This is a genomic window from Amycolatopsis sp. M39, assembly GCF_001651785.1.
GTDB classification, from domain to species: Bacteria; Actinomycetota; Actinomycetes; order Mycobacteriales; family Pseudonocardiaceae; genus Amycolatopsis; species Amycolatopsis rubida.
This window is the reverse complement of record NZ_LWSF01000017.1, coordinates 57,065-114,735: the sequence shown is the minus strand read 5'-3', so window position 1 is coordinate 114,735 and position 57,671 is coordinate 57,065. Positions and strand designations below refer to the sequence as shown.

The following is a 57,671-nucleotide window of genomic DNA, read 5'->3' as shown; positions in this document are numbered from 1 at the left end:
CGTCCGGGTGAGGCACGCCGCCCGGCGGACGTGGCGAATCCAACGCCCACCCGGTCGTGGCACCAGGCCAAGAAAAACACCCGCTGTGACACGGAGAGTCACAGCGGGTGGGTAATGCGAAGGGGTTTCAGCCTTGCTGTCCGAAACCTCCGGGCGGCGTGCCCGGTTTGTTCTGGTCAGCGGGCGGCTGGAAGAACTGGCCCTGCTGCGGCGCGTACGTCGTGGCCTGCTGCCCCGGCGTCGGCGAGGACGGCGGCTGCTGTCCAGGCGCTTGCGGCGGCTGCTGACCCTGCTGTCCGGGAGCCGGCTGGTACTGCGTCGGCTGGTACTGGCCCTGCTGGCCGTAGGGCTGCTGATACGCCGGAGCGGACGGCTGCGGTGCCGGCGGCTTGAGCACGCCGTACTCGAACAGCAGCACGGCGACCGACGCGGCCGCCTGCAGCAGACCGAGGATCAGCACCACGATCACGATGGCCGACGTACGCCCGGAGATGACGGCGTCGAGTGCGCCCAGCCCGCCGACCACGCTGAACAGCGCGGCGAACGGCAGCGTCTTCGGCCCCTTGGGCAGCAGGTTCAGCGCCGACAGCAGACCGCCGACGAGCAGGAACAGAATGGGCTGCCCGGCCGTGCCCGCCTCGGAAGCGAAGCCGAGGAAGTACTGCACCACTCCGAGCCCGGCCACGCCGAGGGACAGCAGCAGCGGAAGGTTCGGCGGCGCTCCAGCACCCGCGGCAGGCGGGCCCTGCTGCGGCTGGGGCTGCTGCGGGAACCCGCCCGACGGGGGCGGTCCCTGGGACGGCTGGCCCTGCTGGGGGTAGCCGGGCCCGCCACTGGGGAAGGTCATCGGAAGCTCTCCTGTCTCATCGACCGGTGGTTCGGGATCCGGTGGCGCCCGGGGTGCACCGGCGGCGTCCCCCGCTCACGAGTGACTGCACGCTAGCGCATCCGCGATGGGCGTCCGCGACGTTGGACGCACTGAACGCCGGATCGGTTGCGGGCGGAAACGACGGAGGCCGGGCACCGCGTCGGTGCCCGGCCTCCGCCAGAGGAGTCGCTGCTGGTCAGCCGAGGCTGTTGTACAGCTCCCGGGCGAGAACCGCGGTCTCGCTCGGGGTCTTGCCGACCTTGACGCCGGCGGCCTCGAGGGCCTCCTTCTTCGCCGCGGCGGTGCCCGACGAACCGGAGACGATCGCGCCCGCGTGGCCCATCGTCTTGCCCTCGGGGGCGGTGAAGCCCGCGACGTAGCCGACGACCGGCTTGGTCACGTTCTCCTTGATGTAGGCCGCGGCGCGCTCCTCGGCGTCGCCGCCGATCTCGCCGATCATCACGATGACCTTGGTGTCGGCGTCCTTCTCGAACGCCTCAAGGGCGTCGATGTGGGTGGTGCCGATGACCGGGTCGCCGCCGATGCCGACGGCGGTGGAGAAGCCGATGTCGCGCAGCTCGTACATCATCTGGTAGGTCAGCGTGCCCGACTTCGACACGAGGCCGATGCCGCCGGCCTCGGTGATGTCGGACGGGATGATGCCCGCGTTCGACTTGCCGGGGCTGATCACGCCGGGGCAGTTCGGCCCGATGATCCGGGTCTTGTTGCCGGTCGCGACCGCGTGCGCCCAGAAGTAGGCCGAGTCGTGCACCGGGATGCCCTCGGTGATGACGACCGCCAGCGGGATCTCGGCGTCGATCGCCTCGATGACCGCGTCCTTGGCGAACTTCGGCGGCACGAAGATGACCGACACGTCGGCGCCGGTCTCCTTGATGGCCTCCTCGACCGTGCCGAACACGGTGAGGTCCTTGCCCTCGATGGTGACCGTCTGGCCGGCCTTGCGGGCGTTGACGCCGCCCACGATGTTGGTGCCGGACTTCAGCATCTTGGTCGCGTGCTTCATGCCCTCGGAGCCGGTGAGCCCCTGGACGATGACCTTGCTGTTCTCGTTGATCAGGATCGACATCTCACGCACCTGCCGCGGCGAGCTCGGCAGCCTTGTCGGCCGCGTTGTCCATTGTGTCCACCACGGTGACCAGCGGGTGGTTCGCGTCGGCCAGGATCTGGCGACCCTCGACGACGTTGTTGCCGTCCAGGCGGACGACCAGCGGCTTGGTGGCCTCGTCGCCCAGGATCTTCAGCGCCTCGACGATGCCGTTCGCGACCGCGTCGCAGGCGGTGATGCCGCCGAAGACGTTCACGAACACGCTCTTCACGTCGGTGTCGTTGAGGATGACGTCCAGCCCGGCCGCCATGACCTCGGCCGACGCGCCGCCGCCGATGTCGAGGAAGTTGGCCGGCTTCACGCCGCCGTGCTTCTCGCCCGCGTACGCCACGACGTCCAAAGTGGACATCACGAGGCCCGCGCCGTTGCCGATGATGCCGACCTCGCCCTCAAGCTTGACGTAGTTGAGGTTCTTGGCCTTGGCCTTCGCCTCAAGCGGGTTCTCGGCCTGCTTGTCGACGAGTTCCTCGTGCGCCGGGTGGCGGAAGGAGGCGTTCTCGTCGAGGGTGACCTTGCCGTCGAGGGCGATGATCTTGTCCTGCGGGTCGCGGACCAGCGGGTTGACCTCGACCAGGGTGGCGTCCTCGGAGACGAAGGTCTCCCACAGCTTCACCACGACGTCGGCGGCCTCGTCGATGATCTCGGCCGGGAAGTTGCCGGCCTTGAGGATCTCGAGCGCCGTCGCCTTGTCGACGCCCTTGATCGCGTCGACCGGGATCCTGGCGAGCGCGTCCGGGCGCTCGACCGCGAGCTGCTCGATCTCCATGCCGCCCTCGGACGACGCCATCGCGAGGAAAGTGCGGTTGGCGCGGTCGAGAAGGAAGGAGAAGTAGTACTCGGACGCGATGTCCGAGGCTTCCGCCACCAGCACGCGGTGCGTGATGTGGCCCTTGATGTCGAGGCCGAGAATGGCTTCCGCCTTCTCCTTCGCCTCGTCGGGCGTCTGGGCCAGCTTGACGCCGCCCGCCTTGCCCCGGCCGCCGACCTTCACCTGCGCCTTGACGACGACCTGGGTGCCGATCTGCTCCGCGGCGGCCTTGGCTTCTTCCGGGGTGCTTGCCACGGCGCCCGGCAGAACCGGTACTCCGTGGGCGGCGAAGAGATCCCTCGCCTGGTACTCGTAGAGGTCCACTACTCCAGTCTCCTGACGACACGCCACTGTGGTGGTCCGTTTTCCGGACCGCGCTGTCGGACCAGTCGAGGTTAGCGACCAGCGCAGACGCAGGGGACGCCGCACCTGGTGAAGTCGGTCACCGTACGCGGTCAGAGGGTGTGAGTCCGCCCACCGACAAGCATTTCGGCGGCTTTTTCCGGGCTTTCGGAGCCCAACTCGATCACCGTGGTGCCGGAGAGCGCTTCCGTGAGGCCTTCGGGCACCGGACCGCCGAGGAGGCCCAGAATGTCTGGATCCTCCTGTTCGGTGGTGCGCACGATCTTTTCCGCCGTGTCGAGGTGTCCTCCGTGGACGACTTCGAGACCGGCGTCGCGCAGCATTCGCGCCAACGGAATCGCCGCGGTTTCTTCAGCCAGCTCCACGAGGACGACGCGCCGCGGATTCACTTCCTCGCACCGGCAGCCGCGATGACCGCGGTGCTCGCTGCCGCCACGACCGCAGCGAGCCCGAGCCAGCACCCAGCGCCCGGCTTCGCGGGGTAGAACAGCGAACTGACCAGCGGGATCTCGGCGACGTGCAAGGCAAGGAGCACCGCCGTCGCGGTCAGCCCCGCCGCCGCGGCACCAGGCCGTGAACGAACGCTCAACCCGAGCGTCCCGAGAACGACGAGCAGCGCGGCGAGCAATCCCCACGACGGAGTGTCGAAATCGGACCAGAGACCGGGCGGCGCGTAATCCTGCGCGGTGAACACCGGCGTGCCGAACGTCGCGATCGCCAGCACCGCGGTGATTCCGGCCGGAATCACCGCGGTGGATCGCGGTCCTTCGGTACCAGTGTCGTCACGTTCCACGACGCCGGTGATCACCGCGGCCAATCCGGTAAGCCCGGCGAGACCGAGCGCGATCGCGGTGAAAACGGCTCCCGCGCCGAGGTGGTAACTGATCGCGCCGCCGAGCCCGCCGAGCCCAGTCGCTTCGGATGCGGTGATGGCCGTGCTGAGAACCGCTGTTCCCGCGAGAACAACGCCCGCCCACAACACCGCGAGAATTCCGCGCGCGATCGGCGCGGTGCGGCGGACGAGAAGGAAAGGTGTTGGCAGCACGACAAGAATGGCCGCGATCAGCAGTTGCAGCCGTGCCGGGCTGTCCGTGCTGTTGCCGAGCTGCGGAGCGTACGCGCCGATCGCCGCCGCGATTCCGGTCAGCACCGCGATCAGCCCGGTGAGCGCGCGCCAGATGGTGAGCCCGGGGACGCGGGCCTCGCCGGCCAGGTCGGTGCGCTCGGCCTGCGTCTGCTGCGGTGTCGCAAGTGGAGTGAGGACGAGGACCAGCACCATCGGCACGACGGCGAGGTACGCGCCCGTTGAGACTGCCAGCCCCGACACAGCGAGCCCCGCGACGAACGTCGGCACCGCGACGGCCAGCACCGCCGCGACAATCCCGCCGAGCGTCCCGCGAGCGACGCCGTCGGAGCCGGCGAAAACCCCGAGCACCGCGGCGACCGGCAGCGCACCGGCGAGAAGGAGGTAACCGGCGAGCGCTAGCCCCGGACCTTCAAATGCTGACCGCGCAAGGAGAAACGGGTCGTCCGAGAGCACGGGAGTCATCAATAGCCCGACCGCGGCGACGACGGCGAGCAGCGGAATGATCAGCCGCCAACGGCGTTTGTCGTCGCCGCCAGCGATCTCGTTGCGCTCCCGCACGACGCGCGCGGCCACTATCCCGGCGGCGAGCGTCAGCAGATGCCCGGCGATCAGCAGCCAGAACNTGCCGACGCCGCTGCGGTCGAGCAGCCGGTCCGGGAGATACAGCTCGGGGCGGATGGTTTTGGAACCGTTGACGAGGAACTGGAGATCGAGGACCAGCCGCCCCGGCGCGAGGGCGGCGAGACCGGTGACGAGACCGGCGGACAGCCCGTGCCGCCCGCTGCGAGCCGCCGCGACCGCGATCCCGGCCGGGACGACGGCGAGGATCACGAGAAGCGGCCAGGAGAGGTAGCCGGGCCCGGCGTCAGGCGAGACCGGGGCGATGGCGCCGGCGGCCAGGGCCAGGGAGCCGACGGCGAGGAGAGCGGTGGCGGCTCGGAGCCTTGGGGAAGGGGTTTGGTCGGTGAGGTCCAGGAGGGTCTCGCCTTGACGGCTCGCGTCTCGGNGTCTCGACCATCCGTGTCTCGACCATCCGTGTCTCGACGGTCCGCGTCTCGGCGATCCGCGTCCTGGCGGCTGGGGATGGTCCGGGGCGCGGACCTCGGCTCGGCCGGGATGGCGGCGGACTTCTGGCTGGTCAGGCCAGCCTCGTCGCGCTGTCGTCTGGCGGCGGGTTCCCGGTTGGCCGGGCTTTCCGCCGCGGGCTGGTCGCGGGCAGCCGGATCGGCTGAGCTTTCCGCGGAAGTCTCCCCGCTGCGGCGAGGCGACTCGGCGGGACTCGGCGGCCTCGGCTCGGTGCCGCTGGACGAGTCAGCCGAACGTTCAGCAGGATCCTTCCCGCGGCGACGAGACGAGTCGGCTGGATCCGATGTGGCGCGATCGGCGTCGCGGCGGGCTCGGGCGCGGGCGGCGGCCTTGCGCTCGGCGAGGCTGGGACGCCGGGGTCCGGCGGGACGGCCCGGGGTGTCCGGGGCGGAATCGCCGTCGGAAGGCTCTGGGGTCGGCGGAGTCATCGCTCGCGACGCTAGCAAGGACCTGCCCCCGCGCGGGGACAACAGGGCCGCCTCGACCAGGCCGGAACGCACTTCCAGGTGAATTCCCCGCCGGATGAACCTTCGGGCATTCCCGCGCGTCTGACGGGTGCGAAGAAAAATTCCGCCGATCCGCGTAAGAGGGGCGCGGGCCGGAGGTCTCGACGGCAGAGGGACCGGAGGGAGCTGTCGGGGAAAACTTCGGGGAAGTCGCGTAAGGGAGTGGCGTTCGGGGCGTCACTCCGGCGCGCGACGAAGCACGGGGACACATCGCGGGGGCGATGGACGAGGTCGGATGCCTGTTCGCGGCAGGTGCCCGACCTGGTCGCGGAGGGGAGCCGCGGCGGGTGCCGGAAGGTCGTGGGGACGGCCTGCCGGGACTGAGGTGGAGAGGGCCGAGGCCTGCCGGGGAGGGCAGGTGAACGGCCGCGTCGCGGAGGGGAGCCGCGATCTCCGTTTCTGGCAGGCCGGGGAGGGCCTGCCAGGAACGGAGACGGCCAGTGCCTGCCGGGGCGGGCAATCCGGCCGGGTCGTGGAGGGAGCCGCGACCGGCTGGGGCTGCGTCGTGGAGGGAGCCCGCGACAGGGCTCGGGCCGGGGCGTCGGAGGAGCCGCGACAGGCTCGGGCCCGGGGCGTGGAGGGAGCCGCGACAGGCTCGGGCCCGGCCGTCGGGGGAGCCGCGACAGGCTCGGGCCTGGGCCGTGGAAGGAGCCGCGGCAAGGCTCGGGCGGGGTCGTGAGGACGGTCCGGCCGGGGATCGGGCGGGTCGTGAGGACGGTCCGCCGGGGATCGGGGACAGGGACGGCCGGGACCTGCCGGGGAGGGCAGGCAACCGGCCGCACCGCCGCGAACAGCGGCGACGGGGAGCCCGGCGGAGAACCGCACGCTCCGCGGGCGAGAGGACTGCCGACTGCTAGGGCCCTCCGGGAAAAGCCAGGTCACCAGGCGCTCCGCCACGAGCAACGGTGACGGGACCGGCCGACCGGGGGAACCGGGCCGCCGGACATGGCGAGGTCTTGCCTCAGGACTGCGGTCCAAGCAGGTCCGGGCGAGATTCGTTGCCGGAGGATGGGGCGAGAAGCGAAACCTCCGAAAAGAGGCCGCCGTGGCACATCGCGAGTGAGCGGCGTCACAAGATTCGACGTGAAACTGCTTCAACGCACCGGGACGGCCGGTTATTTCGTCCACGAGGCCGCCGAGAGGGCGCTCGGGAGCGTTGGGCCATCCGAAGGTATGTGACTCAAGCCACAATCAGCGAAGTAGTTCCCGATTAACTTTGGGTAGTTTCCACAGCTAGACGCACGATGAGCGCCACTCGTTCGGCCGAAAGCCCGGTCGCGCCTTGCTCATTGAGGTGCCGCTTCGTTACTGTCCCCCGGTCCCCATTACAGTCAGGTCACGAAGCAGGACGCTGAGCGAATCACCCCCGAGGTTCGTTCACGGGATCCCCCGCCCGAGTTCGCTTCCGCCCCGGCTCCCCGACGATGGAAGGCCCTGTCTTGGCTTCACACCGCTCCCCCGGCGGCCAAGCCCCTTCCCCGGCGCTGAAAGACGCACTGGACGGTGCAGTCATCCGCGTCCGGGGGCAGCACCGCATCTCCCCGCCCTCCTCCGCCCTTCGCGGGCGGGTCGTAGTCGCCGCCGTCGCGGCAGGCGCGTTCGCCGCGGCCGCCGCGGGGCAGACCCTCAAGTCGACCAGCGGCGGTGATTCCGACGCCGCGGTCACCCCGCTCGCCAACGCACAGAACGCGAGCGCCTCGTTCACCCTCGGCAGCGCGGGCTCGGGGGGAGCTCCCGAGCTGCTGCCGGCCGGCCACGCCGTCGACGCCTCCGCCGAAGCCGCGAAGATGGCCGACAGCGCCAAGGTCACCAAGGCCCGCGTGCAAGCGGAAACCGAAGCCGCGCGCCAGGCCGCCGAAGAGGCCGCCCGGCCGAAGACCTGCATGCCCGCTCACGGCACGTTCACCTCCGGTTTCGGTGCCCGTTGGGGCACGAGCCACCTCGGCATCGACATCGCCAACTCCATCGGCACCCCGATCTACGCCGCCTCCGACGGCACCGTCATCCAGGCAGGCCCCGCCAGCGGTTTCGGTCTCTGGGTCCGCATCCAGCTCGACGACGGCACCATCCAGGTCTACGGCCACATGAACAGCTTCTCCGTCCACGAAGGCCAGAAGGTCAAGTGCGGCGAGCAGATCGCCGAGATCGGCAGCCGTGGCGAGAGCACCGGCCCGCACCTGCACTTCGAGGTGTGGCAGAACGGCACCAAGAAGATCGACCCGCGTCCGTGGCTCGCTGCCCGCGGCGTGAACGTCTGAGCCGACCCGCATTTCTTGCCAGCCGGGGCGACCGGTACCAGTGGCATCTTGCCGCCACATGACATCGTGGGCTGAGCGCGAGTCGACCTAGGCTTGCCACAGCGCTGGAAAGCCTTCACGAGCAAAGGGATTCTGGCAGCCCCTCCCGCCCTGCGGGTCGGCGCGGCCACCCCAGATAACGCCAAGCTCGACGGTGAAACCGCAGGAGAGCGAGCAGCGTCTGGGCGACGAGAGGCCACCGGCAGGCGCGGCGAAGCGCCGTCCGTCAGCCAATGCCTACCCGAAGTGCGCCGCGGAATTCGCTCCGAACACAGTCCCGGCGATCTCCGCCCGGCCCGAACGAGGCATCGGACGACGACCTCACGGATCGCTGCCAGGCAGGCGGCGGACGAAGTAGGCGACTGCTACCTGCCACACCGTGCACAGGTCCGCGCGTCTTCGCCACGGCATCNGACTCCCTCGTCGACGCGCGACGCTCCTCCACAGACGACACACCTGCCGTCCGGCCCCAATGCGTGCTGCCTCAGCAGCGCGCGCCACGCCGCGGCCAGCCGTGCCACATCCCCTGGCACGTCCCGAGCTGGCCGGGTCGCCGTCCCCACAGCAACCGTCCCCGCGACTCTCCTCAAGTACTCCTGTACCCCAGCGGCGAACACCCCAAACAGCACCGCGTCCATCCCCTGCGTCCCTTCCCTCAGCCTACCGCAATTCATCGAACTTGTGTTCGATGATTTTCAGTATGCCGGAGGGGACCGACAAGATCAGCGGGTTCACGGGGAAGTTCACTCAGTCCGGCGAAAGTTGTCCGGCATGGGCGCAGGAGAAGGCACCAGGCGAGAGCAGCCCAGCAGCCCGCGGCAGGGCTGGATGAGAACACGGCTTGCCCGGCCGGATACGCCTACAGCTTTGCCCTGCCATCGCCGGGGACTGCGGATCAAACTCAAAGCCGCGCCAGCAGCAGCCGCCGCAGGCGCAGCCGAAACCGCAGCAGACGTCAGAGTTTGACCATCGGCACGCTGCCGATCAGCATCAGCCGGACCTTCCCCGAAGCTCCGAAGTCGATCGTCGCCGTCGCGCGCGGGCCGATGCCGTCGCAGGAAATGACGGTGCCCAGGCCGTACTTGTCGTGGCTCACCCGGTCTCCGACGTCCAGCTTCAGGGCCACCGTGTCCTTCCACGCCTTGCCGAACGGCGAACTCGAAGACGTTGCCGACGACGAGGACCGGCGGCCCCACGTGGTCGCGGCTCGCGGGCCCGACGAGGAACCGGACGAGGAGCCGAAGTTGCCGAAGCCCGGCGAGGACGGTTCCAGGCGGCGCCAGTCGACGAGATCCGGCGGCAGTTCGTCCAGGAAGCGGGAAGCGGGGTTCATCTGCGGCTGTCCCCACGCCGACCGGGTGAGCGCCCGTGACACGTAAAGTCGTTGCCGCGCACGGGTAATCGCCACGTAGGCCAAGCGGCGTTCTTCGGCCAGTTCAGCCGGATCGCCCAGGGCGCGCATATGCGGGAAGACGCCGTCTTCCCAGCCGGTGCAGAAGACGACCGGGTATTCCAGGCCCTTGGCGGTGTGCACGGTCATCAGGGTGACCACGCCCGCGCCTCCGTCGCCTTCTTCGCCGCCGTCGGAGGAGGGGATCGAGTCGGCGTCCGCGACCAGGGAAACCCGTTCCAGGAAAGCGGGCAGCGAGCCGGGGGCGGGGACGCCGTCGTCCAGGACCAGTTCCGCGTTCTCGTCGTTGGTGACCTCGGCGGTGAACTCGGCGAATTCGCGCGCCACCGTCACCAGTTCGGTGAGGTTTTCGACGCGCGACGCGTCCTGTGGGTCGTCCGATTCCTCAAGTTCCGCGCGGTAGCCGGTGCGCTCCAGGACCGCTTCGAGCAGGTCGTGGACCTCGGTGCCGGACGACGCCATCTCCTGCAGTTCGTCCAGCAGCGTCACGAAGCCGGTGATCGCCTTGGCCGAGCGCGGGTTCAGCAGCGCCACCTTGCCGTCGACCGCGTCGCGCAGTGCGGCCCAGAAAGAGATCCGTTCCCGTTCCGCGTGCGTGGCCACGACCGCCTCGGCCCGGTCGCCGATACCGCGCTTGGGGACGTTGAGAATCCGCCGCAGGCTGACCGTGTCGTCGGGGTTCGCGAGCACGCGCAGGTACGCGATCATGTCCCGCACTTCGCGCCGCTCGTAGAACCGCACGCCGCCGACGACCTTGTACGGCAGGCCGAGCCGGATGAAGATTTCCTCGAACACTCGCGACTGGTTGTTGGTGCGATAGAACACCGCGACGTCCGAGTAGTCCGCCTCGCCCTTCTCCGCCAGCGAGTCGATCTCCCCGGCGACGAACGCGGCCTCGTCGTGGTCGTTGTCCGAGACGTAGCCGACGATCTTCTCGCCGTCGCCCGAATCGGTCCACAGCCGCTTGGCTCGCCGGTTGGGGTTGCGGGCGATCACCGCGTTGGCCGCGGACAGGATCGTTTGCGTGGAGCGGTAGTTCTGCTCCAGCAGAATAGTGTGCGCGTTCGGGAAGTCGCGTTCGAATTCCTCGATGTTGCGGATGGTCGCACCGCGGAAGGCGTAGATGGACTGGTCCGCGTCGCCGACCACGCACAGTTCGGCCGGCTCGATCCCGGTGTCCGTCGCTTCGGTGCCGGCCAGCACGCGCACTAGGGTGTACTGCGCGTGGTTGGTGTCCTGGTACTCGTCGACCAGGACGTGCCGGAAGCGCCGCCGGTAGTACTCCGCGACGTCCGGGAACGCTTGCAGCAACGACACTGTCCGCATGATCAGGTCGTCGAAGTCGAACGCGTTCGCGCTCGCCAGCCTGCGCTGGTACTCGGCGTAGACCTCGGCGACCCGGCGTTCCAGGTCGTTGGCCGCCCTCGACACCGCCTCGTCCGGATCGACCAGTTCGTTCTTCAGGTTCGAGATGTGCACCGCGAGCGTGCGCGCGGCGTACTTCTTCGGGTCGATGTCGAGATCGCGCGCCACGAGCGTGATGAGCCGCTTCGAGTCGTCCGAGTCGTAGATGGAGAAACTCGACGACATGCCGAGCGTTTTCGCCTCACGGCGGAGGATTCGCACGCACATCGAGTGGAACGTGGACACCCACATCGCGTTCGCGCGTTTGCCGACGAGCGCCGCGACGCGTTCGCGCATCTCGGCGGCGGCCTTGTTGGTGAACGTGATCGCCATGATCTCGCCCGGATGCACGCCGCGCTGCCCGAGCAGGTAGGCGATCCGGCGCGTGAGCACGCGCGTCTTGCCCGATCCGGCTCCCGCGACGACCAGCAGCGGACCTCCGGCGTGCGTCACCGCCTCGCGCTGGGCGGGGTTGAGGTCCTCGAGCAGGTCTGCGGTTCCCGGCCGGGCAGCGCGGGCGGGCGGGTCTGCGGGGAGATCGAAGAGGGTGTCCATCGTCTGTCAACGCTACCCCGGGGGTACGACAGTCCCGGAACAGCCACGGGGTCGGCCTGCGCTTCCGGACGTACGCCGCAGTGTCGCCTCGCGTCCGACGCGCGAAGCCGCCGCGGCGCGGAGCATCGAATGGCATGGACGACAAGATTCCCGCCCGGCTGAGGGCTTCCGACGGCGACCGCGAACGCGTCGCCGAGACCATCCAGGCCGCCGGTTCCGAAGGACGGCTCACGCTCGAAGAGGTGGAAGAGCGGCTGCGCGCGGTCTACGCCGTCCGCTACACCGACGAACTCGGCGAACTCACCTCCGACCTTCCCCGCCCGGAGCCGGTACGGCCGCGCGGCGGCGGCTGGCCGCTGACCCGGGCCGCCTTGCGCGAACATCCCGCGCTGCGTATTCACCTCGGCATCGTCGCGGTGCTCGCGACCTTCCTGATCGTCCGCTGGGCGATCGGCGGCGCGCTGTTCTTCTGGCCGGCGATGCCGTTGTTCTGGCTGTTCATCAGCCTGGTGCTGCACGCGCGGGTGCGGGCGTTCCGCCGTCGGCCGGGCGCGCCTGTGCCATACTGAATCCGTGCGGCACAGCAGCGAGCGATTTTTTTACGGGACCCGGACTCCGGCTCCCGTGATCGCGTAGTGCCCCACCCGCCATCACCCGCAGCCCCGGAGTCCACTGGACCCGGGGCTTTCGCCGTCCCTGGGCCACAGGGAGTCCGGACTTCAGAGAGGTCCCGATGAACGCGCAGACACAGAACGCCGACGGACAGCCCGCCGAGCACACCCCGGCGGGCGAGGACATCTCGTCGCTTCGCGAGGAGATCGACTGGCTCGATTCCGAAATCCTCCGGCTCGTGAAGCGCCGGGTCGAGGTGTCGAAGACCATCGGCGCGGCCCGGATGGCCGCGGGCGGCACGAAAATCGTCTACAACCGCGAGATGGACGTGCTGGCGCGCTACCGCGAACTGGGCCCGGAGGGCAGGCAGCTGGCGATGCTGCTGCTGAACCTCGGCCGCGGCAGGCTGGGCCGCTGACGCGGTATCCGGGGCATCCCCGATTCGCGCGACAAGGAAACCGGGCAGACTGGACACATGATTAACCTCATCGCCGTCATCATCGCGATCGCGAGCGTGCTGGCGTCCCTCGGCCACGTCGGCTACCTGGCGCTGCTGAACAACGCGGCGGGCAAGCGGGCGGGCGGGGCCCCGGTCGCGCAGTACGTGCGCAGCCGCTGGGCACTGGCCGGCGGTGCCACCGCGGCGTCGCTGTTCGCCTGGCTGCTCACTTCCGGCAACGTCGTGCTGGACATCCTCGCCATCGTCATCGCAGTCGGTAGTGGCGCGACGTCGATGAAGGCCCTCCAGTCGACGCAGGCGAAGTACCGCAGCGGCGGCTGACGAGCCCCCGAACTGGGCAAACACCGGGCGGTACGCTGCGCTGCGTGACGTGCCGCCCGTTCGGGCGCGCCCGGTCGAGTGAAACCGGTGCAAGTTGCAGGATGGGTGAAGACATTCGCCTGCCGGTTTCCTACTGTGAAGTCCGTGAGGACCCTGGCGTCTGTGCTGGGCAATGCCCGGAGGACGCGCGGGAGCTGCGGCTCCGCGCGCCGTTCTCCGCGTGCGCGTGCATTTGCGCGGGAGTTCGCAAGTGTGGACGCAAGCTCCGTCCTCCGCTCGCCTGCTCCGTTCGGGTTGACGACCGCCCCGGCGCCGTCACGCCCCCCTCGCGGAGGGGTCGGACCGGCATGACGGGAAACACGATGGGCGGTCGGCGGCACGCGGACCGTCCCGGCGCGGTGCCGGACGCCGAGGTCACCGTTCCCGGGCGGCACCGCGTCCGCGCCGACGGCACCTGGACCCCGGTGGTGCCGCCCCGCGCCGCCGGACATCACCGGCACCGCACCGGAGGCGCACCGGCCGGCAACGGCGCTCCGACGCAGCGGGGCAGCGAGAACCCGCAGCTGCGCGGCGCACCCGCTCCGCGCGCGAACCGGGTGCCCGACGACGGGAACCGCCCGGCCCCTAATCAGCCGGTTTTCCCCACCGCGAGCGGCACGTTGCCGCTCGCGGAACCGCCGTTGCCGCAGCCGCGGCGCCGCCGGGCGACGAGCGATCCCCGCGGCCGCCGCGCCCCCGTCGAACCCCCGCGCCGCCAGTCCTCCGCCCCGGACCGGCTGGCCGAACCCCGCCAGACCGCAGCTTTCCCCGGACAGCCAGCCGAACCTCGCGGCCGCCAGGCCGCGGCCCCCGCCCAGCCAGTCGCCCCCCATGGCCAGCAGGCCGCCCCGCCGGCCCGCCAGCCTGAATCCCGCACCGCCTTCGCTCCTCCGCAGGACCGGATCCCCGAGGAGCACCGCGCCTTCGCCCCGCCGGAAAACGCGCTCCCCCAGCCGACCCGGCGCACCCGGCAGGAACGCGTCACCACCACCTCCGCCGCGCTGGCCAACCGGCCCGAGAGCCCTCGCGAACGCGTCGAGCTGAACCCGGTCGCGGAGGAACCGCCCCGGCGCCAGCGCGTCACGCTCGGCGAACCGGCCGTCTCGCCGCAGGAGAAACAAGAGCAGCAGGACGACGAGGTGCGCGTGTACTCCGCGCCGCTGCTGGACGGCCTCGGCACGTTCGATCTCGGCTCGGTGCCCGCGTCGGTCACCCCGCCGAAGACCTGGCGCAAGGCCGCGTGGTTCGCCACCGGCGCGTCCGGCGCGGTGGTCGTCGGGCTGCTGTTCGCCGGGACGTTCCTGGTCGGCGGGCCCGCCACCACGACGACCGACGCGGTCGGCGGCGGCTGGCCAGGCAGGCAGAACGGCGGCAACCCGAACCTCAGCGCGCTCATCCCGAACGAACAGCACGGCGGGATCGGCGGCAACGTCCCGCACCGCGACTCCAGCACCAGCCCCGACGGCGTCACCTCGGACAACGGCACGCATCCGCAGCAGGGCGGCGGTCCGAGCAGTTCCGCGAGCAGCAGTTCGGCCGACGTGACCACGTCGGCAGGCCCCGGCACCGGCGGCAGGACCTCCGCGCCGACGACGACGGACTCGCCCTCCTCCAGCGAGGCGCCGGAGAAGCCGCCGGTCACTCCCGCTCAGCGGGAAACGAAGCCGCCGCCGTACTTCACCACCAACAACGCGGGCACGATGGGCGACAACTCGGAGAAGTTCCTCAACAACGTCACCACCGACCCGTCGGCGGCCTCGTCGGTCACGTCCGGAGACCTCAAGCAGGAGGGCCCGCAGGGGCTGCGCAAGCGCTACGCCGACGTCGCGTATTTCGAGGTCAAGAAGGTCACCATCGACCCGGAGCACGGCACCACGGTGAACACGGTCGAGGTCACGCACCAGGACGGCAGCAAGAGCACCGAGCAGCAGACGCTCACGTTCGACGACAACGGCAAGATCACCGACGACGGGCGCTGACCAGCACACTGTCTGCAAATGCCGATGCACGTGCGGTGCGGTGAGCGGTTGTTCCCTCGTCCGGTTGGGTGACATAAGCTGCCGTTCGTCGTACGACGGCGGCATTCCGGCGACGGAGTCTGGCGGCCGCCGGTCGGCACAGGGTTACCTGGCGACTACGAGGTCCGGGCCGACCACGAATCGCCCCGGACCGCCCCGGGGACACCGCCACCGTGTCGTGTCCCGCCCCGAACCCCCAGAGCGAGGACTTTCGTGCTTGAACGGCAGCGAACCCGGCGAGAACCCGACGCCGTGCGCGTCGAGGACGTGATCCCGCCGGAACTGCTCGAGGACGTGGCCGAGGCCGACCGCGAATATCTTGAGCAGGTGTTCCGCGAACCGCAGAAGTACCTGCCGCCGCGCACTCGCCGTCCGGTCGTCCGGGCCGAGGACCCCGTCGAAGAGCCCGAAAGCAAGCTCGCCCGGCGCGCGAAGCTGGCCGGGCTCGTCGGAGCGGGCGCGCTCGTCGCCGGTGCCGTCGTCACCGCCTCGCTGCTCAGCGGCGGCCCGCGGCCCGCCGTTCCGGCCGCCGGAGGAGCCGCGATGCCCGCCGGGTTCAGCGGCGCGGCAGCGCTCGGCGGCCAGGCCGTGCCACAGCAGCGCAAGGTCCACTCGTCCGGCGGCACGACGTCGGGGCAGAGCGAAAGCACGACGCAGTCCAAGCACACCGACTCCGCGGCCACGACGCCCTCGAACTCGGGAGCCACGACTCCGGAAACCACTTCCGGCACTTCGTCGTCGGCCTCCTCAAGCACCCCGGCCTCGGCGGAATCGCGGAAGAAGTCCGCCACCTCGTCGGCGGCCGCGCCGGATCCGGTGAAGCTCGAAGCGGTGCGCAAGTTCTACACCTCCATCGACCACCACCCGGAGAACGCGCTTTCGCTGCTCACCCCGAACGTCGCGCGCGGCGAAACGGGCGATCTGGTCCGCGCGTGGAGCGGGGCCGACTCGATCGACGTCCAGGAACTGCACGTCCAGGACGACGGTTCGGTCTTCGCCGTGGCGCTGGTCCGCCAGGCCGACGGAACTCTCTTGCGCGTGACCCAGTTGTTCGACGTCGTCGAGCAGGATGTGATCTCCCAGGCTCGTGTCCTGTCCGCGGTCTACTCCTGACCTGCGCGAACGTGGTTATGCTGGGCTGGCCGAAGTGTGCCGCGTGCGTGTGCGCAGAGTGAGCGCCTAGCCTTGTCACGGGTCGGTCTCGGCAAAACCGGCACACGGTCCACAGCAGGTGCCTACGCTCCGGTGCCGCGGCGGGTTCGAACTCACCCCTTCGGGGTAGAAGAGTCCCGCCCCGGGAAGTCGGAGCCCCAAAGGGAGGTCGCGTGAGCGACGAGGGTCGTCTGGTCGCCGGCCGGTACCGGATCGTCGGGAAAATCGGTTCCGGCGCGATGGGGGCCGTCTGGCGCGCCCACGACGATGTGCTGGGCCGTACGGTCGCCATCAAGCAACTGCTTCTCCAGCCCGGGCTGGAGAACCACGAGGCGGAAGACGCCCGGCAGCGCACCATGCGCGAGGGCCGGATCGCCGCCCGGCTGCACCACCCGAACGCGATCACCGTGTTCGACGTCGTCACCGACGACAACAGCCAGCCCTGCCTGATCATGGAATACCTGGCTTCCACCAGCCTGGCGCAGGTGCTGCAGGAAAAAGGCACCCTGCCGCCGCTGGAGGTCGCCCGGATCGGCGCGCAGATCGCCGCCGCCCTGCGCGAGGCGCACGCGGTCGGCATCGTGCACCGCGACATCAAGCCGGGCAACATCCTGCTCGCGGGCAACGGCACGGTGAAGATCACCGACTTCGGCATCTCGCGGGCCAAGGACGACGTCACGGTCACCAAGACCGGGATGATCGCGGGCACCCCCGCCTATCTGGCCCCCGAGGTCGCGATCGGCGGCGACCCCGGCCCCGAGTCGGACGTCTTCTCGCTCGGCTCCACGCTGTACGCCGCCTGCGAAGGGCAGCCGCCGTTCGGCCTGTCCGAGAACACGCTGAGCCTGCTGCACGCGGTCGCCGCGGGGCAGATCAATCCGCCGCGGCAGTCCGGCCCGCTGGCGAGCGTGCTCGCGGTGCTGCTGCACCCGGAGACCCAGCACCGGCCCACCGCCGACGAATGCGAGGAGCTGCTGGCCGCGGTCGCGCGCGGCGAGACCCCGCTCGGCGGTCCGGCCGACGAGACGCTGATGGCCTCCTCTTCGGGCACCCTCGGCGCGGCCGCGCTCGGTGCGGCGGGCGGCGCGGCCGCCGCTGGTCTGCTGCATCCAGACGACGAGCAAGCCAGCCACTCCGGCACGCTGCTCGACAACCCGGGCGTCACCCAGCAGTACGACCCGAGCGCGCAGCAGTACTACGACGAAGCCCCGTATCCGCCGGGCTCCGGCTACCCGGAGAACGACTACGACGACTACCACCAGGAGCCGCCGCTCTACGGCGACCCGAGTCGCAACGGCCTCGCCGCGACGCGCGCGGTCCCGGTGCCAGACCACTACGAGGACGACCCGTACGACGAGGAGCCCGCGTCGCGGACCCGCGTGCAGACAGCGCCCGAGGACGACGAGGGCGAGAAGCCCGGTGCGTGGAAGAAGCCCGCGATCATCGGCGGCGTCGTGGTCGTCGGCCTGGTCGCGCTCGGCGTGTGGCTGCTGACTCCGGGCAATCCGCCGGACGCTTCCCAGCCGGCGCCGCCCGCTTCGTCTTCAGCGGTCGCACCGACGTCCGTCACACCGCCGCCTTCGGAAGCAACCACTACGTCCCCGCCTACGTCTTTCCGGGAAAGCGCGACCCGCGAGACCCAGTCGACGCGGCACTCGCGGCGGTCTACTACGGCGGAGGACACTCCGACGCAGGAACAATCCCAGCCGCAGAACACCAAGCCGACGAAGCCGACGCGCACCAAGGAACCGACGACGACGCCGAGTGAAACCAGCGGTCCGCCGTCGCCGACCGGATGATCCAGGGACAGCATTGAGTTCAGAAGGCAGCATCGTCGGGGAGCGGTACCGGCTCGACCAGCCGATCGGGCGCGGCCGCGCGGGCATCGTGTGGCTCGCGTTCGACACGCGGCTGTTCCGGACCGTCGCCGTCAAACGCATGTACCTGCCCGTCGGCCTGCCGGCGGACCGTGCCGAACAGGCGCGCGCGATGGCGATGGAAGAGGGCAAGGCCGCGGCCCGGATCGATCATCCGTGCGCGATCACGGTGTACGACGTACTGCCCGACGGCCAGGACGTATGGCTGGTGATGGAATACATCCCATCGCGCGGGATGTCGGTGTTCCTCGCCGAGCACGGCCGGCTCACTCCGGAGCAGGCCGCGTTCCTGGGCATCCAGCTCGGCGACGCGATGGCGTCGATTCACTCGGCGGGCATCGTCCACCGCACGCTCGAACCGAACACTGTGCTGCTCGCGGACGACGGCAGCGTCAAGCTGACCGACATCGGCATCACCGGCGGCGGTCCGCACGCCGCTTACCGGGCACCTGAGGTCACCCGCGGCGCGCCTCCGTCCGCAGCTGCGGACGTGTTCTCGCTGGGCGCGACGCTGTACACGGCGGTTGAGGGCGTGCCGCCGTTCGGCGACGACGGCCAGTCCCCGGAGCGGCCGCCGGAGAACGCGGGCCCGCTCGCCGGGGCGTTGCAGAAGATGCTGCGCGCCGATCCCGCTGCCCGGCCGACCATGGACGACACCGTGCACGCGTTGAAGGCGATCACTGTCGGACGCGAGCAGACCGCGTTCATCCCGCCGACCGCGCCCGCGTTGCCGACCCTTCCCGCGTCGCGGCCGCTGCCCGTGCAGCAGCCCGATGTCCCGGAACCGACCCAGCAGATCCTGCCGCCACAACAGCCGCAGCAGCCACAACAGCCGCAGCAGCCACAACAGCCGCAGCAGGCTCAGCAACCGGCTCCGCTGATGCAGCTTCCGGTCCAGCAGGTGCCGCAAGCGCCCGCTCCGGCGCAGCCGATGCGGCAGCAAGCGATGCAGCAGCCGACCGCCCGGTACACGCCCGCGCCGGCGCAGCAGGCCGCGTCCGCGCAGGCTGTTCGGGAGAAGGCGGCGGCGCGGCGGCGGATCATCCTCACCGTCGCGGCGATCCTGTGCGCGATCCTGATCGGGATCGGCGTTTCGCAGCTGCTGTTCGTCTGAGCCGGCGTCAGGCGACGTTCTCGGTCGCCTCCTGCATGGCTTCGAGGAACGTCCGCACGGCCGGGCTGTCCGCGACTCGTGCGGCCACCGCGGCGTGAATATGCCTGCTCGGCTGCGGATTGCGGACCCGGCGCACCACCACGCCCGGATGCGGCGTGCCGAGCCCCAGCTCCGGCACCAGCCCGACGCCGAGCCCGGCGGCGATGAACCCTTGCGCCGACGGATAGTCCTCGGACTCGACCACGACGTTCGGGTGGAACCCGGCCGACGCGCAGGCGCCTTCCAGAATCGCCCGGCAGGCACCGGGGATCGGGTCGACGCCGACCCATGGTTCCTCGGCGAGGTCGGTCAGGTCGAGAACGCGTTTGCGAGCCAGCCGGTGCGCACGCGGCAGCACCGCGCGATACGGGTCGTCCAGCAGCGGCATCAGCTCGATGCCCCGGCCCGGCTCCGACGACCGCGGATACACGATGATCGCCAGGTCAGCGCGGCCTTCCTCGACCTCGGTGAGCGGGTCGCCCGGGTCGATGAGCTTGAGATCGAGCCACACGCCAGGGTGCTCGCGGCGCAGCGCGGCCACCGCATACGGCACCATCGTCGCGCCCGCCGTGGCGAAGTAGCGGATCGCGAGCTTGCCGGTGCGGCCTTCCTTCAGCTCAGTGAGCGCGGCCTCGGCTCGGGCCAGCTCCGCGCTGAGCGTCTCGGCGTGTTCGGACAGCAGCGTCCCGGCCGGGGTCGGCTGGACGCCGCGGCCGACGCGTTCCAGCAACGGCGTGCCCGCTTCGCGTTCGAGCACCGCCAGCTGCTGGCTGATCGCCGACGGCGTGTAGCCGAGATTCCTCGCCGCGGCAGTGATCGAACCGCTCGTGATCACTGCGCGCAGCACCTGCATGCGCCGTACATCGAGCATGGCTTCGATCCTACAGATTTGCTTAACGGTCCCTCCAGTTATTTTCGCTTGTCCTTACACCTTGCCGCGGCGAAGCTGGCTAGCGAGGCGAAGGAGGAACCTGGGGTGGGCGAGACGAAGACGCTGCTGAGGATCGCGGCGCTCGCGTTGATGTGGGGATCGAGTTTTTTCTGGATCAAGCTGGGGCTGGAAGCGTTTTCGCCGGTGCAACTGGTGCTCGCGCGGCTCGTGCTCGGCACCGCGGTGCTGCTGGCGCTGTGCCTGGTCGGCCGCCGGAGCCTGCCCGCGCAGCGGAGCACCTGGGGGCATCTGCTGGTCGCGGCGTTCTTCCACAATGCGTTGCCATTCCTGCTTTTCGCGGTCGGCGAGACCACTGTGGACTCCGGCATCACCGGGGTACTGAACTCGACCACCCCGCTCTGGGTGCTCGTGGCGGCCCCGTTCCTCGGGGTGTCGAACCGGATGAACGCGCCGCGGATCGCCGGTCTGGTGATCGGGCTCGGCGGGATCCTGCTGATCTTCGCGCCGTGGCAGGCCTCCGGGCTGCTCAGCTGGGGCGCGCTGGCCTGCCTCGCCGCCGCGGCGAGCTACGGATTCGCGTTCGTCTACGAAGGACGGTACCTGTCGAACACCGGCTCCTCGCCCTACGCGATCGCGGGCGGGCAAATGCTGCTGGCCACGGGTTTTCTGGTGCTGGCCATGCCGTTCGGCGGGCTGACGCCGGTGCACCTGAGCCCGGTCGCGCTGATCGCGGTGGTGATCCTCGGCCTCGGTTCGACCGGGATCGCGTTCGCGCTCAACTACCAGTTGCTGGCGAGCGAAGGCGCGGTGGCCGCGTCGGTGGTCGGCTATCTGCTGCCGGTGGTGTCGGTGTTGCTGGGCGCGGTCTTCCTGCACGAGCAGCTGAATCTGCGCGTGATCGCGGGCATGGTCGTGGTGCTGCTCGGCGTCGCGCTGACGCGATTGCAGCGCAAACCGGCGGTGGCTCCGGAAGAGGAACTGACTCCGGCTTAGACGAGGCGGCGGTCCGAGGCCCAGCGGGAGAGCTCGTAGCGGTTCGACAACTGGGTCTTGCGCAGGACGCTCGACACGTGCGTCTCGACCGTCTTCACCGAGATGAACAGCTCGGACGCGATTTCCTTGTACGCGTAACCGCGGGCGAGCAGGCGCAGGACGTCGCGCTCGCGCGGGGTGAGCAGGTCCAGCTCGGGGTCGTTGATCGGCGCGGAGCCGGGACGGTCGGCGAAGGCGTCGAGGACGAAGCCAGCAAGGCGCGGGGAAAACACCGCGTCGCCGTCGGCCACCCGGACCACCGCGCGGACGAGTTCCTTCGACGAGATCGTCTTGGTGACGTATCCGCGCGCGCCGGCGCGGATCACCGCGATGACGTCCTCGGCGGCGTCGGACACCGACAGCGCGAGGAATACGACGTCCGGCAGCTCCGGGCGCACGCGGCGGAGCACCTCAGCACCGCCGCCGTCGGGCATGTGGACGTCGAGCAGCACGACCTGCGGACTCGTGCGCGCGATGCCGGCGACCGCTTCCGCGACCGACCCGGCCTCGCCGACGACCTGCACCTCGTCGGTGATCGAATCGAGTTCCGTGCGCACTCCCGCACGGAACAACGCGTGGTCGTCCACGAGGAAGACCTTGACCGGTTCCCGCTGGCTTTCCGTCACGACTGCCCACTCCCTCGCTTCGCCTGCCCCCGAGCATAGCGAGGTCATGCCACCCCTTTGCCCGCCTTCACCGGCATGGCGAGCTGGACTTCGGTGCCTTCGCCGGGCGCGGTGCGCAGCTTGCAGGTGCCGCCGTGGCGTTCCATCCGGCCGCGGATCGAGTCGGCGAGACCGTGCCGGTCGGCGGGCACGACGTCCGGGTCGAAGCCCTTGCCGCGGTCGCGCACGAACACGGTGACCTCGGTGGGTTCGACCTCGGCGAACACGCTGACCTCGGCGACGCCGGCGTGCTTCGCCGCGTTGACGATCGCCTCGCGGGCCGCCTGCACCAGCGCGGTGAGCGGCGGGTTCAGCTCGGCGTCGCCGACCACGACCTGGCCGACCGAGATCGCGAACTGGTCCTCGACCTCGCCGCACGCCGCGGCGAGCGCCTCGGACAGCTGCTGGCGGGCGCCCTCTTCCTCTTCTTTGGTCCGCTTGTCGCTGGGTTTGCCGTAGCCGCCGGGGCCGTACAGCCAGCCGCGCAACTCGCGTTCCTGCCCGCGAGCGAGGCGCGCGACCTCGGCAGGCTGGTCTGCCTGGCGCTGGATCAGCGCGAGCGTCTGCAGAACGGAGTCGTGCAGGTGCGCGGCGATTTCGGCGCGTTCGTCGGTGCGGATGCGGGCCTGGCGTTCCTCGCCGAGATCACGGACCAGCCGCAGCCAGAACGGGACGGTGAGCACGGCGACGCCGATCAGCGTCGCGAGCACCGCGATCAAAGCGAATTTGACCTGGTCGAAGTCGCCGCTGGCGAACACGACGAAGCCGATGCCGGTGGCCACCAGCGCGACCCCGGCGAGGATCCGGACGATCGCCGCGAGCCTGCCGCCCTCGCCGACCAGTCCGTCGCGGGCCCCGACGCGCCAGCGCCGCCGCTGCGATTCGTCGGCCTCCCGCCAGACGACCGCCGCACCGAGCGCGGCGAGCGCGAGCGGCACCGCGACCCAGCCGCGGATGGCGCCGGTGAGCGTGCTGCTGGCGATCGCGAGCCCGATGCCGAGCGCGATCAGCCCATACGCCTGCTGCCGGTCGCGGGCCTTGGGCGCGGTCTCGCTTTCCTCGGAACTTTGCGGGACGAACACCCAGAGCAGGCCGTAGGCGAGCAGGCCGGCCCCGTTGAGCGCGGCCAGCAACGCGAACACGACACGGACCCAGACGACCGGCACCCCGAGGTGATCGGCGAGCCCGCTCGCGACGCCCGCGACGGCCCGCCCGGAACGCCGCCGGTACATCTTGGGCCGCGATTCGGGTTCGGCGACCTCCATCGCCTGGGCGGACACGAGTGCCGAGGGCTCCTCTTCGGCCGAGGAAACCCGCCCTGGGGCACTGATGTCGAGAAAGTCCTGCACGGGGTCCATCGTCACACGCGGAAGCGGCACGGACATCGGGGAAGGCCCTGATCCATTCCCCCAGACGGCCGCCGTGGAGAAATTCCGCGAACCTCCCTGCCGCCCGCCGGGACTCGGTACGATGCAGGGGGCGAGTGATCACAGTGCGTAAACGGGGCGGGGAGGCCGGATGACCGAGCAACATCGCGCGGAGCACGTCGAGTCCGCAGGCGATTACTACGCCCGGACGCAGAACGTGAACCAGATCTTCTCCGTGGGCGTGGACTCGCCGGAGACGCGCAGCGTGACTGAGCGGGACGCCTCGCAGTACTCGGTTCAGCAAGGTCAGCAGTTGCTTCAGGGCCAGCAAACCCGCGGGGACGCGCCCGCGCCGGACGCGAATTACGCGTCGTACAGCCATGAAGACCTGCACAAAATGGTCAACGAGGGCTTGAACTTCGAAAGCATCAACGAACGCAGCCGCGTGACGAACACCTACGGCAACTGGCTCGCGGACGCGTCCAACCAGTTCCGCGACGCGGCCAGCACCGCGGGCGCGGAGTGGCAGGGCACGGCCGCGACGCAAGCGCATTCGTTCTTCCAGAGCACGGCCGAGCACACGGAAAAAACCGGCAGCGCGATGCAGCTGGTGTCGAACCGCTACTCCCAGCAGTCCGCGGCGGCCGATTACGCGCACAAGAACATGCCGGAGCCGACCGGTTTCGACCAGAAGGCCGAAATGGCCAAGGCGACCGAGCAGTTCCAGAACGGCAACCCGCTGCAGGGCGTGATCGCGCTGAACGACGTGTCGGTCAAGCAGCAGCAGGCCGACGCCGCGCACCAGCAGGCGGTCCAGGTGATGCACGGGCTGGACTCGACGTATCACGAGACGTCGACGACGCAGCCGGTTTATTCGCCGCCGCCGCAGATGAACAACGACAGCACGCAGGCGAGCAGCGCCGCGCCGGTGACTGTGCCTGGCGGGGCCTCCAGCGGACCGTATGTCGGGCCTGGGGGGTCTGGAGGCCCGGTTACCGGCGGGCCCGCGACTGGGTTCACCGGCACGAATCCGCCGCTTGGCGGTCCGCCGGCCAACTCCTTCCCACCTGGAGGCGGCAATTCTCCGAGCGTTCCTTACACCCCCGGGCCGGGCATCAACACCGGCACTGGGCCGCTCAGCAACCCCGCGGTGTCAGGCGGCGGGAACAACCTCCGGGCCACGCCGAACATCGGCGGCCGCCTCTCTCCGGAAGGACTCGCTTTGGGCGGAGGCGGGGTCGGGAACTCCGGCGAAGACACCCCTCGAAGCCGATCGGGCGGCGGTGCCGGCCGAGGTGGTGCCGGCGGCCGGGTGACTGGCGGGACTGGTTCGGGTGGTTCCGGCAAGCCGGGCGAGTCCGGCGGCAAGGGTGCGGCGGAACGGCTTGAGCGCGGCGCTACCGCCGCGGCGAACGCGGGGAAGGGCGGAAAGCCCGGAGCCGCGGGGGCCGGCGCTGGTGCGGCGGGCGCCGGGAAGAAGAAGGAAGAGGACAAGGAACACAAGAACAAGATCCCGACACAGATCGATCCGGACGAGGTCTTCGAGGTCAGGCCGGAACGAGGGCCGGACGGGGAGAAGATCACTCCCCCGGTTCTCGGCGGCTGATTCCGTCCTTCCTTCGAGCAGACCCTAGGAGCAGCAGATGGCAGAAATCGTCTGGGACGACCAGAAGCCTTCGACCGGCAGTTCTCCAGCTGCGGGCACCGCGGGCAATGACTTCCTGGCAGGATTGACCGAGGGCCCGGGGAGCCATGAAGCCGCGCAGAAGATGAAGACCGCCGGGAACACGCTGAAGACGTTGGCGCAGAACGGGTCGTTCGCGGTGAATGAGGAGGGGTTCAACGCCTACATGAAGGCGTGCGACTTCTTCCTCAAAGGTTTTAATGATTTCATGGGCCAAGCATCCTTCCTTGGCCGGGCTGCGGACATGGGAAACTTTGAATATGCTCGTTCTGTCGCCGACTTTAACGTCAAAGTAGCGAGCGACACCCATGAAGGAATGCTCCCCAACCTCATCCTCATGCGGGAAGCGGTTGACGCCGCACAACAGGCGCTCGTCATCGCACGGAAAAACTACCGAGAGACCGAAAGCGCACATTCAGTGTCCTTCGCCGAGCTCAACAAGAAACTCGACAATCAGTGAAAACATCCCGCACCCGCACGCCCCTCCTGCTGGCCGGCGCTGCCGCACTGGCCCTTACCGCGTGCGACAGCCCGGTAAACGGCGCAGCACAGGCCAGCGGAACACCCTCCGCGACTGGAGCGGTTCCCCCCACCTCCTCCGGAAACCCCTTCGCTGCCCGGAATCAGTGCGCTCTGCTTGATCAAATACTGAGCGGCGCGGGCTATCCCAAAGCGAAACCTTCTATCGCGCAAGAACGAAAAGCCTGCGTCACTCAAAAGTCTAGCGGCGGCTTGAACGCGACCAACGTCGGACTTCTCCTGCAAGAGGACCAGCGCTACGACAGCGACATCAAGAACACCGCACAAGCTCGCAGCGGCAGTCTCGGCGGCCGGAAGTTCGTCGAAGATCCCGCCGAACTGGGGTCAGCAGGCCAGTGCACGATATCCATGTCGGTTCAGACCAGTTCCCGCGCGATCATCACCGTGACCGGCGGCAATGACACCGCTGCCTCCTGCAAAACCGCAGAGGACCTGGCGACCAAGCTGGACCCGCTCCTCCCTAAGGGCTGACCCCGGCCTGGGAGCCCGGAGCCGCCGACCGAACTACGGGCAGCCGGGGCACTCAGTGTCGCGCCGACCGTAGTCGGCACAGCAGCGTGCGGAAACGGCGCAGCAACCCCAGCTGCCTCAACGCCCGCGCCAATCAGTAGTCCGACCTCCAGGTCCGGCAACCCGTTCGCCTCGCTGGGCCAATGCCGGTTGGTCGATCGAATTCTAGCCGGGCAAGGATCTCCTGCGGCCCGGCCAGAAGGACACGGACAACATCCAGAACCCCCATTCTGCACACAATGGGAACATCGACGGCCGAAAGCTGATCGAACAACGCGACTTGCTGGGCTCCCCCGGCGGTTGCCAGATAGGCATTGAGGTCGGCCCTAACGCTCGCGCTTGGTGATCTTTCTGATCGGCGACGACACCTCAGCCTCCTGCAAAAAGGCCGAAGACGTCGCGACGGCGTTAGGCAGGCTCCTTCCTCGAAGCTAGAGAATCCCGGCCATCTGATGAGCAGATCGCGAAGCCCTGATCCGCTCGGCGCAGCCGCGGCGACTCTGACCGCATGCTGCCTCAACTGCCGCGTCACCCGCCTCCTCTGGGAATCGCTTCGCGGCACGAAGCAGTGCTGGTGGACCAGATTCCGTAAGGCCAGGGCTACCCGAAAGAGATTCCCTCGGTTGCCGGCTCAAAGCGCTCCTTCACTTCCCAGAAGCCAGGAGACAGCCTGGACGCCACTGTCGTCGGTCTCACTCCGCAGGACGACCAGCGGCTACACAGACAACGTGGCCGACCCAACCGAGGCCCAAGCCAGCGACGTCAACGACCGCCCCCTGATCGAGGAGCCACAGCCGCGGACTCATCGATTTCACAAAGAGCACCGACACCTACGCAGCGGGCAAGGCCGCCGAAACCTGGCACTCAAGCTGGATCCGCTTCTCCCGAAGAGCTGATACCTCGCTGACAGCAGCCCGACCGTACGCCGAGCAACGCCGCCCCTGCGGCAGGTGCTCATCTGGGTTGGGCGCAAGCCTTCGCGATCACGCGCCGCTGTCCCCGTCCCCCAGCAACGTCCCCATCTCGGGGATAACCTCAGGGACCTTCCCCGATGTGCCCTCCCCCTCCATCGACCATGCTGTGAAGCATGAGTGGTGCGAACGACGTGCGGCCTCCGCGGACTAACCCGTTGAACGGGTTCGAGGAGACCGTCAAGGACTTCTGGGCCAGCAGGCCTCGGCGGCCGCACTCGGGTCGGAAGGTCGCGGGGGTCGCGGCTGGGCTGGGGGACCGCTACGGGATCGATCCGGTGGTGATTCGGGTCGCGCTGGCGGCGGCGACCGTTTTCGGGGGGTTCGGGCTGGTGCTTTACCTGCTCGGGTGGTTGTTCTTCCCCGGGGAGGGCGACGAGGTTTCCGGCTTCGAGGCGTTGATCGGGCGTGGGCAGTCGACCATGACGAAGGCCTTCGCGGCCGTGCTCACCGTCGCGGTGATTCCGGTTGTCGGGTGGACGTTCGGCGGCGGCTGGTTCGACGGCGGCGGCCTGATCGGGTTCGCGTTGCTCGCCACGTGCCTTTATCTCCTGCATCGCACCCGCGGGCAGGACAACCGACCGGCGCCGGTCGTCGCGTTCGCGGCGGACGGAACCGCTTCCGGAACCGGAGCTTTCACGATGAACAGCGACACCCCGACTCCCGCGGCGGCGGCTCCGGGCTGGGATCCGCTGGCCGCCGACCCGGCGGGCTGGGATCTGCCTGACCCGGCGGTGCCGGTGCCCCCGCCGCCTCCGAGCGGCGACTACAACGACTCCCCTCAGCCCGGTCGGCACCGGTCCAAGATCGGGGCGGCCACGTTCGGGGTCGCGGTGATCGTGGCAGGCATCGGCGTCGCGCTCGCGCTGAACGGGTTCGACTGGTTCTCGCTGCGGCACATCATCGGCATGACGCTCGCCGTGCTGGGGGTCGGGCTCGTGGCCGGGGCGTTCGCTCGCGGCGCACGCGGTCTGATCGGGCTCGCGATCCCGCTGTCGGTCGCCGGGATGGTGCTCACGACCAGCACGTTCGACAACATCGACGTCCGCGGCGGCGTCGGCGACCTGTCCGCCACCCCGCGTACGGTGGCCGAGCTGCAGCCGGTGTACCGGCACACCGCGGGCACCATGAAGATCGACCTGACCAAGCTGGTCGCGACCGAGCCGATCACCACGACGGTCTCCAACGGCGCCGGGAACACCGAGGTCATCGTGCCGCGCACCGCGGACGTGACGTTCACCTGCGAGAACAGCGCCGGGGAGGTCGACTGCCTGAACCGCACGTCCAACGGCGTCGGCCAGCCTGCCATCACCGGGACCGACAACGGCGACGACAACGTCGGCGGACAGAAGGTCACGCTCCACGTCACCAACGGCGTGGGCCAGGTGGAGGTGCGCCGTGGCTGAAAACCCTTACTCCTACGACGAGCCCGAAACCCCGGCTCGCCGCCGCGGGGTCGACTGGATCACGCTGGTCGTCGGGGTCGCGACGCTGCTGGTGTCCGGCTACGTCCTCACCGACGGCTCCAGCTGGCTGCCGACCTTCGACTTCCGCTGGATCATCGCGGGCGGCGCGGTGTTCTGCGGGATCCTGATGCTCGGCGCGTCGTTCCGCAAACGACGGCCCTGAGACACAAAAACGGGGCCCGGACATGTCCGGGCCCCGTTTTTCACGTCATTCCCACTCGATGGTGCCCGGCGGCTTGCTCGTCACGTCCAGCACCACGCGGTTGACCTCGGACACCTCGTTCGTGATCCGGGTCGAGATCCGCTCCAGCACCTCGTACGGCAGCCGCGTCCAGTCGGCGGTCATCGCGTCCTCCGACGACACCGGGCGCAGCACGATCGGGTGACCATAGGTCCGGCCGTCGCCCTGGACGCCGACGCTGCGGACGTCCGCCAGCAGCACCACCGGGCACTGCCAGATCTCCTGGTCCAGCCCGGCCGCGGTGAGTTCCTCGCGGGCGATCGCGTCGGCCTCGCGCAGGGTCTCCAGCCGGTCCGCGGTCACCTCGCCGATGATCCGGATGCCCAGGCCCGGCCCGGGGAACGGCTGGCGCTGCACGATCGTCTCCGGCAGTCCCAGTTCGAGCCCGACGCGGCGGACCTCGTCCTTGAACAGCAGCCGCAGCGGTTCGACCAGCTCGAACCGCAGGTCGTCGGGCAGGCCGCCGACGTTGTGGTGGCTCTTGATGTTCGCGGTGCCCTCGCCGCCGCCGGACTCGACGACGTCCGGGTACAGCGTGCCCTGCACGAGGAACCGGTAGTCGCCCTGCGCCTTGAGGTCGCGCTCGGCCTGCTCGAACACGCGGATGAACTCGCGGCCGATGATCTTGCGTTTCTGCTCCGGGTCGGTGACGCCGGCCAGCGCGTTGAGGAACCGCTCGCGCGCGTCGACGGTGACCAGGTTGACCCCGGTCGCGGCCACGAAATCGCGCTCGACCTGGGTGCGCTCCCCCGCCCGCAGCAGGCCGTGGTCGACGAACACGCAGGTCAGCCGGTCGCCGATGGCGCGCTGCACGAGCGCGGCCGCGACGGCGGAGTCAACGCCGCCGGACAGGCCGCAGATCGCCCGGCCGTCACCGATCTGCGCGGCGACCGCGGCGACCTGCTCGTCCACAATGGACGAAGTGGTCCAGCCAGGCCGTACGCCGGCGATCTCGTACAGGAACCGGCGCAGCACCTCCTGGCCGTGCGGCGAGTGCGCCACCTCGGGGTGGTACTGCACGCCCGCGAAACGCCGCTCGACGTCCTCGAAACCGGCGACCTCGGCGCCGTCTGAGCTGGCCGTGACGACCGACCCCTCGGGAGCCTTGGTGACACTGTCGTTGTGGCTCATCCACGCCGTCTGGTGCTCGGGCAGCCCGGTGTGCAGGACCCCGCCCTCGCCGACGATCCGCACGTCGGTGCGGCCGAACTCGCGCACGCCGGTCGGCTCGACGACGCCGCCGAGCGCGCGGGCGAGCAGCTGGTGGCCGTAGCAGATGCCGAGGATCGGCACACCGGCCTCGACCAGCTTCGGGTCCATCGCCGGCGCGCCCTCGGCGTACACGCTCGACGGGCCGCCGGACAGGATGATCGCGGACGGGTTCTTGGCGAGCAGCTCCTCGACGGTCGCGCTGGACGGCACGACCTCGGAGAAGACCTGCGCCTCGCGCACGCGACGGGCGATCAGCTGCGCGTACTGCGCCCCGAAGTCCATGACGAGTACCGGACCGGTGGGAGTGGCCACCCAAGACCTCCAGGTATCAGCGCTTTTGCACCATCGTCCCAGGTGGGCCCCGTCACGTCGGCAATGCCCCCGGAATGAGGACAGCCGCTGTCCGCGGACCGGCTTACTGTGCCTCCATGACCAACGACTGGACCAACGAACTGACCGAGCAGCTCGACTGGCACTGGCAGCACCACGTGCGTTCGCGGCTGGAAGGGCTCACCGACGACGAGTACTTCGGGCAGCCGGTCGCGGACTGCTGGACGGTGCGCCCCCGCACCAGCGAGAACGATCCGGGCACCGGCGAGTTCACTGTCGATTTCTCGTTCCCGGAGCCGACTCCGCCACCGGTGACCACGATCGCGTGGCGGCTGGCCCACATCATCCCGGGCGTGCTGGGCATGCGCTCCGCGTCGCACTTCGGCGGGCCGCCGGTGTCCTATCAGGACTTCCCGTACGCAGGCACTGCCGACGAAGCGCTGAAGCAGCTCGACGACGCGTACGCGACCTGGATCGCCGGCGTACGCAGCCTCGACGCCGAAGCGTTGGCGCGCCCGTGCGGTCCCGCTGAAGGTCCGTACGCGGAACTGTCGATGGCCGCGCTCGTCCTGCACATCAACCGAGAGATGATCCATCACTGCGCTGAGATCCTGCTGCTGCGCGACCTTTACCGAAACCGGTAATCAGCAGTCCCAGCGCTACCCCCAGCAGCGCGGGCATGCCGTGGTTGTCGTGCGCCACCGTGTCGAGCACGGCGAGCGGCATGATCAGCATCGCGGCGAGGAACAACCCTTGCGGCGGCTCGGCGTCGCGCATCCGCCACACCACGACCGCGAGCGCGCCGAGCAGCCCGGCGACGCACATCGAGTTGCCCGCCCCCACCGGACTCAGCCAGACGTAGCTGAGGAACTGCCCGAAAAGCCCGCAGCCGAAGTACAGGACGAACCAGGACACCCGACCGAGGCACCATTCCGCGAAGGTGCCCACCACGGCGAGGGCGACCAGGTTGAAAATCCCGCCGAAAAGCTTGCCGTCTTGGAAGAACATGCCGGTCAGCAGCCGCCACCACTCGCCGGCGTCGATCGCGGTGGCGTCGCGCTTGAAGCGGTCGAAGAGCGACGGATCCGCCAGCTGGGCAACGAGCACGACTGCGGTCACGACGAACACCGCGCCGGTCAGCACCGGACGACGCGGTGTTCCCACGCGTGCGAAGTAGGCCCGGATCGGACTGTCGGACCAGCGAGCGGCAACCGAATTGGTCATGAGCTGACGATATGACGGGCACCGGCCGGAGACCCCCGACAAATGTCATCCCGGAGCCACGACAGGTGCCACAAAAGAAGGACCGAGTCCGGCGTGCCGGGCCTGAGGCCGCCTAATACCTTGAAGCCCATGGACACGATCACCCCACAGCCGCGGGCCGCGTGGATCGCCGGTCAGGCTGAGCAGGGCGCGAGCACCCTCGTGGTGCACCACCCGTTCGACGGCAGCGAAGTGGCGACGGTCGCGGTGCCCGGCGCCGACCAGGTGGAACGGGCGGTGGCCGCGGCGGTCGCGGTCGCGAAGGAGTTCCGGCGCACTCCCGCACATCAGCGCGCGGCCGCGCTGGAGCACGTTTCGCGCGGAATCGAGATGCGGGCCGAGGAACTCGCCGAGGTGATCACGGCGGAGAACGGCAAGCCGCTGAAGTGGGCCGAGGCCGAGGTGAAACGCGCGGTGTCGGTGTTCCGGATCGCGGCCGAGGAGGCACGCCGGTTCAGCGGCGACATGCAGCGGCTCGACGCCGACCCCTCCGGCGACGCCCGGCTCGCGCTGACCCGCCGGGTGCCGCGCGGACCGGTGCTCGGCATCGCGCCGTTCAACTTCCCGCTGAATCTGGTGGCGCACAAGGTCGCGCCCGCACTGGCGGTTGGCGCGCCGATCATCATCAAGCCTGCCCCGCGTACGCCGTTGTCTTCGTTGGTGCTTGGCGAGCTGCTCGCTGAGACCGACCTGCCGGAAGGCGCGTTTTCCGTGCTGCCGCTGGGAAACGAGGAGACTCAGGCGCTCGTCGCCGACCCGCGGCTGCCGGTGGTGTCGTTCACCGGTTCGGGCCCGGTCGGCTGGTCGATCGCGGACGCGGCGGCGCGCAAGCACGTGGTGCTCGAACTGGGCGGCAACGCCGCGGCGGTCGTGCTGCGGGACTGGCCGGACGTCGAGGGTGCCGCGCAGCGGATCGCGACGTTCGGGAACTACCAGGCGGGCCAGTCGTGCATCGCGGTGCAGCGGGTGATCGTGGACGCGGCGATCGCGGAGGAGTTCGTGCCCGCGCTGACCGAGGCCGTCGAGGCCCAGCAGACCGGCGATCCGTACGACCGCAACACTGATGTCGGCCCGGTCGTCGACGAGGCGGCCGCGGAACGGATCATCGAGTGGGTCGAGGAAGCAGTGGCCGGTGGCGCACGGGTGCTGACCGGCGGAACCCGTTCGGGTGCCACGGTTGCGCCGACCCTGCTGACCGACGTTCCCGCGGATGCCAAGGCTTGGTCGGAGGAAATCTTCGGGCCGGTGCTGGCATTGTCCATTGTGGATGGCGTGGACGAGGCTTTCGCTTCAGTGAACGCATCCGCGTACGGACTGCAGGCCGGGGTGTTCACCAGTGATGTGCAGCTGGCCTTCCATGCGTCAGCGGAGCTGGAAGTCGGCGGCGTGATCATCGGCGACGTGCCGTCGTATCGCGCGGATCAGATGCCGTACGGCGGCGTCAAGGGTTCCGGCGTCGGCCGGGAGGGCGTGCTGTCGGCGATGCACGACCTGACCGAGGAGCGGGTGACGGTCTTCACCGGGGTGGACCTCTGACCACAGTGGACCTGCGACGGGCAACGACCGCTGACGCACGCGATATCGCCGGCGTGTGGCTGCGGTCGTTCTCCGCCGCGCTGCCGACAGTCCGTCGTGCCCACGACGATGACGCGGTGCGGTGGTGGTTCGCGAATATCGTGGTGCCGCAGCAGGAAACCTGGGTCGCGGTTGCCGAGTCCACTGTGGCCGGACTGCTCGTGCTCGACGGGCCGGAGCTGGCGCAGCTCTATCTCGACCTTCCGTGGCGCGGGCGCGGAATCGGCGATCAGCTGGTGGACTTGGCCAAACAGCTCCGTCCCGACGGGCTGACGCTGTGGACGTTTCAGATCAACGAGCCCGCGCGACGGTTTTACCGACGCCACGGGTTTGTCGCCGTGGAGTACACCGACGGGCAGCGCAACGAAGAGCGCGAGCCGGACGTCCGGTACGTCTGGTCTAAAGCCTCGTGAGTGTTTATCCCGGTTCTAACCGGGATAAACACTCACGACACCCAGGCCGACCCCAGCGCCGGGCCGCACCCCGTTGACCAAGGTCCGTGAGGGGAATCCTGACGGAATCAGAGTCTCTCAGGGTTCCCTTCACAGACAGCGGGGCGAGGTCGGCGGACGCTGACTTGCTGCGCCTTCGGCGGGGCGGGGCGGTCTTGGCTGCGCCGCTGGTCCGGACGGGGCCGTTTCGTACTGGGGTTAGGCGGCGAGCGGGGTGTCGTGAGTGCCTATGCCGGTTCTAACCGGCATAGGCACTCACAAGCCCCTCACACAGACTGAGCGAACTTGAATACCCCGTTGGGGTCGTACTTCTTCGCCACCTGGTCCAGCCGGGCCGCGTTGTCGCCGTAGTAGGCCGACTTCCAGTCCGGCAGGTCCGGGTCGATGTAGTTCACGTAGCCGCCGCGCGCGCCCGCGTCCGCCAGTCCAGCGACCACAGTGGACACAGACTTGCGCGCGGTGTCCTGGCTGCTCGCGGTGGCCGGAGCGTAGACCTGAATGCTGGCCAGCGCCTTCCGGTGCGGGAACGCCGTGGCGGTCGGCGCGATGTCGCCCACCGCGCCGCCCAGGCCGTCGATCAGCAGGTCCATTCCCTTGTGCCCGGAAGCGAGATCGGCGATCTTCCCGCCCTCGACCGGATCGGTGATGATCCGCGACGACCCCACGAAGGTCTGCCGCTCGGAACTGCCGGAGAAGTAGTTCATCGCCGCGCCGTAGCCGAGGGTTTTCATCGTGCGGCTGGAGGGCGTCACCGAAAATCCGCTGAGCGCCGACGTCAGGCCAGCCGAACTGCCCACGAACGCGCCGCCGACCCGGCACGCCCCACCCGGGCCGCCGGAAACCACGCAGTTCGACCACAGTTCGGGCGGAGCGCTCGGCAGCCAGCGCTGCCACGCGTCGACCACGTCGCTCGCCGAACCGGACGGGAACTTCAGCGAAAACACCGTGACGGTCGGCGCTTCCACGGTGGTGAAGGTGAACGAGGTGACCACGCCGAAGTTTCCGCCCCCGCCGCCACGCAGCGCCCAGAACAGGTCGTCGTCAGCTTGCGCGCTCACCGTGCGCAGCTTGCCGTCCGGCGTGACGATCCGCGCGGACTGCAGCCGATCGCAGGTCAGCCCGTATTTACGGGTCAGTACGCCGATTCCGCCGCCGAGCGCGAGCCCGGCAATGCCGACAGTCGGGCACGAACCCGCAGGCAGGCAACGGCCCGCCTTCGCCAGTTCCGAGTAGACGTCGCCGAGTTTCGCGCCCGCGCCGATCACCACCTGGTCGCCTTGGACCTCCACGCCGGCCATCCCGCCGACGTCGATCACCAGGCCGCCGTCCGGCGCGGAATACCCGGCGTAACTGTGCCCGCCGCTGCGCGCGGCGAGCGGAATCCGCCCGCCGGCCGCTTCGACACAGGCCTGCACATCCTCCGGCTTCGCGCATTTCGCTACCGCAGCGGGATTGCGTCCGTCGAAAAGCGGATTGAACGCCCGCTTCGCGGTGGCGAATCCGCCCTCGGAAGGAAGTACGAGGTCGCCGGAGAGTTTGCCGCGCAATGCGTTCCAGTCCGGCGGCCCGGACGGCTTCGAGCTGGTGCTCGGCGGGACGGACGCTCTCGTCGTCGGGCTGGTCTGCGGCACCGACGGTCCCGGTTTCGCGGTGCAGGCCGCGGCCACCGCGCCGACCGCCGTCAACCCGGCGGCGCGCAAGAACGTCCTTCTCCCCAATGTCATGTTCATTCAGACGCCTCAGACCGTGAGTGGGTTGCGAAAAGTCCGGCCAGTAATGCCCGAAGGGCGAATGCGAACCGCTCGCCGTGCCGGGGACCGTCCCGCAGCGCTTGCGCGAGCAGTGGAAAGCGTTCCTCGTCAAGGTGCGCCAGACTGTCCACATCGGACCGTGTGCCGGGGGTGCGGCCAGCCTCGGCGAGCGTGTGGCCGAGAACGAAAGTCATCACGGCGTTCACCATGTCGAGTCCGCGCGCCGGCGGCAACTCCAGCAGCCGCAGTGCGGTTTCGGCCACCCGCAGCGACTCCGGGCTGACCGCGGGGCGGGTCGCGGCGAGCGGCAGCACGCCCGGATGCGCGAGCAGCTGCTCCCGGTACGCCCGGGCCACCCGGCCCAGCCAGCGCTGGCCGGACTCGCCCGGTTCCGGCTCGATCGCGGCCAGTGCCGGAACGAGCCGGTCGATGAGGGCGTCGAGCAGCGCTTCCTTGTTCGGCACGTAGTGGTAGAGCGTCATCGCCTCCACGCCGAGTTCGGTGCCGAGCTTGCGCATCGACAGCGCGGCGATGCCGTGCTCGTCCACGAACGCGAGCGCGGCGTCCACGACCCGCTCCCTGGTCAGCCCGGCGCGCGGCCGGGCCCTCCGATCGGACACTGGCCCCCCTTGACGTTTCTTACATCGTAAGGTACCACTGCTCTCGTCTCTTACAGCGTAAGAATCGAGGAGCCATGACCGACCCCAAGACCGTTCTGCGCCGCTTTCTCGCCATCGTCGACAGCCACGACCTCAGCGACCTGGACACCGTGGTGGCCGAGGACGTCACCGAATCCGGCCCGGTCGTGGTCGACGCGCCGACCGGCGGGCTCGCGGCTTTCCGCACCGGCTGGACGCAGATGCTGACCGCGTTCCCCGACCTGCGCGTCGCCGTCGATTCGCTGCTCGCCGAAGGCGACCAGGCCGCCGCCACGGTGACGCTCACCGCCACCAACACCGGACTACCGCAGAGGCTTCGCGACCGGCAACCGCGGAACGTGGCGCGGTTTCGTCCTGGCGCGGGCGACCGACGGGCGGATCTGCGACCTCGACATTCAGACCGACCGGCTCGCGATCCTGCGGCAACTGGGCATCGTCGGCGACGACGACGAACTCGCCGCCGCCCGGCAGTCCAGCTGAATCAGATCAACGGCGCCATCTCCGGCACCGGCCCGGAAAGCGCGGAACCGTCGCCGCGGCCGGTCAGCCAGGCCAGCACCGTGCCCGGCGTGCCCGTGACGAGGTCACCGCCTTCGCCGAGGGTCCAGGTGCGGACGCCGTCGGTGATGCGGAACGAGGGCAGCGGACGCGGGCACATCCGGATCAGCGTCCCGGTCACCGCTTCGAGATGGTCGCCGAGCACTGCGGTGACGCTGTCGAAATCGTGGCCAGCGGCGAGGTCGGCGAGGTGGATCGTGGTCTCGGACAACCGCAGGGTGAGCACGTCCGCGCCGGTCAGCGCACCGCCGCGGCGGTGCCGGACCGGAGCCGACCACGCCTCCTCCGGCAGCCGTGCGGCGTGGTCGGTCAGCCGTTTCCCGGACGCCACCAGGTCGGCCGCGATCTCCGCCGGCGCACGGCCAGCGCCAGCCTCGATGTCGTCGTCCCGCGCGTTGCCCGGGCCGTACATCGACCGCTCGACCCCGGTTTCCGCCCAGGTCAGCAGGTTGCCGAGGGCGTCGGCGTTACGCGCGAGATGGGTGAGCAGATGCGCGCGCGTCCAGCCGGGCAGCGCGCTCGGCTCACCGAAGGCCGAGGCCGGCATGGCCTCGGCGACTCGCGCCCATTCGTCGTGCAGTTCCCGGATCCGGTCCAGCGCCGCAGTGGTCACCGGGCGATCTTAGGTCAGCAGCGCAGTGCCGCGGGCGCGTTCGCCGGAACCGCCGGGTTCTTCGGCGCGACCGGCTCCATCCGGGTGTACCCGCTGCGCTGCTCCGGCCGCTCGTCGGCCTCACCCTTGTTGGGCCAGAACGAGAACGCCCGCTCGGCCTGCGCGGCAATGGTGAGCGACGGGTTCACCCCGAGGTTCGCGGTAATCGCCGATCCGTCCACAACGGACAGTCCGGGATAGCCGTAAACCCGGTGGTACGGGTCGATCACACCGGAGTCGGCGCTGTCGCCGATCGGCACGCCGCCGATGAAGTGCGCGGTGAGCGGGATGTCGAAAACCTCACCCCAGGTGCCGCCCGGCATGCCGCCGATCCGTTCCGCGGTAAGGACGTTCGCCTCGTGCCCGGCCGGGATGAAACTCGGGTTCGGCTCGCCGTGGCCCTGTTTCGACGTGTACTTCCGCCGTCCGAACAGGCCGCGCCGGGTGTAGGTGGTGATGGAATTGTCGAGGCTCTGCATCACCAGCAGAATCACCGTGCGCTCGCTCCACCGGTACGCGTTCAGCAGTTTCGCCGACTGCGCCGGGTGCTTGATCAGGAACGTGAGCGCCTGCCGCCAGCGCGGAACGCTCGAAGACCCGTCGGTGGCCACGGTTTGCAGCAGGCTCATCGCGTTGCTGCCCTTGCCGTAACGCACCGGTTCGATATGCGTGTTCTCGTCCGGATGGATCGACGAGGTGATCGCGACCCCGCGGCTGAAGTCTTGTTCGGGGTCCACCGCGGTACGCGCCGCGCCGATGATCGCCTCGGAATTCGTCCGGGTCAGCTCGCCGAGCTTGCCCGACAGCTTCGGCAGCGCGGCCGTGTCCTTCATGCGGTGCAACAGGTTCTGCGTTCCCCAGGTGCCCGCGGCGAACACCACCTGCGCCGCGGTGACCGTGGTCCGGAACCGCCGCGAACGCGTGCCGGTCTTTTGCAGCGTGATCTCGTAACCCTTGCTGTGCGGGCTTACCGACGTCACCGTGGTCAGCGGAATGACCTGCGCGCCGTCCTTCTCCGCGAGATACAGATAGTTCTTCACCAGCGTGTTCTTCGCGCCGACCCGGCAGCCGGTCATGCACGAACCGCATTCGGTGCACCCGACCCGGTCCGGGCCTGCTCCGCCGAAGAACGGATCCTTCGCCGTCTCGCCCGGTTTGCCGAAATACACCCCGACCGGTGTGGCATGGAACGAATCCTCGACGCCCATCTTCTTCGCGACGTCGCGCATCACCACGTCGGACGGCGTGATCGTCGGGTTCGTGACGACGCCGAGCATGCGGCTGGCCTGGTCGTAGTGCGGCGCGAGTTCGCTTTCCCAGTCGGTGATGTGCGCCCACTGCCGGTCTTGGTAGAACGGCTTGAGCGGGCGGTACAGCGTGTTCGCGTAAACCAGCGAACCGCCGCCGACTCCCGCGCCCGCCAGCACCATCACGTCGTTGAGCATGTGGATGCGCTGGATGCCGTAACAGCCGAGCTGCGGGGCCCAGAGGTAGCGCTTGAGATCCCAGGACGTCTTGGCGAACTCGTCGTCGGCGAACCTCCGGCCCGCCTCGACCACCGCGACGCGGTAGCCCTTCTCGGTCAGCCGCAACGCCGCGACGCTGCCGCCGAACCCGGAACCGACCACGAGGACGTCGTAGTCGGGTTCTTGCCGCGCGGTGGTGGTGTTACTGGCAGTCACAGGAAAGAGCGTAACCCTCGGGGAGCCGCCAGGCCAGAGTTAAGTTACTGACGAGTTACCTCAGCGGGTCTTGCGCCTCGGCCCGAACCGGAACAGCTCGCCGAGTGCCCGGATGATGGCGGGCCGCTCCGCCGGTTCCGTCCCGCGCAACGCCACGACCAGCGCGAGCAGCCGGATCAGCAGGCTGCCCACGACGATGCCGCCGAGCCACCAGGTCGACGCGGACTCCCCCAGCAGTGCCATCCGCTCACCCTTCAGGCGCGACACCGAACTCCAAAGATAACGAAAGTATAACGGAGACGGGCGCGCTCCGGACCTTCCGGCACAAAAAAGGCCCCCGCGAAGGGGGCCTTTTTCGCGAAATGCCTCAGCCGCGCACGGTCAGCCCGACGCGCTGGAACTCCTTCAGGTCCGAGTACCCCGTCTTGGCCATCGCGCGGCGCAGCGCGCCGAACAGGTTCACCACGCCCTCCGCGTCCGAGGACGGGCCGAACAGCAGCGTCTTCAGGTCCACCGCGTAGTCCGAGTCCGGGCCGGCCACCACGCGCGAGCGCGGCAGCGACGGGTGCGCCGCCGCAGCGGTCCAGTACAGGCCCTGGCCCGGGGCGTCCGAGGCGGTCGCCAGCGGGGCGCCGAGCATGACCGCGTCCGCACCGCAGGCGACCGCCTTCGCGATGTCGCCGGACGTCGTGATGCCGCCGTCGGCGAGGACGTGCACGTAGCGGCCGCCGGTCTCGTCGAGGTAGTCGCGACGGGCGGCGGCCGCGTCCACGATCGCCGTCGCCATCGGGGTGCCGATGCCGAGCACGCGGTCGGTGCTGGTGACGCCCTCGGTGTAACCGTGGCCGACGATGACACCCGCCGCGCCAGTGCGCATCAGGTGCATGGCGGTGCGGTAGTCGCTCACGCCGCCCGCGATCACCGGCACGTCGAGGCGGCCGATGAACTCCTTGAGGTTGAGCGGTTCCGCGTCGCGCTGCACGTGCTCGGCGGAGATGATCGTGCCCTGCACGACCAGGATCTCCACACCCGCGGCGATCAGGTCCGGCGTCAGCTCCGCGGCGTGCTGCGGGCTGACCCGCGCGGCGACCGTCACGCCGGATTCGCGGACCGTCTTGATCGCCTCGGTCAGCAGGTCGAGCCGGACCGGCGCGGCGTGCAGCTCCTGCAGCTCGCGCACGACCGCAGTCGGGTCTTCGCTGTCCTCGGCCGCGCGGACGAGGCGGAAGATCGCCTCCTCGACGCATCCGTGCCGGGCCCACAGTCCTTCGGCGTTGAGCACGCCGAGGCCGCCCAGCTCGCCGATCGCCACCGCGGTCCCCGGCGACACGATCGCGTCCGTCGGGTGGGTGACCAGCGGCAGGTCGAACCGGTACGCGTCGATTTGCCAGGCAGTGGACACCACCGACGACGACCGCGTCCGCCGCGACGGCACGATCTCCACGTCATCGAGGTCATACGCCCGCCGCGCCGTGCGGCCCATGCCGATCTCGACCAGATCCCGCACGTGATGTCCCTTCTCGCGCCTGACGCCTTCACTGTCCATTGTCGCGAGTCGACCCGGGTTACCTGCGCGCGGGGGACCGTTGCGGTGGCGACAACCACCGGTTGTGCGCGCGGTTGTTTGCCACCGGCGCGAGCTGATGGTTGGCTGCCCGGCTGAGCGAGGGGGACGGATTTGGCGCTGGGCAAGGACTTTCACCGGCTGTGGCTGGCGTACGCGGTCAGCGTCGCGGGCACCTACTTCGCCCTCGACGCCTTCTCGATCATCGCGGTGCGGGTGCTGCACAGCAGTGCCGCGCAGGTGTCGCTGCTGGCCGGAGCCGGGCTCGCGGTCGGTTCGCTGGCGGCGCTCCCGCTCGGTCCATGGGTGGAATTCCGGCGGAAACGACCGGTGCTGATCGCCATGGACCTCGTCCGGTTCGCCGCCCTGCTCACACTGCTGCCCGCGTACCTGCTGGACCTGCTGACGTTCGCCCAGCTCGTGGCGGTATCGGTGCTCGTGGCCGCGGCGAACATCGCGTTCACCTCGGCGAGCGGCGCGTATCTGAAATCACTCGCGGCTGGTCCAGACCTGCTCACCGCCAACGGCCGGTTCGAGACGACACTGTGGACCGCTACCGCGCTCGGCCCGCCAGCGGGCGGCGCGGCGATCGGATTCTTCGGCCCGCTGGCCACTGTGATCCTGGACGCGCTCAGCTACTTGCTCTCCGCGCTCTCGCTCTCGACGATCCGCGCCCGCGAGCCCCAACCAGCCCGCCCCGCCGCCTTCCGCGCCGCGGACCTCGCCGAGGGCTGGCGCTACCTCTTCCGGCATGCCCGGCTGCGGATGCTGTTCCTCAACTCCTGCCTGGTCAACGGCCTGATCATGGCCACCTCGCCGGTGCTGGCGGTGCTACTGCTCGGCGAACTCGGCCTGCCGACCTGGCAGTACGGGCTCGCGTTCGGCATCCCGTGCCTCGGCGGCCTGGCCGGCTCCCGGCTCGCCCGCGACCTGGTGCCGCGCTACGGCCGGGTGCGGCTGCTGCCGATCCTCGCCGCGGTCCGGACGTGCTGGGTCGTGCTGCTGACGTTCGTGCCGCCCGGTATCGGCGGGCTGTTCTGGGTGATGGCGGTGGAGTTCGGACTGATCGTCTGCGCGGCGGCGTACAACACCGTCCTCGCGACCTACCGGCTCGAAGAGACCGAAGACGGCTACGTGAGCCGGATGTTGTCCGCGTGGCGGATCAGCAGCAGCGCCAGCACCGCCGGACTGACGCTGCTGTGGGGTTTGGTGGCGACGTGGCTGGGCACGCGCGGCGCGCTCGGACTGGCGGGCGCGTTGATGCTGACGACGCCGTTGCTGCTGCTCGGCTGGAACCGCGCTCAGAACGAGACGCGCGCGGTGGAATCGGTCCACAGCACGGATTCCTGATCGAACAGATGCTAGTAGTCGGTGCGGATCTGTTCGAGGTCGCCGTTCGCGTGCTGGTTCGTCGGCGGATACCGCACGATCGAATGCTCCCGGTCACCTCGCCGCTGTTCGGTTCGGCGGTACCGAAGTACAGCTCGGTGCGCTTCCGCAAGGAACTGTCCGGCGAATCCGCCGCGGCCGCGGAAGCCGACCCTCCCCGAGCACCACCGCCGTCAGCACGAACCTCCGGGAAAACCGCATTCGCCCGCTCCCTCGCCGTCACCGGGAGATCCGGTGTGGCGGGGGGGGGGGGCGGGGGAACCCGGGNATCCGGTGTGGCGGGGAGGCGGAGCGGGCGAACCGGGTCGATCAGCGGGTCGTGTAGTTCGGAGCCTCGACGGTCATCGTGATGTCGTGCGGGTGGCTTTCCTTCAGCCCGGCCGCGGTGATCCGGACCAGCTGCGCCGCCTGCATCGCCGCGATCGTCTCCGCGCCCGCGTAGCCCATACCCGCGCGCAGACCGCCGACGAGCTGGTGGACGACGTTCGACAGCGGGCCGCGGAACGGGATCCGGCCCTCGATGCCCTCCGGCACCAGCTTGTCCTCGTTGAGTACGTCGTCCTGGGCGTAGCGGTCCTTGGAGTAGGACTTCGCCTCGCCACGCGACTGCATGGCGCCCAGCGAGCCCATGCCGCGGTAGACCTTGAACTGCTTGCCGTTCACCAGGATCAAATCGCCCGGCGATTCCGCGGTGCCCGCGAGCAGGCTGCCCAGCATGACCGTGGACGCGCCCGCGGCGATGGCCTTCGCGATGTCGCCGGAGTACTGGATGCCGCCGTCGCCGATCACCGGGACGCCCGCCGGACGACAGGCCTGGTCCGCCTCGTAGATCGCGGAGATCTGCGGCACGCCCACGCCCGCGACGATCCGCGTGGTGCAGATCGAGCCCGGGCCGACCCCGACCTTCACGCCGTCCACGCCCGCGTCCACCAGTGCCTGCGCACCGGCCCGCGTCGCGACGTTGCCGCCGACGACGTCGACGGTGTCGCCCAGTTCCTTCTTCAGCAGCCGCACGGTCTCCACGACCGCCCGGGAGTGGCCGTGCGCGGTGTCGACCATCAGCACGTCCACCCCGGCCTCGGCCAGTGCCATCGCGCGCTTGTGGCCGTCCGGGCCGACGCCGACCGCGGCACCGACGATGAGACGGCCGTCGGGGTCCTTCGAGGCCTTCGGGTACTGGTCGGTCTTCACGAAGTCCTTGACCGTGATCAGGCCGCGCAGCTTGCCCGCGCCGTCGACGATCGGCAGCTTCTCGATCTTGTGCCTGCGCAGCAGCCCCAGTGCGGCCTCCGCGGTGACGCCGACCTGTGCCGTCACCAGCGGCGTCCGGGTCATGACCTCGCTCACCAGGCGGGTGTGGTCGACCTCGAACCGCATGTCGCGGTTGGTGATGATGCCCACGAGCGCGCCGGAGGCGTCGGTGACCGGGACGCCGGAGATGCGGAACCGCGCGCACAGCGCGTCGACCTCGGCGAGGGTGTCGTCCGGGGAGCAGGTGACCGGGTCGGTGACCATGCCCGCCTCGGACCGCTTCACGACCTCGACCGCCGCCGCCTGCTCCTCGATCGGCAGGTTGCGCTGCAGCACGCCGACGCCGCCCTGCCGCGCCATGGCGATCGCCATCCGCGCCTCGGTGACCGTGTCCATCGCGGCGGAGACCAGCGGAACGTTGAGCTTGATGTTGCGGGTGAGCTGCGTGCTCGTGTCCACCGCGCTGGGCACCACGTCCGATTCCGCGGGCAGCAGCAGCACGTCGTCGAAGGTCAAGCCGAGCATCGCGAACTTGCTGGGCACTGCGGGGGTGATGCTTTCGCTGGTCATGAGGGGCGAAGGGCCTTCCTGGCGGGAGTGGGCTGGAGTCGCGGGCAGCGGTGCCTGGCGTGGGCCGAGGGGCCTCGGGCCTTCCCCGCATGATATCCGGGCCGGGGCCCTGGCCCGGGCGGGTGGCCCGGCGGGTAGCGTGCAGGCCGTGCCGCACGATGTGTTGCCCCCCGATCCGTTCGCGGACGACCCGGACGATCCGGCCCGGGCCATCCCCGACCCCGACGACCACCTGGAAGAGCCGATCAGCGCGGACGAGCGCACCGAGCTGCTGGCCGACCTGTCCGATCTCGCCGTGTACCAGGCTCTGCTGGAGCCTCGCGGGGTTCGCGGCATCGTGGTCGACTGCGGCGAGTGCGACGAACCCCACTATCACGACTGGACGCTGCTGCGCGCGAGCTTGGAGCAGCTGCTGTCCGACGGCCGGATGCGCCCGCACGAGCCGGCGTTCGACCCGAACCCGACCGACTACGTGAGCTGGGACTACTGCCGCGGTTTCGCGGACGGGGTCACCGCGAACGAAAGCGCGTACTGAGCGTTCGGCCCTGAAGAGCCTGAAAAGAAGGTCCTGGTGAGCTTGGCCACCAGGACCTTCTTCGTGGGCGCGGACAAGTTGTCCACAGGGGTTGTCCACAGCTGTATCGACTTGTGGGCAAACCCTGGTCAGCGTCGGTGCTTCATGCTCTCCGCCTGGGCGATCATCGCCCGCTCGGTCAGGTTCGGCCACGGCGGACGGCGCACAACGGCCAGTGTCGCGAGCGCCGCCGCCACGAAACCCGTGCACGCGCCGATCAGCGCGATCCGGCCCTGATCCGTCGCGGGCGTCCACGTCACGCCGTCCGCGTTGACCGTGTACAGCCCGACCGCATGCCCCGGCCCGCCTCGGCGGCCCTGCCGCGTGACAGTGACCAGCACTGTTCCGCTCGCGGTCTCGTAGGGCTCTCCGAAAACCAGCATCGCGCCTCCCCGTCGATACGAAAAAGGTCCCGGCACTGTCCGTGCCGGGACCTTCGGAAAAGCTAGGAGCCGCTGGTGCCGTTCGGGGCCTGTACCCCCTGCGACGACTCGTTGCGCGGGCTGCTGCCCGTGCCCGGATCGTTCGGGGTGGCGCTCGGCGACTGAGGCGGCGAGCTCGGCGTGGACGTGACCGGCGGCAGCGGCGTCACCGAGGTGACCGGCGGCGGGTTGTTGGTGTGGCCGGTGCCCGGCAGCGAGGTCGACTGGCCCGGCGGCTGCGCCGCACTGCTGACCGGGTCGTGCGCCGGCGGAACAGCAGGCGACGTCGACGACTTCTGGTCCGTGGGCGGGGCCGTCGGCTGACCGAGCTGCGCGGCCAGTTCGCGGTGCTGCTGCATCAGCTGGTTGCGATTGTCCGCGTCGGTGACCTGGGTGAGCGCGGCCTGCGCGTCGGCGAGCGCGCGCCGGGCGTCGGCGAGCCGGTTGTCAGCCAGCGCCAGGTTCGCCTTCTCCAGGTCGAGCTTCGCCGCGGCAGCGGCCTCGACGGAGCGGGCGTGGTCGGCGTAAAGCACCTTCGTGAGGCCCCACAGCGTGTCGCCGGGCTGGGCGTCCCGGGCGGCGAGGCCGGTGCCGGTGAAGGCGATCGCGGCGGCGGCGCACGCGGCGGCCACCGGCACGAGATAGCGGCGGCGACGGCCGCGGCTTTGGTACTTGCGCGCCAGCGTGGCGGTCTTCACCGTGGTGATCGCGGTGTCGACGTCGACCAGCTCGGCGAGCGGCTCGCTGTCGATGTCGCGGCGCCACGCGAGCAGCAGCGCGTTCAGTTCCTGGTCTCCGAGCCCGTCGGCGACAACCGGATCGGTCCCGCCGAGCGCGTCGAGGAGCGCGTCGTCGGCCTGGATGGCCGTGAGGTCGCCGTCGGCTTCCGCTTCGTACCCGGTCAGGCCGCTGGCCTGCGCGGAAGGTGACAGGTCTCTGTCCCGGTCTTCGCGATCGGTCACTCAGATCACCTCCTCGGCGGCAAGCACCTTGCGCAGCCGGGCGAGCGCCCGGTGCTGAGCGACGCGGACGGCACCCGGCGTGGAACCGACGGCGTCCGCCGTCTCCTCCGCCGACAGCCCGACCACGACCCGCAGAACGACGATTTCCCGTTGTTTGTCCGGCAGCACCTGCAGCAACTGCGCCATCCGCTCGTTCAGCTCACCCTGGAGAGCACGTTGCTCCGGACCGACGCCGCCCTCGATCTCGTCGGGGATCTCGGCGACCGGCTCCGCCCGGTTGCGCGCCGCGGCGCGGTGCGCGTCGGCGACCTTGTGCTGGGCGATGCCGTAGACGAACGCCAGAAAGGGGCGGCCCTGGTCACGGTAGGAAGGCAAGGCCGTAAGCACCGCGAGACACACCTCCTGCGCAACGTCGTCTGCCGAAGCGAACGAACGCTCCTGCCTGCCAACCCTGGCGCGGCAATACCGCACCACAAGGGGACGAATGGCGGCCAGCAACCGCTCTACTGCCTGAGGGTCTCCCTCGACAGCGGCGGCGACCGGCTCGTCCAGTCCATCCCCCACAGTGGCCATCGCAGACAACAGTCCCAGCGTTACGTGTAGGCGTGCAAAGAATCCGGCGCGTGGTCGTCCCCGTCCCGCGCCGGTCACAGCTACCGTACCGTCGGAGTCCTACCAGACAACCGCCAGAGGTGGTGACCGGCGCGCCGGGCGCGGCCGGGCGGCGATTGTCGCAGGCAGACAGGCTGGGGCAGTGCCGTTACGCGGTGGGGACGCGGGCGAAGCACGGGAGCAGGGGCCAGGACAACAGGTACGGGCCAGGGCTTGGCTGCCCTGGCCCGTTCGTCACCGCGGGAATCGGATCGGAAGTCCCGTATTGGCTTGCTCTGCCTCGGTCAGGACACGAGACCGCGGCGGAAGCCGTGCGCCACTGCCTGCGCACGGTCGCGGACGCCGAGCTTGCGGAACAGCCGCCGCGCGTGCGTCTTGACCGTGTCCTCGGAGAGGTACAGCTCACGGCCGATCTGGCCGTTGCTCTTGCCCTGGCTCATGCCGCGCAGCACCTGCAGCTCGCGCTCGGTGAGCTGCACGCCCGGGTCGGACGGCTGCCGCGGCGCGGGCACCGAGGTGCTGGCCAGGGTGTGCGCCAGCGCGGCGACCAGTTCGGGCCGCGAAGCGTCCCAGCGCAGGTAGCCGCGCGCTCCGCCGGCGATGGCGGCCGCGATGCTGCCCGCGTCGTCCGGGGCTCCGAAGACGATGACGTTCGCCTGGGGGTTCGCGGAGACGAGCCGGCGGGTTGCCTCGACGCCTGTCGGGACCGCGCGTTGCGTTCCGACCAGCACGACGTCGACCGGCTGACGGGTGTACCGGGCCAGCAGCTCGTCACCGTGCGCTACGCAGTCGATGCGACTGACCCCAGGCACCGCGGACATCACACGGGTGAGCCCTTCGCGGACACTGCGTCGGTCGTCGCAGATCAAGACCGTCGTCACGGGGTTTCCTTCCTGCAGCCGGGTGACATTCCACTTCCCCTATCGGACGCTTTAGCCCGAACCTTGACACGATCCGGTGGCTTTTTTTGAAGTTTCTTAGCCCGGATGCCGGAACGCCCGTTCCCGCAGGCCTACCCGGGTCCGATAGGCACCCACGGCGATTCGTGTGCGATGCGCATCACGCAAGGATCCGCGCGCCGTAACACTGCGTGCAACACCTGGCGGCTCCTGAATCGATACTCCTCGGCCCGGTCGTGGTCCACGTCAGCGGCGACGCGGTCCGCCACCCAACCAAGTGAATCGAGTTCATATTTTTCGGCGTCCGCGGCGGCTGCGACGAGGAGTTCCCGCGCCCCGTCCTGTCCGGCGGCGAGCAGCGCGACGCCGAGGACGATGCCGGACTTCACGATGTGTCGTCGAGCGTGCCGGGCGACGGCGGTCTCATAGGCGAGGCGGGCCGGGGCGACGGCCGCTTCGGGCTGTCCGGCGGCAAGCTCGATCTCGGCGCCCACCCAGCCGCCGCGGACGGTCGACCGCCAGCGACGGTCGGCTTGAGCGGCTCGGACGGCCAGGCGGCGGGCGGCGGAGATGCGGCCGAGGGCGAGGTTGTCAGCGGCTAGGCCGAGGAAGGCGTCGGCTCGGGCACCTTGGAGATCGAGCCCGTCGGGGTCTTCGGTGGACTCGACGAGGCTGCCCTGGCTGGCGGATGTGCTGGGGCTCGCGGTGGCAGGCGGGGAACCGGTGGTGGCCGATGTTGATCCTGGGACAGGCGAATCCGCTCCGGTGCCAGCTGGGCCCGAGCCAACGCCACGCGAACCCGAACCGGCCGCGGCCAAGCCGCTACCAGCCAATCCCGGGCCGCCGCCAGCCAATCCCGGGCCGCTACCAGCCAATCCCGGGCCGCCGCCAGCTGTCGCTGCCCCGCGCTCCCCCACTCCGCGCAGTCCGACCGCCAGCAGCGCCTCCCCATCGAGCCTCCGCGCCACCACATGTGCGCCCAGCTGCCGCCGATGCGACGCCAGGGTGCTCGCCGCCAGCGAGGCTGTCAGCGGATTCCGGCCGCGCCGGAGCGGGTCGAGCAACTCCGCGGCCGCCGCGTACCGGCCGCGGGCGCCCAGCACGATCGCCGCCAGGAGGCGTTGTCTTGGCGAGCCGTCGCGAGGTATCGAGTCCGCCGGCCCGGCGTCCGGGCCGAACGCGAGGGCCGTCAGTGCTTCTTCGTCCACTCGCCCTTTCTAGCGTGGAGCACCGACAAGAACGTGCTCCACACGGTCGGCCGCCGCGGAAAGATCCGCCAGCAACTCGACTTTCGGCGGCAACAGCGCCGGATCCCAGCCGGGGCCGCAGGCGAACAACCGGGTCCGCTGCCGTCCGCGAGACACGCGCGCGAAGAGCCGAGGGTCCGCGTTCGCCCGATTCGCCCACAACACCACCGCAGCGGGCGCGCTTCGCCGCACCGCTACCGACAACACTTCTTGTGGCAGCGCAATGCCGAAGAGCTGCGCGCCGATCCTTCGACCCGCAAGAGCGGCGGCGAGCGCGTACACCGGCATGTTGTCCCGTTCATCGGGCACGCACGCGAGAAGGACCGGCCGTTGGTTGCGAGGCTCGTCGAGGACCGGCGTCGCGCGCACTAATGCCGCGTACACGCACTCAGCGAGTAGGTACTCCACTTCCGCACCCGCGTGCACGCCTCGCCACCGCGCGCCGAGCGCAGTGAGAACGGGGTCGATCACGCCAGCCCACGCCTGAAGCACACCCAGCTCGCGAATAGCGTCAACGAGCATTCGCTGTACCGCTCCGACATCCATCGCCAACGCAGCAGTACTCAGACGACGCGCGAGCCGCGAAGGGACTTCGACGTCGTCAGCCGCTGTCTTCGTCTCCGTCGCCTCAGCAGGCTCGGCAGGCGCTGGCACGAAGTCCGCGCGCGGCATCTGCTCTAACGCGTACTGTGCGGCCTCCGCCGTCGAAGCGCCGCGAAGGAGCGCGCGCTGCATGAGTTCGAGACGGCCGATGTCAGAGCTGCCGTAACGGCGATGTCTGCCGTCAGTGTGGCGACTGGGACCGAGACCGTAGCGGCGGTCCCAAGTACGCAGGGTGGACGGCGCGACACCGAGCCGGCGGGCGACCGAGGCCACCGGCAGGGTGGGTTCTCCATCGCCTGATCCGGATCCCACCCGGTCAATATCCAGCCCGTCCGCGGTCCCGGCAACCCGAGCCAAAAGCCCTGCTCACACATCTGGGGGATGCCTAACGGCTGAATCGCCGCCGATCTATTGAACAACTATTGGCGCGCTTCTAACGTTACCGCCGTTGCACCGAATGGAGTATCGGCACCACAGCAGAGCAGCTAATGGCATCGACCGGATGACGGAGGCGGTCAGGATGGCAGACACGCGCAGGCTCCCCGGCCCCAACGCAGACATGTGGGACTGGCAGCTGGAGGGGTCGTGCCGGGGGATGGACAGCGGATCCTTCTTCCACCCGGACGGAGAGCGGGGACCAGCGAGGGCACGGCGCGAGGCCAGGGCCAAGGCGATCTGCCTGTCGTGCCCGGTGCTGGAGATGTGCCGCAAGCACGCGCTCGCCGTGCACGAGCCCTACGGCATCTGGGGCGGGCTGTCCGAATCGGAACGGGACCACATCATCAAGCAGGACAAACGCGCGCTGACCATGGCGCGCATCTGACTTTCATCACGGCGCGGAAGGGGCGGTGTCCACTGTGGACGCCGCCCCTCCGCCGTTTCCGGGCCACAGCGAGAGCGCGAGGTCGATGACTGTCATCAGCGAGTCGAGGCTGACACCGTCGCGCGCTTGCATGGTCAGTCCATAGAAGACAGTCGCGTACAGCGCACTGAGCGCGTCAATGTCCACAGTGGCCGCGAGGTCTCCTTCTTCCACTCCACGACGAAGGCGCTCACGAAGCTGACGTCGCACTTCGTCGCGTGAAGCAGCGAGAAACTTCCACACGGAGGCATTGGCTGGCGTGCAATTGGTAGCCGCCAGAACGACCATGCAGCCCTTCGGATGCCCCGGTTCCACGTACGCGCAAGCGTTGTTGCGAAGCATCGCTTCAACCGCCGCGCGCGCCGTCGGTTCTTCGGTCAACGCGCGCATCGTGTGCCGCCCGTAGGCGGATTGGTAATGCTCGATCGCTTCGCGGAACAGTGCCTCCTTGTCGCCGAAGGCCGCGTACAGACTCGGCGGCTTGATGCTCATCGCCTCGGTCAGCTCCGCCAGCGACGCACCGTCGTAGCCGCGCTCCCAGAACACCAGCATGGCCTGGTTGAGCGCGTGCTCGCGGTCGAACGCGCGCGGGCGGCCACGGGGTGACATGAACCACCTTCTTTAGTGAGCGATACAGAAGTCTTGACCCGATCCATCGTACGCGGCTATTTATTTAGTCATCACTACAGAAAGAGGTGGGGCATGGGCACCCTGGACGGCAAGGTCGCACTGGTCACCGGCGGAAGCCGCGGCATCGGCGCGGCGATCGCACTCCGGCTGGCCGAGGACGGCGCGGACGTCGCGATCACCTACGAACGCGCCGCGGACCGGGCGGCGGACGTGGTCGCGTCCATCGAGAAACTCGGCAGGCGAGGTCTGGCTCTGCGGGCAGACGCCGCGGACGCGGACGCGGTGACCAGCGCGGCCGACCGGACCGCGGCCGAACTGGGCGGGCTGGACGTGCTGGTGAACAACGCCGGAGTGTTCCCGTCGGCACCGGTCGAAGAGCTGACCACGGAAATGATCGACCGCACGCTGGCGATCCACGTGAAGGCCCCGCTGGTGGCGGCCCGGGCCGCGGTACGGCACATGAAGCAGGGCGGGCGGATCGTGTCGATCGGCAGCGATTTGGCGGAGCGCGCGCCATTCGTCGGATTGAGCCTGTACTCAGCGAGCAAGTCGGCGCTGACGGGGATGACCAAGGGCCTGGCGCGCGACCTGGGGCCGCGCGGAATCACGGCGATGGTGGTCCACCCGGGCTCGACGGACACCGAGATGAACCCGGCGGACGGACCGCATTCCGCGGACCAGTTGGCGCATATCGCGTTGGGGCACTACGGAAATCCGTCGGACATCGCGGCCGCGGTGGCTTACCTGGCGGGTCCGGAGGGCCGGTATCTGACCGGGACGTCGATCACGGTGGACGGCGGGTTCACCGCCTGATCGGCTTTCAGCGGTTCCGGACGCACCTCTAGCGCGACCACCGCACGGTACGCCGTCCGCTTGCCGGGGCGAAGAGCTGGCACCGGGATCGCACTGCTGGACGGCCACCCCGTCGATGTCGCCGCGCTGAAGACTTCACCGCCGGCCGTGTTCACCGGAACGGCCGCGATGTTCGGGCGAGCGGGTCTCGCAGAGCTGGGCAGAATGTTCCCCAGCCTGCCGGTCATGCGGAAGCAACCGCCCCACGACGGAAAGCGGGGCGGCACTCCCCGAAGGGAATGCCGCCCCGCCGCAACAACGCAGAGGCTGATCCGCGTCAGTGCGAGTGCCCGTGGCCAGCGGCCTCCGGCTCTTCCTCGACCGGCTTCTCGACCACGGAGCTTTCCGTGGTGAGCACCAGCCGGGCGATGGACGCCGCGTTCGCGACGGCCGAGCGGGTCACCTTGACCGGGTCGACGATGCCGCCCGCGATCAGGTCGGTCAGCTCGCCGGTGGCGGCGTTGAAGCCCTGGCCCCAGCCCTGCTCCTGGACCTTGTTCACGATGACCGCGCCCTCGTAGCCCGCGTTCGTCGCGATCCAGTGCAGCGGGGCGGTGAGCGCGTCGCGGACGATGCGCACCCCGGTGGCCTCGTCGCCGGTCAGGCCGAGATCGCCCTGGAGTTCCTTGACCGCGTGCACCAGCGCCGAACCGCCGCCGGGCAGGATGCCCTCCTCGACGGCCGCCTTGGTGGAAGCCACGGCGTCCTCGATGCGGTGCTTGCGCTCGTTCAGCTCGGTCTCGGTGGCCGCGCCGACCTTGATCACGGCCACGCCGCCGCCGAGCTTCGCGAGCCGCTCCTGGAGCTTTTCGCGGTCCCAGTCGGAGTCGGTGGTCTCGATCTCCTTGCGGATCTGCGCGGTCCGCGCGGCGATGGCGTCCTTGGTGCCCGCGCCGTCGACGATCGTCGTGTCGTCCTTGGTGACGACGACCCGGCGAGCCTTGCCCAGCGAGCCGAGGTCGACCTCGGACAGCTTGCGGCCGATCTCCGCGGAGATGACCTCGCCGCCGGTGACGACGGCAAGGTCGTCCAGGAAGGCCTTGCGGCGGTCGCCGAAGAACGGGGCCTTGACCGCGACCGCGGTGATCGTCTTGCGCAGCGAGTTCACCACGAGGGTGGACAGCGCCTCGCCGTCGACGTCCTCGGCGATGATGAGCAGCGGCTTCTTCGCCTCGACGACCTTCTCCAGCACCGGGAGCAGGTCGGCCAGCGCCGAGATCTTCTCGCGGCTCAGCAGGATGTAGGCGTCCTCGAGGATCGCCTTCTGGTCCTCCGGGTTGGTCGCGAAGTGCGCCGACAGGAAGCCCTTGTCGAACTGGACGCCCTCGGTGATCACCAGCTCGGTCGCCAGCGTGGACGACTCCTCGATGGTGATCACGCCGTCCTCGCCCACGCGCTCGACGGCCTCGCCGAGCAGCTGGCCGATCGTCGCGTCCCGCGAGGTGACGGTGCCGACCTGGGCGATGTTGTCGCGGCCCTTGACCGGGGTGGCCTTGGCCTTGAGGACCTCGATGACCTTCTCCGCGGCCGCTTCGATGCCCTTGCCGACCGAAGTCGGGTTGGCGCCGGCGGCGACGTTGCGCAGGCCGTGCTTCACCAGCGACTGGGCCAGCACCGTGGCGGTGGTGGTCCCGTCGCCCGCGACGTCGTTGGTCTTGGTGGCGACGCTCTTCGCGAGCTGCGCGCCGAGGTTCTCGAACGGGTCGTCGAGCTCGATCTCACGAGCGACGGTGACACCGTCGAGGGTGATCGTCGGGCCGCCGAACTTCTTGTCGAGGACGACGTGGCGACCGCGCGGGCCGAGGGTGACCTTGACCGCGTCGGCGAGCTTGTTCACCCCGCGCTCGAGCGCGCGACGAGCGTCCTCGTCGAAACTGATCTGCTTGGGCATAACGCTTTCCGCTTACCTTTCGGTTGTCGTGCGACGCAAAACGCCCCGCACCCCGGCATGAGCGGGGCCCGGGGCGTCCTTGCGCTGCGAGTGACGCGTCAGTTGATGACGGCCAGCACGTCGCGGGCGGAGAGGATCAGGTAGTCCTCGCCGTTGTACTTGACCTCGGTGCCGCCGTACTTGGAGTAGATGACGACGTCGCCGACAGCCACGTCCAGCGGAACGCGGTTGCCCTTGTCGTCGATGCGGCCCGGGCCCACGGCCAGAACCTTGCCCTCCTGGGGCTTCTCCTTGGCGGTGTCGGGGATGACGAGGCCGGAGGCGGTCGTCTCCTCGGCCTCGCTCGTCTGGACAACGATCTTGTCCTCGAGCGGCTTGATGTTCACGCTCACCGGGTTGACCTCCACGGTCGTCGAAAGCGTCGGCATGATGACTGGTTACGGCTCATACCACCCCCGCCGTCGCGGGTGCCGGGGCGTGTCCGGGCCGTTCGATTAGCACTCTAGCCATGTGAGTGCCAGCTTCGCAAGGAGGGTCCGCCGGACCTGCCGAAACGTGAGACGAAAGCCGCTGACCGGCCCGTTTGCTCCGGGTCGCGCGCGAGCGCCTTCCGCGGGGCGGCAGACGGCCAAGACATCGCCGCCCCATCCGGGCGGATAATCCCCACCAAGTCCCCCGGCGACTGGTTGGATCCGCACAGACAGGCATCCCACCCCTGGAGTCCTCCTATGCTTCGCTCACTCCCGTGGCGGCTGGCCGCTGCCACCACCGGGCTGCTGGCGTTAGTCGCGGTCTCCGCGCCCGCCTCCGCACAGCCCGCCAACGAAGCCCGCCAGCGGGCCTTCGCCGACGCTGCCTCCGAATACGGCGTCCCGGTGGACGTCTTGCTGGCCGTCTCGTACCTGGAATCCCGCTGGGACACTCATTCCGGCGCGCCCAGCACCGCAGCCGGGTACGGCCCGATGCACCTCACCGACGTCCGCACCACCGGCCTGCGGACCAGCGAATTCGACCACCCCGGCGAAGACCCCCGCGGCGACGGCTCCCGTCCGCCCCTGCGCCTGCGGACGCTCGAAGCTCCGACTCCCCCGCCCGGCAGCCAAACCATCGACAAGGCCGCTGAGCTGCTGCACACCGACGCGGCGAAGCTCCGTACGGACGCCGAAGCGAACATCCGCGGCGGCGCGGCGCTGCTGGCCGAGTACCAGCGAGAGTTGGGCGTCAAGAGCGACAACGCGAAGGACTGGTACGGAGCCGTCGCGCGATACAGCGGCTCCGAGGACGTCACCGGCGCGCGCACCTTCGCCAACGAGGTCTTCGCCACCATCACCAGCGGCGTCACGCGTACGACCGACGACGGCCAGGCCGTCAAACTCGCCGCGACATTCGGCCTCACGCCGGACCGCGCGCAGGCGGACCGCCTCGGCCTGCGTGCTGGGAAGCCGCCGGCCACCGAGTGCCCGAGGTCGCTGTCCTGCGAATCGGCGCCCGCGCCGTTCCAGAAGATCGGCGACAGCTACGGCAACTACGACAAGGCCGACCGGCCACGCGACCAGAAGATCGACTACATCGTCATCCACGACACCGAGGGCACCTGGGACTCGGTGCTGAAGCAGGCCCAGACCCCCGGTCAGACCGCGTGGCACTACACGGTCCGCTCCTCAGACGGCCAGGTCGCCCAGCACGTGCCGACCAAGGACGTCGCCTGGCACGCCGGGAACTGGTACCTGAACGAAAAATCCCTCGGCGTCGAGCACGAGGGCTTCGCCGCGCAGGGCACCTGGTTCACCGAGGCGATGTACCGCCAGTCCGCGAAGCTCGTGCGCTACCTCGCCCACCGCTTCGGCGTTCCGCTGGACCGGGCGCACATCCTGGGCCACGACAACGTGCCCGGCCCGAACGCGGACAAGATCAAGAGCATGCACTGGGACCCGGGTCCGTACTGGGACTGGGCGCACTACTTCGCCCTGCTCGGCGCTCCCCTGGAGCACGAGGGCGAACCGGATTCCAGTCTGGTCATGATCGATCCGCAGTTCTCCGCCAACCGCCCGGCGTTCACCGGCTGCGACCAGATCGGGTCCGGAAACCCCTGCCCGGAGCGGAGTTCGGGATCGGTCGTGCTGCGCACCGCGCCGAGCGAGTCCGCGCCGCTGCTGTCCGATGCGGGCCTGCACGGGCCTGAACCATCCACAATGGACGTCGCGGACATCGGCAGCCGCGCGGCCACCGGGCAGAAGTACGCCGTCGCGGACACCCGCGGCGACTGGACCGCGATCTGGTACCTCGGCCAGAAGGGCTGGTTCCGCAACCCGGGCGACGCGCCGACCGCGTATCCGGCGGACGGATTCGTCGCGACGCCCAAGGAGGGCAAGCCGACCGTGCCGGTCTACGGGAGCGCGTACCCGGAGGCCAGTGCGTATCCGAAGGACATTCCGGTGCAGGAGCTCATGCCGCTGCCGTACCAGCTCGGCGCGGGCCAGAAGTACTCGGTCGGCGGGCTGACCGGCTCGGAGTACTACTCGGCGTCCTTCGACGTCGCGACCAACAAGGTCGTGCGGGGCAAGGCGAAGTACGTGGAAATCCAGCTCGGCCACCGCGTGGCGTACGTCAGCCGCGACGACGTCGACCTCGAACCCTCGTGAGTGGCGATCCCGGCGAGAACCGGGATCGCCACTCACGAGTCCAGAGCCACCTTGACCCCCGCGCCGGCCTCCGTATTACGCCGAGTCTTAGCCCACCCGTTACGCCCGCGCACCAGCCGGAACAACGCCCGCCAAGACGTGATGTAGAAGGTGTAGATGTAAGCCGCGTACAGCAGCCCCATCCCCACCCCACGCACAACATTCTTGCTGCGCAAGCATTTCATCTGGTAAATCGGACCCCACACGACGAACGGCAGCAGCCCGAACGAACCGTAGATCGCGAAGAGAATCCAAGCCCCGCCGGTGAACCACGTCCACACCTGGCCGGGATCGCCCGCGGTGCTCACCAGAAGCAGGATGAACGGCACCGGGTACAGCAGCGAGCCGAGCAGCTGCATCCACGGCTGCGCCAGGTAGTACATCATTTCCGCGGCGCCCAAAGTGGACACGTGCGGCGAGTCCCAGATCCGGCGCAGGTACCGCATGCACTGCATGGTTCCCTGACCCCAGCGCGTGCGCTGCACCAGGAACCGGCGGAGGCTGTACAGACCTTCTTGCGCCACATGCGAATCCGGCGTGAACCCGGTGCGCCAGCCCGCGGTGAGCAGGTGCACGCCGAGTTCGAAGTCCTCCAGCAGCGAACCGCGCCACGGGGCCAGTTCGCCGCCCGCGATCGAGTCCAATGCGGACAGCCGGGTGAACTGCCCGTTGCCGCCCATGGAGATCGTGCCGGTGAAGCCGCGGGAGGTCTGGATCGCCGCGATCGCGGTGCGGAACTCCAAGTCCTGCAGCTGGGCGAGCTTGAGTCCGAAGGCGCGGGAGAACCACGTGCGGCCGGGCGGACGGCTGCGGAAGTTGCTCATCCGGACGTCGAGCTGAACGGCGCCAACGGTTTCGTCGCCGAACAGATGGTCTGCCGCGCACACTTCGAGACAGTTCGGCGCAGGACGGCCGTCCGCGTCGACCACTACGACCACCACGCGGTCCCGATCCGCACCTGGACCGAGCCAGTCGTCCAGCTCGCGGTAGGCGGCGTTGAGCGCGTCTCCCTTGCCCGTACGCGCTTCTGGGCGCTGACGGGCGACGAGGTGCAGATTCGGGTCGTAGCCGCCGTTGCGCCGCCACACCGAGCGCACGACGCGGGCGGTGCGGTCGTCGGAGTCGTCGTCCACGACCCACACGTGCGCGCGGCGGAAGGTGCTGCGCAGGTACTTCACCGTCTCGCGGATCACCACCTCCTCGTCGCGGCAGGGGACGAAGAAGTGCCAGGAGAAGTCGGCCGGGTCGCCGACCGGAGCGGGCTTGCGGCGCAGGTACGGCACGACGATCACCACGACGTACACCAGGAACGCGACGCTCATGGTGAGCGCGAACGCCTGCGTGACCGACAGCAGGATCTTCAGGCCGGAACCACTCACGCCGCGGCCCGTTTCTCGGCCTTCGTCTTCTTCGTCGCCAGCCACACGAACAGCACCAGCGAGATCGCGCCGCCGATGACGCTGACCAGCGAGCCGAGCAGCGTGTGGCCCCAGTAGTAGCCCTCGTCGGTGCCGAGCCCGTTGACCAGCCCGACGATGGTGAGAATTCGTAACTGATTAACCAGAATCACCGTGATCGCGGAAATTCCCAGCGAGAAAAACAGCCTCCGGGCATTCTGTGGCCGGAACCACAGAAGTGCGGCGGTCACTAATAGCAGCGGTAGAAGAAGGAAAACCGACGAGCATTCCGGAGTCATCCGCAACCCGAATGGAGTATCGCCGGACAACCCGAAGTAGACCGATTCCCGGTTTCCGGCCACATAGACCCCCGATGAGGTGATAACCCGGAGGATCACCCCAGCCAGTCGCACCTCCAGTTCCCGGTACCCGCGTTCCACGAGCACCAGCACCACCCCCGCGGCGAGCACCCCGAGCACCGCCATACGCAGCGGAAACCGGGATGCGCCTGACACCGGCGCGTTGACTGCTGTCACGACGACCCTCTCAAGAAGAAACCCAGCGGAACCAGGGCGGACCCGGCCACGGTCGTGTCCGCGGCAGCTTCCGCCCTTCGCCGG

Annotated in this window: 51 protein-coding genes and 1 pseudogene; 23 read left to right on the top strand and 29 right to left on the bottom strand. The window is 69.5% G+C overall.

From position 1 onward, the window contains the following. Window positions 1–127: 127 nt before the first annotated feature. The 5 genes from A4R44_RS29820 to A4R44_RS29800 form a co-directional block, all read right to left on the bottom strand. Window positions 128–847 carry a DUF5336 domain-containing protein gene (locus A4R44_RS29820; protein WP_067588111.1) on the bottom strand — a complete coding sequence of 240 codons (720 nt, stop codon included), beginning with the start codon at window positions 845–847 and terminating at the stop codon, window positions 128–130. Window positions 848–1,064: 217 nt separating this feature from the next. Next, a complete protein-coding gene (gene sucD, locus A4R44_RS29815) occupies window positions 1,065–1,955 on the bottom strand; it encodes a succinate--CoA ligase subunit alpha (protein ID WP_067588109.1) in 891 nt (296 codons plus the stop codon). A gap of 1 nt (window position 1,956) precedes the next feature. Continuing rightward, entirely contained in the window at window positions 1,957–3,126 is a 1,170-nt protein-coding gene (sucC, locus tag A4R44_RS29810; protein WP_067588107.1) for an ADP-forming succinate--CoA ligase subunit beta, read from the bottom strand. Window positions 3,127–3,257: 131 nt separating this feature from the next. Then, the gene (locus tag A4R44_RS29805; protein WP_232791838.1) at window positions 3,258–3,488 is read right to left on the bottom strand and encodes a hypothetical protein; all 231 of its coding nucleotides are present in this window, start codon (window positions 3,486–3,488) and stop codon (window positions 3,258–3,260) included. Window positions 3,489–3,550: 62 nt separating this feature from the next. Next, complete coding sequence (locus A4R44_RS29800; protein ID WP_232791837.1) at window positions 3,551–5,083, bottom strand: hypothetical protein; 1,533 nt, start codon at window positions 5,081–5,083, stop codon at window positions 3,551–3,553. 2,200 nt (window positions 5,084–7,283) lie between these two features. Between A4R44_RS29800 and A4R44_RS29795 the strand changes: the two genes are divergently transcribed. Further along, on the top strand, window positions 7,284–8,102 hold the full coding sequence (locus tag A4R44_RS29795; protein ID WP_202506885.1) for a M23 family metallopeptidase: 819 nt from the start codon (window positions 7,284–7,286) through the stop codon (window positions 8,100–8,102). A 994-nt stretch (window positions 8,103–9,096) separates the two neighbouring features. Here the strand turns inward: A4R44_RS29795 and pcrA are convergent. Continuing rightward, on the bottom strand, window positions 9,097–11,511 hold the full coding sequence (pcrA, locus tag A4R44_RS29790; protein ID WP_067588101.1) for a DNA helicase PcrA: 2,415 nt from the start codon (window positions 11,509–11,511) through the stop codon (window positions 9,097–9,099). Between the two features lie 134 nt (window positions 11,512–11,645). Between pcrA and A4R44_RS29785 the strand changes: the two genes are divergently transcribed. The 7 genes from A4R44_RS29785 (at window position 11,646) to A4R44_RS29755 (ending at window position 19,104) form a co-directional block, all read left to right on the top strand. Further along, window positions 11,646–12,080: a DUF1707 domain-containing protein gene (locus A4R44_RS29785; RefSeq protein WP_067588099.1), complete on the top strand. Its 435-nt coding sequence runs from the start codon at window positions 11,646–11,648 to the stop codon at window positions 12,078–12,080. Between the two features lie 164 nt (window positions 12,081–12,244). Further along, window positions 12,245–12,541: a chorismate mutase gene (locus tag A4R44_RS29780; protein ID WP_009072470.1), complete on the top strand. Its 297-nt coding sequence runs from the start codon at window positions 12,245–12,247 to the stop codon at window positions 12,539–12,541. 57 nt (window positions 12,542–12,598) lie between these two features. Then, a complete protein-coding gene (locus tag A4R44_RS29775; RefSeq protein WP_067588097.1) occupies window positions 12,599–12,904 on the top strand; it encodes a hypothetical protein in 306 nt (101 codons plus the stop codon). A gap of 347 nt (window positions 12,905–13,251) precedes the next feature. Beyond that, window positions 13,252–14,922: a hypothetical protein gene (locus A4R44_RS46345; protein WP_232791836.1), complete on the top strand. Its 1,671-nt coding sequence runs from the start codon at window positions 13,252–13,254 to the stop codon at window positions 14,920–14,922. Window positions 14,923–15,174: 252 nt separating this feature from the next. Beyond that, entirely contained in the window at window positions 15,175–16,074 is a 900-nt protein-coding gene (locus tag A4R44_RS29765) for a hypothetical protein (RefSeq protein ID WP_067588095.1), read from the top strand. A gap of 212 nt (window positions 16,075–16,286) precedes the next feature. After that, window positions 16,287–17,912 carry a serine/threonine-protein kinase gene (locus A4R44_RS29760; RefSeq protein ID WP_067588093.1) on the top strand — a complete coding sequence of 542 codons (1,626 nt, stop codon included), beginning with the start codon at window positions 16,287–16,289 and terminating at the stop codon, window positions 17,910–17,912. A gap of 13 nt (window positions 17,913–17,925) precedes the next feature. Further along, entirely contained in the window at window positions 17,926–19,104 is a 1,179-nt protein-coding gene (locus A4R44_RS29755) for a serine/threonine-protein kinase (RefSeq protein ID WP_067588091.1), read from the top strand. A 7-nt stretch (window positions 19,105–19,111) separates the two neighbouring features. On the opposite strand, the gene A4R44_RS29750 is transcribed toward A4R44_RS29755, so the two are convergent. Further along, window positions 19,112–20,014 carry a LysR family transcriptional regulator gene (locus A4R44_RS29750; RefSeq protein ID WP_067588089.1) on the bottom strand — a complete coding sequence of 301 codons (903 nt, stop codon included), beginning with the start codon at window positions 20,012–20,014 and terminating at the stop codon, window positions 19,112–19,114. Between the two features lie 105 nt (window positions 20,015–20,119). Between A4R44_RS29750 and A4R44_RS29745 the strand changes: the two genes are divergently transcribed. Continuing rightward, window positions 20,120–21,028, top strand: coding sequence for a DMT family transporter (locus tag A4R44_RS29745; RefSeq protein ID WP_067588087.1), 909 nt, complete (start codon window positions 20,120–20,122; stop codon window positions 21,026–21,028). On the opposite strand, the gene A4R44_RS29740 is transcribed toward A4R44_RS29745, so the two are convergent. Then, window positions 21,025–21,741 carry a response regulator transcription factor gene (locus tag A4R44_RS29740; RefSeq protein ID WP_093575930.1) on the bottom strand — a complete coding sequence of 239 codons (717 nt, stop codon included), beginning with the start codon at window positions 21,739–21,741 and terminating at the stop codon, window positions 21,025–21,027. The genes A4R44_RS29745 and A4R44_RS29740 overlap by 4 nt on opposite strands. Continuing rightward, on the bottom strand, window positions 21,738–22,997 hold the full coding sequence (locus A4R44_RS29735) for an ATP-binding protein (RefSeq protein WP_232791841.1): 1,260 nt from the start codon (window positions 22,995–22,997) through the stop codon (window positions 21,738–21,740). The genes A4R44_RS29740 and A4R44_RS29735 overlap by 4 nt, the downstream gene beginning before the upstream one ends. 253 nt (window positions 22,998–23,250) lie before the next feature. Between A4R44_RS29735 and A4R44_RS52085 the strand changes: the two genes are divergently transcribed. From A4R44_RS52085 to A4R44_RS29710, 5 genes are all read left to right on the top strand, one after another. Next, window positions 23,251–24,705 carry a hypothetical protein gene (locus tag A4R44_RS52085; protein WP_067588083.1) on the top strand — a complete coding sequence of 485 codons (1,455 nt, stop codon included), beginning with the start codon at window positions 23,251–23,253 and terminating at the stop codon, window positions 24,703–24,705. Between the two features lie 37 nt (window positions 24,706–24,742). Continuing rightward, the gene (locus tag A4R44_RS29725) at window positions 24,743–25,243 is read left to right on the top strand and encodes a hypothetical protein (protein WP_067588081.1); all 501 of its coding nucleotides are present in this window, start codon (window positions 24,743–24,745) and stop codon (window positions 25,241–25,243) included. Then, the gene (locus tag A4R44_RS48360) at window positions 25,240–25,794 is read left to right on the top strand and encodes a hypothetical protein (RefSeq protein ID WP_157905030.1); all 555 of its coding nucleotides are present in this window, start codon (window positions 25,240–25,242) and stop codon (window positions 25,792–25,794) included. Before A4R44_RS29725 ends, A4R44_RS48360 begins: the two co-directional genes overlap by 4 nt. A 1,126-nt stretch (window positions 25,795–26,920) precedes the next feature. Beyond that, window positions 26,921–28,210 (top strand): PspC domain-containing protein, encoded by a 1,290-nt coding sequence (locus tag A4R44_RS29715; RefSeq protein ID WP_067588075.1) that lies wholly within the window; start codon window positions 26,921–26,923, stop codon window positions 28,208–28,210. Beyond that, window positions 28,203–28,433: a hypothetical protein gene (locus tag A4R44_RS29710; RefSeq protein WP_067588073.1), complete on the top strand. Its 231-nt coding sequence runs from the start codon at window positions 28,203–28,205 to the stop codon at window positions 28,431–28,433. Before A4R44_RS29715 ends, A4R44_RS29710 begins: the two co-directional genes overlap by 8 nt. Before the next feature lie 45 nt (window positions 28,434–28,478). On the opposite strand, the gene guaA is transcribed toward A4R44_RS29710, so the two are convergent. Then, window positions 28,479–30,035 carry a glutamine-hydrolyzing GMP synthase gene (gene guaA / locus A4R44_RS29705; RefSeq protein WP_095213696.1) on the bottom strand — a complete coding sequence of 519 codons (1,557 nt, stop codon included), beginning with the start codon at window positions 30,033–30,035 and terminating at the stop codon, window positions 28,479–28,481. A gap of 116 nt (window positions 30,036–30,151) precedes the next feature. On the opposite strand from guaA, the gene A4R44_RS29700 reads away from it, so the two are divergent. Next, entirely contained in the window at window positions 30,152–30,697 is a 546-nt protein-coding gene (locus A4R44_RS29700) for a DinB family protein (RefSeq protein WP_067588070.1), read from the top strand. On the opposite strand, the gene A4R44_RS29695 is transcribed toward A4R44_RS29700, so the two are convergent. Beyond that, a complete protein-coding gene (locus A4R44_RS29695; protein ID WP_067588068.1) occupies window positions 30,630–31,277 on the bottom strand; it encodes a rhomboid family intramembrane serine protease in 648 nt (215 codons plus the stop codon). The genes A4R44_RS29700 and A4R44_RS29695 overlap by 68 nt on opposite strands. A 129-nt stretch (window positions 31,278–31,406) precedes the next feature. Between A4R44_RS29695 and A4R44_RS29690 the strand changes: the two genes are divergently transcribed. Next, entirely contained in the window at window positions 31,407–32,852 is a 1,446-nt protein-coding gene (locus A4R44_RS29690; protein ID WP_067588066.1) for an aldehyde dehydrogenase family protein, read from the top strand. A gap of 5 nt (window positions 32,853–32,857) precedes the next feature. Next, window positions 32,858–33,304, top strand: a complete 447-nt coding sequence (locus A4R44_RS29685) for a GNAT family N-acetyltransferase (protein WP_232791835.1) — start codon at window positions 32,858–32,860, stop codon at window positions 33,302–33,304. Window positions 33,305–33,609: 305 nt separating this feature from the next. Here A4R44_RS29685 and A4R44_RS29680 read toward each other — a convergent pair whose 3' ends face one another. Then, a complete protein-coding gene (locus A4R44_RS29680) occupies window positions 33,610–35,073 on the bottom strand; it encodes an FAD-binding oxidoreductase (RefSeq protein WP_067588062.1) in 1,464 nt (487 codons plus the stop codon). After that, on the bottom strand, window positions 35,070–35,714 hold the full coding sequence (locus A4R44_RS29675) for a TetR/AcrR family transcriptional regulator C-terminal domain-containing protein (RefSeq protein ID WP_067588059.1): 645 nt from the start codon (window positions 35,712–35,714) through the stop codon (window positions 35,070–35,072). The genes A4R44_RS29680 and A4R44_RS29675 overlap by 4 nt, the downstream gene beginning before the upstream one ends. A 74-nt stretch (window positions 35,715–35,788) precedes the next feature. Between A4R44_RS29675 and A4R44_RS52655 the strand changes: the two are divergent. After that, window positions 35,789–36,058 (top strand): annotated as a pseudogene (locus tag A4R44_RS52655) (ester cyclase); the annotation flags it as partial. 176 nt (window positions 36,059–36,234) lie between these two features. Here the strand turns inward: A4R44_RS52655 and A4R44_RS29665 are convergent. The 4 genes from A4R44_RS29665 to A4R44_RS29650 all read right to left on the bottom strand — a co-directional run bounded on the left by A4R44_RS29665 (window position 36,235) and on the right by A4R44_RS29650 (window position 40,152). Continuing rightward, a complete protein-coding gene (locus tag A4R44_RS29665; protein ID WP_067588053.1) occupies window positions 36,235–36,924 on the bottom strand; it encodes a maleylpyruvate isomerase family mycothiol-dependent enzyme in 690 nt (229 codons plus the stop codon). A gap of 14 nt (window positions 36,925–36,938) precedes the next feature. After that, a complete protein-coding gene (locus tag A4R44_RS29660) occupies window positions 36,939–38,645 on the bottom strand; it encodes a GMC oxidoreductase (protein WP_067588050.1) in 1,707 nt (568 codons plus the stop codon). 60 nt (window positions 38,646–38,705) lie between these two features. Next, complete coding sequence (locus tag A4R44_RS29655; RefSeq protein ID WP_067588048.1) at window positions 38,706–38,888, bottom strand: hypothetical protein; 183 nt, start codon at window positions 38,886–38,888, stop codon at window positions 38,706–38,708. 124 nt (window positions 38,889–39,012) lie between these two features. Continuing rightward, window positions 39,013–40,152, bottom strand: coding sequence for a GuaB3 family IMP dehydrogenase-related protein (locus tag A4R44_RS29650; RefSeq protein ID WP_067588045.1), 1,140 nt, complete (start codon window positions 40,150–40,152; stop codon window positions 39,013–39,015). A 171-nt stretch (window positions 40,153–40,323) separates the two neighbouring features. Here A4R44_RS29650 and A4R44_RS29645 point away from each other — a divergent pair, with 171 nt between their 5' ends. Continuing rightward, window positions 40,324–41,559, top strand: a complete 1,236-nt coding sequence (locus tag A4R44_RS29645) for an MFS transporter (protein WP_067588042.1) — start codon at window positions 40,324–40,326, stop codon at window positions 41,557–41,559. A gap of 348 nt (window positions 41,560–41,907) precedes the next feature. Here the strand turns inward: A4R44_RS29645 and guaB are convergent, their stop codons facing one another. Beyond that, window positions 41,908–43,419, bottom strand: a complete 1,512-nt coding sequence (gene guaB, locus A4R44_RS29640; RefSeq protein ID WP_067588039.1) for an IMP dehydrogenase — start codon at window positions 43,417–43,419, stop codon at window positions 41,908–41,910. Between the two features lie 139 nt (window positions 43,420–43,558). Between guaB and A4R44_RS29635 the strand changes: the two genes are divergently transcribed. After that, a complete protein-coding gene (locus tag A4R44_RS29635; RefSeq protein ID WP_009072430.1) occupies window positions 43,559–43,954 on the top strand; it encodes a DUF5319 domain-containing protein in 396 nt (131 codons plus the stop codon). Window positions 43,955–44,082: 128 nt separating this feature from the next. Here A4R44_RS29635 and A4R44_RS29630 read toward each other — a convergent pair whose 3' ends face one another. The 6 genes from A4R44_RS29630 to A4R44_RS29605 form a co-directional block, all read right to left on the bottom strand. Beyond that, a complete protein-coding gene (locus tag A4R44_RS29630) occupies window positions 44,083–44,376 on the bottom strand; it encodes a hypothetical protein (protein WP_067588036.1) in 294 nt (97 codons plus the stop codon). A 62-nt stretch (window positions 44,377–44,438) separates the two neighbouring features. Next, window positions 44,439–45,377: an anti-sigma-D factor RsdA gene (locus A4R44_RS29625; RefSeq protein ID WP_067588033.1), complete on the bottom strand. Its 939-nt coding sequence runs from the start codon at window positions 45,375–45,377 to the stop codon at window positions 44,439–44,441. Then, a complete protein-coding gene (locus A4R44_RS29620) occupies window positions 45,378–45,950 on the bottom strand; it encodes a sigma-70 family RNA polymerase sigma factor (protein WP_067588030.1) in 573 nt (190 codons plus the stop codon). Window positions 45,951–46,273: 323 nt separating this feature from the next. Continuing rightward, entirely contained in the window at window positions 46,274–46,870 is a 597-nt protein-coding gene (locus tag A4R44_RS29615; protein WP_020662719.1) for a response regulator transcription factor, read from the bottom strand. A gap of 131 nt (window positions 46,871–47,001) precedes the next feature. Then, window positions 47,002–48,096, bottom strand: coding sequence for a hypothetical protein (locus tag A4R44_RS46335; protein ID WP_095213695.1), 1,095 nt, complete (start codon window positions 48,094–48,096; stop codon window positions 47,002–47,004). A gap of 9 nt (window positions 48,097–48,105) precedes the next feature. Continuing rightward, window positions 48,106–49,011 (bottom strand): MerR family transcriptional regulator, encoded by a 906-nt coding sequence (locus tag A4R44_RS29605; protein ID WP_198545480.1) that lies wholly within the window; start codon window positions 49,009–49,011, stop codon window positions 48,106–48,108. A gap of 247 nt (window positions 49,012–49,258) precedes the next feature. On the opposite strand from A4R44_RS29605, the gene A4R44_RS29600 reads away from it, so the two are divergent. Next, window positions 49,259–49,561, top strand: a complete 303-nt coding sequence (locus A4R44_RS29600) for a WhiB family transcriptional regulator (protein ID WP_067588170.1) — start codon at window positions 49,259–49,261, stop codon at window positions 49,559–49,561. A gap of 6 nt (window positions 49,562–49,567) precedes the next feature. Here A4R44_RS29600 and A4R44_RS29595 read toward each other — a convergent pair whose 3' ends face one another. Beyond that, entirely contained in the window at window positions 49,568–50,209 is a 642-nt protein-coding gene (locus A4R44_RS29595; RefSeq protein ID WP_067588024.1) for a TetR/AcrR family transcriptional regulator, read from the bottom strand. A gap of 93 nt (window positions 50,210–50,302) precedes the next feature. Between A4R44_RS29595 and A4R44_RS29590 the strand changes: the two genes are divergently transcribed. After that, entirely contained in the window at window positions 50,303–51,043 is a 741-nt protein-coding gene (locus tag A4R44_RS29590) for an SDR family NAD(P)-dependent oxidoreductase (RefSeq protein ID WP_067588021.1), read from the top strand. A gap of 316 nt (window positions 51,044–51,359) precedes the next feature. On the opposite strand, the gene groL is transcribed toward A4R44_RS29590, so the two are convergent. Both groL and groES read right to left on the bottom strand, forming a co-directional pair. Continuing rightward, window positions 51,360–52,973, bottom strand: a complete 1,614-nt coding sequence (gene groL / locus A4R44_RS29585) for a chaperonin GroEL (RefSeq protein ID WP_067588018.1) — start codon at window positions 52,971–52,973, stop codon at window positions 51,360–51,362. A gap of 98 nt (window positions 52,974–53,071) precedes the next feature. After that, window positions 53,072–53,401, bottom strand: a complete 330-nt coding sequence (gene groES, locus A4R44_RS29580) for a co-chaperone GroES (protein ID WP_020662728.1) — start codon at window positions 53,399–53,401, stop codon at window positions 53,072–53,074. 300 nt (window positions 53,402–53,701) lie between these two features. Here groES and A4R44_RS29575 point away from each other — a divergent pair, with 300 nt between their 5' ends. After that, window positions 53,702–55,615 carry a peptidoglycan recognition family protein gene (locus A4R44_RS29575; RefSeq protein ID WP_067588015.1) on the top strand — a complete coding sequence of 638 codons (1,914 nt, stop codon included), beginning with the start codon at window positions 53,702–53,704 and terminating at the stop codon, window positions 55,613–55,615. 32 nt (window positions 55,616–55,647) lie between these two features. Here the strand turns inward: A4R44_RS29575 and A4R44_RS29570 are convergent, their stop codons facing one another. Further along, window positions 55,648–56,976 (bottom strand): glycosyltransferase, encoded by a 1,329-nt coding sequence (locus A4R44_RS29570; protein ID WP_067588167.1) that lies wholly within the window; start codon window positions 56,974–56,976, stop codon window positions 55,648–55,650. Window positions 56,977–57,029: 53 nt separating this feature from the next. Further along, complete coding sequence (xrtP, locus tag A4R44_RS29565) at window positions 57,030–57,536, bottom strand: exosortase P (RefSeq protein WP_067588012.1); 507 nt, start codon at window positions 57,534–57,536, stop codon at window positions 57,030–57,032. Window positions 57,537–57,671: the final 135 nt, after the last annotated feature.

What these genes read in the sequence shown, in the direction of transcription:
- A4R44_RS52085 (WP_067588083.1), top strand. Translation starts at nt 23,251, where the DNA reads ATGACCGAGCAACATCGCGCGGAGCACGTCGAGTCCGCAGGCGATTAC.
- A4R44_RS29700 (WP_067588070.1), top strand. Translation starts at nt 30,152, where the DNA reads ATGACCAACGACTGGACCAACGAACTGACCGAGCAGCTCGACTGGCAC.
- A4R44_RS29740 (WP_093575930.1), bottom strand. Translation starts at nt 21,741, where the DNA reads ATGACCTCGCTATGCTCGGGGGCAGGCGAAGCGAGGGAGTGGGCAGTC.
- sucD (WP_067588109.1), bottom strand. Translation starts at nt 1,955, where the DNA reads ATGTCGATCCTGATCAACGAGAACAGCAAGGTCATCGTCCAGGGGCTC.
- A4R44_RS29595 (WP_067588024.1), bottom strand. Translation starts at nt 50,209, where the DNA reads ATGTCACCCCGTGGCCGCCCGCGCGCGTTCGACCGCGAGCACGCGCTC.
- A4R44_RS29805 (WP_232791838.1), bottom strand. Translation starts at nt 3,488, where the DNA reads ATGCTGCGCGACGCCGGTCTCGAAGTCGTCCACGGAGGACACCTCGAC.
- guaB (WP_067588039.1), bottom strand. Translation starts at nt 43,419, where the DNA reads ATGACCAGCGAAAGCATCACCCCCGCAGTGCCCAGCAAGTTCGCGATG.
- A4R44_RS29785 (WP_067588099.1), top strand. Translation starts at nt 11,646, where the DNA reads ATGGACGACAAGATTCCCGCCCGGCTGAGGGCTTCCGACGGCGACCGC.
- A4R44_RS29655 (WP_067588048.1), bottom strand. Translation starts at nt 38,888, where the DNA reads ATGGCACTGCTGGGGGAGTCCGCGTCGACCTGGTGGCTCGGCGGCATC.
- A4R44_RS29695 (WP_067588068.1), bottom strand. Translation starts at nt 31,277, where the DNA reads ATGACCAATTCGGTTGCCGCTCGCTGGTCCGACAGTCCGATCCGGGCC.
- A4R44_RS29630 (WP_067588036.1), bottom strand. Translation starts at nt 44,376, where the DNA reads ATGCTGGTTTTCGGAGAGCCCTACGAGACCGCGAGCGGAACAGTGCTG.
- groL (WP_067588018.1), bottom strand. Translation starts at nt 52,973, where the DNA reads ATGCCCAAGCAGATCAGTTTCGACGAGGACGCTCGTCGCGCGCTCGAG.
- xrtP (WP_067588012.1), bottom strand. Translation starts at nt 57,536, where the DNA reads ATGGCGGTGCTCGGGGTGCTCGCCGCGGGGGTGGTGCTGGTGCTCGTG.
- A4R44_RS29620 (WP_067588030.1), bottom strand. Translation starts at nt 45,950, where the DNA reads ATGGCCACTGTGGGGGATGGACTGGACGAGCCGGTCGCCGCCGCTGTC.
- A4R44_RS29735 (WP_232791841.1), bottom strand. Translation starts at nt 22,997, where the DNA reads ATGGAGGTCGCCGAACCCGAATCGCGGCCCAAGATGTACCGGCGGCGT.
- A4R44_RS29575 (WP_067588015.1), top strand. Translation starts at nt 53,702, where the DNA reads ATGCTTCGCTCACTCCCGTGGCGGCTGGCCGCTGCCACCACCGGGCTG.
- A4R44_RS29570 (WP_067588167.1), bottom strand. Translation starts at nt 56,976, where the DNA reads ATGAGCGTCGCGTTCCTGGTGTACGTCGTGGTGATCGTCGTGCCGTAC.
- A4R44_RS29680 (WP_067588062.1), bottom strand. Translation starts at nt 35,073, where the DNA reads ATGAACATGACATTGGGGAGAAGGACGTTCTTGCGCGCCGCCGGGTTG.
- A4R44_RS29775 (WP_067588097.1), top strand. Translation starts at nt 12,599, where the DNA reads ATGATTAACCTCATCGCCGTCATCATCGCGATCGCGAGCGTGCTGGCG.
- A4R44_RS29690 (WP_067588066.1), top strand. Translation starts at nt 31,407, where the DNA reads ATGGACACGATCACCCCACAGCCGCGGGCCGCGTGGATCGCCGGTCAG.
- A4R44_RS29590 (WP_067588021.1), top strand. Translation starts at nt 50,303, where the DNA reads ATGGGCACCCTGGACGGCAAGGTCGCACTGGTCACCGGCGGAAGCCGC.
- A4R44_RS29600 (WP_067588170.1), top strand. Translation starts at nt 49,259, where the DNA reads ATGGCAGACACGCGCAGGCTCCCCGGCCCCAACGCAGACATGTGGGAC.
- A4R44_RS29715 (WP_067588075.1), top strand. Translation starts at nt 26,921, where the DNA reads ATGAGTGGTGCGAACGACGTGCGGCCTCCGCGGACTAACCCGTTGAAC.
- A4R44_RS46345 (WP_232791836.1), top strand. Translation starts at nt 13,252, where the DNA reads ATGACGGGAAACACGATGGGCGGTCGGCGGCACGCGGACCGTCCCGGC.
- A4R44_RS29725 (WP_067588081.1), top strand. Translation starts at nt 24,743, where the DNA reads ATGGCAGAAATCGTCTGGGACGACCAGAAGCCTTCGACCGGCAGTTCT.
- A4R44_RS29820 (WP_067588111.1), bottom strand. Translation starts at nt 847, where the DNA reads ATGACCTTCCCCAGTGGCGGGCCCGGCTACCCCCAGCAGGGCCAGCCG.
- pcrA (WP_067588101.1), bottom strand. Translation starts at nt 11,511, where the DNA reads ATGGACACCCTCTTCGATCTCCCCGCAGACCCGCCCGCCCGCGCTGCC.
- A4R44_RS29780 (WP_009072470.1), top strand. Translation starts at nt 12,245, where the DNA reads ATGAACGCGCAGACACAGAACGCCGACGGACAGCCCGCCGAGCACACC.
- A4R44_RS29750 (WP_067588089.1), bottom strand. Translation starts at nt 20,014, where the DNA reads ATGCTCGATGTACGGCGCATGCAGGTGCTGCGCGCAGTGATCACGAGC.
- groES (WP_020662728.1), bottom strand. Translation starts at nt 53,401, where the DNA reads ATGCCGACGCTTTCGACGACCGTGGAGGTCAACCCGGTGAGCGTGAAC.